Below are 54,582 nucleotides of genomic sequence, written 5' to 3' on the forward strand. Positions count from 1 at the left end.
CAGGTAGTCTAGTGGCGATAGCGAAGAGGTCACACCCGTTCCCATACCGAACACGGAAGTTAAGCTCTTCAGCGCCAATGGTAGTTGGGGGCTTCCCCCTGCAAGAGTAGGACGTTGCTAGGCACTTAAAGAGTCATTACCTTAAGGGTAGTGGCTTTTTTTGTTTATTTATAATAAATCAACTGATAAACCTTATGAAAAAATGGTAATTGTTGAGGTTATAAAACTAGCAAACAACCAATAACTCTTCCGAAACGACTAAACTAAGCGCAGAGACGACTAAAGTCAACTTCAAAACAATCAAATTCCCTCTTAAGCGACTAAAGCACACTATTAAACGACTAAACACAAATAATAGTAAGTAAAAAAACTACAATTACATAATTCACCATTTAAGTTAAACGAGGATTCATTCACTCTCTTTAGGCGGCACCTCTCGATTAATGGTGTAGCAACCTCTATAATAGAAATATGAAAAGGAAGTGGTTTTCTAATGGACTATGCAAATCGACCGCTTGTCCATAGACTAATGAAGTTTAAAGAAGCGGATCCAATATCTTTCCATGTGCCTGGACATAAAAATGGTGCGTTAACGGGTTTGCCAATGGAGTTGCGCACGGCACTCACTTTTGATTTTACCGAACTTGAAGGGCTTGATGATTTACATCAGCCGGAAGGTGTTATTCGAGAAGCAGAGCAGAAGTTAACCAATTTCTATCGTTCAAATAAAAGCTTTTTTTTGATAAATGGTTCGACGGTTGGAAATTTAGCGATGATTTATGCGACTTGTGCTGAAGGCGAGACTGTAATCGTGCAGCGGAATGCGCATAAATCGATTTTTAATGCAATTGAACTAACAGGAGCCAGGCCAGTTTTTATAAGTCCGGAATGGGATAGCGCTTCAAAAACGGCTGGAACTGTGACTCCAGAACAAGTTAAAAATGCATTGACACGTTTCCCAGAGGCAAAAGCAGTCATTCTTACCTATCCAACGTATTATGGAACAACGGGTGATAAACTAGAAGAGACGATTAGGCTTTGTCATGAAAGAGAAATTCCAGTCCTGGTAGATGAGGCACACGGTGCTCACTTCGCTATAGGTGAACCATTTCCTACATCGGCACTTGATTTAGGGGCAGATATCGTTGTCCATTCAGCGCATAAAACTTTGCCGGCGTTGACGATGGCCTCATTTTTACATGTGCGCTCAAATCTGATTACCCCAGAAAAAGTTGCACGATATTTGCAGATGCTGCAATCAAGCAGTCCTTCGTATCTTCTAATGGCTTCGCTTGATGACGCGAGAGAGTATGTAGAATCGTATGCGGTGGAAGACGGAAGAGATTTCATGAAAAGAAGAGCAGTTTTTTTAAAGCGCTTAACTGAAACAGGGCATCTGGAAATAATTGAAACAGACGATTCATTAAAACTAATGTTGCGGGTGAATGGATACTCGGGTTATGATTTACAAAAAGCGCTAGATCAGGTTGGCGTCTACGCAGAATTAGCTGATTTCTATCAGGTGCTACTCGTGCTTCCCCTTCTTAAAAAAGGACAGGAGTATCCTTTCGAAAAAGCAGTGAAAAGAATTGAAAAGGCTATTGAGGACATGATTAATTCAAAGGTGAAGAGGCAACTGCCCGGGTTACCAGTATTTGACCAATTAATTTCAAAGCCTTGCTATATAATGAAAGAAGTCGAAAAACTACATGCAGAGTGGATTCCATATGAAGAAGCAGTTGGAAAGATAGCGGCTGCTTCACTAATCCCCTATCCACCTGGCATCCCGTTATTGTTGGCTGGAGAAAGAATTACTGAGTATCATTTACAGTCTCTCACGTCACTATTAGCAACAGGGGCAAGATTTCAAGGGGCAATTCGATTACATGAAAAACAAATTTTTGTCGTAACTAACGAGGCGGAGGAATAAAATGAAACAGAACGGGTTATTTATCACCTTTGAAGGACCTGAGGGGGCTGGTAAAACAACGGTTATTTCGAAGTTATATGACCGATTGAAAGCAGAAAATAAAGAGGTTGTTCTAACGCGCGAGCCTGGTGGAATCCAGATAGCGGAAAAGATTAGAACGGTTATTCTTGATACGGACAATATTGAAATGGATGCGAAAACCGAAGCGCTATTATACGCTGCCGCAAGACGACAACATCTTGTTGAAAAAGTGATACCAGCACTAAATAGCGGGTCAATCGTATTATGTGATCGGTTTATTGATAGTTCGCTTGCGTATCAAGGATATGCAAGAGGCCTTGGAATAGATGAAGTCCTTCAAATTAATCAATTTGCAATTGAAAATACGATGCCGGATTTAACCGTATTTTTTGATATTAGTCCAGCGGAAGGACTTTTACGCATTGCGCGAAATAATGAGCGTGAGATGAATAGATTAGATAAAGAAAATATTAGTTTTCACGAAAAGGTTTATGAAGGCTATCATGAACTGATTCAACGTTATCCGAATAGAATTATTAAAACTGATGCACGACTGCCAGAAAAAGATGTAATAGAGAATGTTTGGAGAATTGTTAGGCCGAGGCTGATGTAATGTATCTATTCATGGTATAATAAAGGGAAAGAGGGAAAAAGGAGAGATGACCGTGAAATTAATAGTAGCAGTTGTTCAGGATCAGGATAGTAACCGTTTGTCGGCAGCATTGACGAAAAATGATTTTCGGGCGACTAAACTTGCCAGTACAGGTGGGTTTCTGAGGTCTGGAAATACGACATTCCTAATCGGTACTGATGATAGTCTAGTTGAGAAAGCTTTAGAACTTATCCGAGAAAATTGTCGTTCACGAGATCAGATGGTTGCCCCGGTTTCTCCAATGGGCGGCAATGCAGATTCCTATATTCCTTATCCTGTTGAAGTGGAAGTTGGAGGAGCAACTGTATTTGTCCTGCCAATTGAACACTTTCATCACTTTTAATATCATTTGACATTCTGTAGCTATATAGGCAATTTACGAGATGCTTGGATGCGCTACCGATTCATCTATCCGAGTGTCGCGTAACTTGCTAAATGAATGAGGATGTTTACAAAAGTTCTTTTATGGAGCGATTAATTTTTCCGTGTATTCATGCGTAAACACGGTTTTTTTGGGAACACGGAGGTGGAAGTTATATTGGAAAACAAAGAACAATATCATATTATAAACCGTCAAAAACCTGTCATCGATAGGCTTAATGCATCTTATAAAAACGGCAGAATTGGACATGCCTATTTGTTTGATGGCGAACATGGGACTGGAAAAGAAGCGACAGCATTATACTTTGCAAAATTGCTTCTATGTAAAAATCCTGATGACTATAGACCGTGTGAAAACTGTAATTCCTGCAGACGTGTGTCGAATGGAAATCACCCCAATGTAACCATTACGCGACCTGATGGACAACAAATAAAAAAAGAACAAATAGATGAGCTTATTATGGAAATGAAGAAAAAAGGTTATGAACAAGGTAGAAAGATTTACATCGTTTCACGTGCAGACCGGATGAATAGTTCATCAGCAAATACGCTATTAAAGTTTTTGGAAGAACCAGATGGTGATGTCACGGCAATTTTGTTAACTGATTCCTATCAGTCGATGTTGCCAACGATACGGTCTCGTTGCCAGCGTATTTCATTTCTTCCGCCTTCTCGGGAAATGATGATTTCAGCACTTGCTGAAAAAGGAATAACAAATTCGATGGCGGCTACTGTTACAATGGTAACTGCTGATATAGAGGAAGCTATTCTCATCGCCCAAGATGATGCATTTGCGCATATGCGAAAAACAGTGTTAAAATTGATTATGGCATCAGAACGAAATGTTCATGAGGCATTGTTGTTCATCCAATCGGATTGGTCTCGTCAGATAAAAGAAAAAGATGATACAGACCGTGCGCTTGATTTATTGTTATATGCATATCGAGATATTGTTGTATTTAAAACGGGATTGCAATCGATTCCGGCGTATCCGGACCAGCAGGAATTTTTTCAAGGCCTGGCGATGAAAATGACGTATAACGAACTGTCTGTCAAGATGGAAGCTATTCTACAGGCAAAGAGGCAGATGCATGGCAATATGAATCGAATGCTTCTTATGGAACAACTGGTGCTCAATATGCAGGAGGGGTTACTCGTTGTATAAAGTAGTAGGAGTCCGTTTTAAAAAAGCGGGTAAAATATATTATTTCGATCCACTTGATTTTGAATTAAACATAGAGGAATACGTAATTGTCGAAACAGCACGCGGCGTCGAATATGGAAAAGTAGTTATACCGCCAAGGGAAGTTGGCGAAAATGATGTTGTCTTGCCATTAAGAAAAGTAGTTCGTCCTGCTTTGGAGGGAGACATCGAAAAAGTAGATGAAAACCGACAAGAGGCTGAAAAAGCTTTCAATACAGGTGTCAGTAAGATTTCTGAACATAATCTTGAAATGAAGCTCGTTGACGTTGAATATACATTCGATCGAAATAAGATTGTTTTTTATTTTACAGCAGAGGGTCGGGTCGATTTTCGAAATCTTGTTAAGGATTTAGCATCTATTTTTCGTACCCGCATCGAATTGAGACAAATTGGTGTTAGAGATGAAGCAAAAATGCTTGGCGGTATTGGACCATGTGGTAGAATGCTTTGCTGCTCTACATTCCTTGGAGACTTTGAACCTGTTTCAATCAAGATGGCAAAAGATCAAAACTTATCGCTTAATCCTTCAAAAATCTCTGGATTATGCGGGCGTCTCATGTGTTGCTTGAAATATGAGAATGACGATTATGAAGAAGCAAAAAAATTAATGCCTGATATCGGGGCGCGTATAGATACGCCAGAAGGACCTGGAAGGGTTATTGGTTTGAACTTACTGGAACGTCTTCTACAAGTTAGATTGTTAGATGAAGAACATGTTCTTGAATATACATTGGAAGAAATTATGGATCCGGCAAATAAGATGGTTCATTTAATAAAATGATGGAGGTGGAATAGTTGAAAGAAAGGAATTTTCTCGACAGAGTAATGGAGTTTGAGCAACAGCTTGACGCCATGAGTATACAATTCCGCGAATTGATGGGATTCATCGCTGAGATGACGGAAGAGAACCATTCGCTTCAACTTGAAAACCATCATCTACGACAACGGCTTGAAGATATGGATAGACAAAGTGAAAAGAATTTGCAGAAACAGCAACATGAGAAAAAGACAAATTCGGTTGATGTCGGAGAAGGCGTTGATAATCTAGCTCGACTCTATAATGAAGGTTTTCATGTTTGCAATGTTCATTATGGTAGCATTCGAAAAGGAGAAGACTGCCTGTTCTGTCTATCATTTTTAAATAAACAAAATGTATGAACTTGGCCGATCCTATTGTAACGTAGGCATCGGCTTTTTCATTTGGAGGGCGTATTGGTTTGACGGTATTAAAAGGTGATGAACGACTGGATTATTTATTGGCAGAAAACTTAAGGATTATTCAAAGTCCATCGGTATTTTCATTTTCGCTAGATGCAGTGTTACTCGCAAGATTCGCGCATGTCCCAGGCCGCTTGGGAAAAGTGGTTGATCTTTGTGCAGGAAATGGTGCAATTCCGCTATTTCTAAGTGCACGTACAAATGCGCAGATAACGGCTATCGAGTTGCAAGAACGGTTGGCGGGTATGGCAGAAAGAAGTGTCCAGTACAATAAGCTTGAAGCGCAAATAAAAATAGTAAATGATGATGTTATCGGTATTGCGGAAAAAATCGGGTATGATAAATATGACTTGGTGACATGCAATCCTCCTTATTTTCCCGCGCATGAAGCAAGTGATAAAAATTTACTTGAACCAGTTGCAATTGCACGACATGAGATTTATTTAACGTTAGACCAAGCGATCCAATCCTCGAGCGCACTTTTGAAACAAGGTGGGCGCGCCGCATTTGTCCATAGACCGGGTCGATTACTTGATATTGTTACATCGATGCGCGCCTATCGCATTGAACCGAAACGAATACAATTGGTGTATTCAAAGGCGGGGAAGGATGCAAACACCTTATTAATAGAAGGAACTAAAGATGGAAAGCCAGATTTGAAAATACTTCCCCCGCTTTATGTGTATGATCAAGAAGGCAATTATACAGAAGAAGTGAGGCGTTTACTTTATGGAGAAAACGGCTGAACATCTTTTTTATGTGCTTGAATGCAAAGACGGATCGTACTACGCGGGTTATACAAATAACTTAGAGCGCCGAGTACGTGTACATAATGAGGGCAAAGGTGCCAAATACACGAGGGCGAAGCGTCCAGTTCGCTGCATTTACTTTGAAGCGTTTGAAACAAAGCGTGAGGCAATGCAAGCGGAATATCAGTTTAAGCAATTAACTAGAAGTGCGAAGGAACGTTATATTGAGAAGGAGGTCGCTGGCAATGAAATCACAAAAAAGTGCTGAATTGAATGGCGGGAAGTTATTTTTAGTTGGCACGCCAATCGGTAATCTCGAAGATATAACTTTCAGAGCGATCCGCATTCTAAACGAAGTGGATACGATTGCTGCGGAAGATACGCGAAATACGATTAAGTTATGCAATCATTTTGAGATAAAAACACCATTAATAAGTTATCATGAACATAATTTAGAAGCAGGTGGAGAAAAGATACTGACCATGCTTGCTAACGGACAATCCGTTGCGCTTGTTAGCGATGCCGGCATGCCATGTATTTCCGACCCGGGTGCGGACATTGCGAGTAAAGCCATTAAAGCTGGATACGATGTCGTTCCAGTTCCCGGTGCGAACGCTGCGATTAGCGCATTAGTGGCTTCCGGTCTAACTTCTCAACCCTTTATGTTTTTTGGTTTTTTATCGCGCAATAAAAATGAACGTCGTGCGCAAATTGAAAAATTGAAGAATCGTGAAGAAACGATTTTGTTATACGAAGCACCTCATCGGCTAAAAGAATCATTGCGAGCGTTAAGTGAACAAGTCGAGGGGACAAGAAAAATTGTTTTAGCACGTGAATTGACGAAGAGATTTGAGGAGTTTTTACGCGGAACGCTTGAGGAAGCTATCAATTGGGTAGAATCAAACAATATACGCGGTGAATTTTGCATCGTTCTTGAAGGAAATGATGGATCGGATTCAGAAGAAGTTGTAATAGCTTGGTGGGATGGATTAAGTGTTTCAGAACATGTCTCTGAATTAATTGAAAGAAAAGGAATTCGATCGAAAGAGGCTATTCGGGAAGTGGCAAGTGAGCGTGCAATGAGTAGACGAGATGTGTACAGAGTCTTTCACGTTGAAAAGGATTAAAAAATCCGAAACGGGATTCCGTCTCGGCTGAATATATTACTTTTTTATACGCTCTTGAATTTGTGTAATAAGTTTTTCTGCGCCTTCAGGGCTTAAAATCAAGTTGCCATCTAGTAGACTTAAATTATCATCTGATACAGTACCGGTAATCGAGCAAGTCATATTCGGCATATATTTCTTCAAAATAATTTTATCTTCATCGACGTAAATTTCTAGGGCATCCTTTTGTGCAATTCCAAGTGTTCGACGTAATTCGATAGGGATAACTACGCGCCCGAGTTCATCGACCTTTCTCACGATACCAGTAGATTTCATTAGAAGAACTCCTTCCCCAACAGTTAGTTTGAATTCTTTTCGGACAATTCTGCATTTGTTATTGTCTGTCATTAATCATAACAATTCATCCAATTATCGTCAATCAAAAAAACTCGAATTCATGGTACTTTTTTAATAAATTAATATACTAGGAATAATAATCTATAGCAAATTTATATTTGTAAACGATTAGATACGCTAAATGATTAACGTTGTATCAATTTAATTACTTAGATAGAATAGAATTACATACAATATTACTGGAGGAATTTTCATGGTAAAACAAAAAGAAACATTTTACATCACAACGCCTATCTATTATCCAAGTGGAAAATTCCATATCGGCACGGCCTATACGACCGTTGCTTCTGACGCGATGGCGCGTTATAAACGACTGCGTGGATATGATGTCCGCTTTTTAACAGGGATGGACGAGCATGGTCAAAAAATTCAAGAGGTTGCTGAGGCGGCAGGGCTTCCTCCGCAAGAGTTTGTAGATGGGATTGCTGAAGGTGCTAAAAAAGTTTGGCGTCTAATGGATATTTCCTATGATGACTTTATCCGGACAACAGATCAACATCATAAGGCGAGCGTTGAAAAGATATTCCAGAAGTTTTTAGACAATGGGGATATTTATAAAGGCGAATACGAAGGCTGGCATTGTACGCCTTGCGAATCCTATTTTGCTGAAGCGCAACTAGTTGATGGGAACTGCCCGGATTGCGGCCGTCCCGTTCAAAGGGTTAAAGAAGAATCCTACTTCTTCAATATGAAAAAGTATGCAGATCGATTATTGGCTTACTATAATGAGAATCCTCATTTTATCGAACCGGAGTCTCGGAAAAATGAAATGATTAATAACTTTATCAAACCAGGTCTGGAAGATTTATCGGTTTCTCGGATGTCATTTGATTGGGGAATTAAAGTACCTGGTGATCCAAAGCATGTTATTTATGTATGGGTTGATGCACTCACAAACTATATTACAACGCTAGGCTACGCATCTGATGACGATACTTTATTCAACAAGTATTGGCCTGCTGACGTACATGTCGTTGGTAAAGATATTGTTCGATTCCACACTATATACTGGCCAATCTTTTTAATGGCACTTGATTTACCGCTGCCTAAAAAGGTATTTGCACATGGTTTTATCATGATGAAAGATGGTAAAATGTCGAAATCTAAAGGGAACGTTGTCTATCCAGAGATGCTCGTTGAGCGTTATGGACTGGATGCGACACGTTATTTCCTTTTACGTGAGTTGCCATTTGGTCAAGACGGCGTTTTTTCACCGGAATCATTTGTTGAACGAACGAATTATGATCTTGCGAATGATTTAGGGAACCTGTTAAATCGAACTGTATCAATGATCAATCAATACTTCGATGGTACTGTTCCTGCTGAAGGTTTGATTGAAACAGAATTCGATCAATCATTGACTGATTTCATGAATTTAACAGTAGAAAAATATGAAGCTTCTATGGAAGCAATGCAATTTAGTACTGTACTCGGAGATTTGTGGGCGCTTGTTTCACGGACGAATAAATATATTGATGAAACGACGCCGTGGGTTTTGGCACGGGATGAAAATGAGCGTGGGAAACTTGCGTCAGTTATGTCCCATCTAGTAGCATCACTCCGTCATATTGCAGTCTTGTTGCAACCATTTATGACAAATTCTCCTAAAAAAGTTATCGAGCAGTTAGGTCTTGAAGAGGATTCGCTTAAATGGGAAACGTTAGGAGATTTCAATCACGTTCCTGCTGGCGTAAAAGTCATTGAAAAAGGTGTCCCGATTTTCCCAAGGCTCGATGCAGACGTGGAAATTGAGTATATTCGCGAACAGATGGCTGTGACGGCACCGAAAGAAGCAGAAGAGTCGAAAGAAGTCGAATACCAGGAAGTGAGCGATGAAATCTCGTTCGAGGATTTCATGAATGTCGATTTACGCGTTGCAACGGTAACGGCATGCGAAAAAATTCCGAAGACGGATAAATTATTAAAATTGCAAGTGGATCTTGGATTTGAACAAAGACAAGTTGTATCAGGCATCGCTGAACATTACGAACCTGAAGCATTGATCGGTGAGAAAGTAATTGTTGTTGCCAATTTAAAACCTGTAAAGCTACGTGGTGAATTGTCCCAAGGGATGATTTTAGCGGGGAGTTCAGATGGTGTATTAAAACTTGCAACAGTTGACCCGGCACTAGAAAATGGTGCACAAGTTAAATAAAATAAAAACGGCGGCTATTTCCTATTAGGGAAAGGTCGCCGTTTCTAATTATCCAAATGCAACGTATGACGAGATTATACAAAACTTTATAATAATTGTAATGTAAATGTAATATTGATGAGAAGAAAGAAATATTTGGCTAGACTATGATTATTATGTCATGAGGAGAGAGAACTATGTATATAGATACGCACGTTCATTTAAATGCAGATCAATATGAAGAGGATGTTGACGAAGTGATTACACGCGCTCTTGATGCGGGTGTAACGAAGATGGTTGTGATCGGATTTGATCATAAAACAATCAATCGGGCTATGGAGCTCGCGGAGCGCTACCCGTTCATATACGCTGTTGTTGGTTGGCATCCGGTAGATGCAGTCGATTGTACAGAAGAGGACTTAAAGTGGATTGAATCGCTTGCAGCGCATCCTAAAGTTGTCGGCATCGGAGAAACCGGGCTCGACTATTATTGGGGAAAGTCTCCAAAAGATGTTCAACAAGATATCTTCAGAAAGCAAATTCAGCTGGCTAAAAAAGTTAATCTGCCAATTATTATTCATAACCGAGATGCGACTGCAGATGTTGTTCGTATCTTGAAAGAAGAAGAGGCGGAAACGACGGGCGGGATTATGCATTGTTTTGGCGGGAGCGTTGAAACAGCAAAAGAATGCATCGCAATGAATTTCATGATTTCACTTGGTGGTCCCGTAACATTTAAAAATGCCAAAATGCCAAAAATAGTTGCTGCAGAAATCCCTTTGGATAAGTTATTAATCGAAACAGATGCACCGTATTTGACGCCGCATCCATACCGCGGAAAGCGCAATGAACCCGTATATGTGAAACTAGTTGCAGAAGAAATTGCAAAGTTAAAAGGGTTGCCAGTCGAGGCGATTGCAGAAGCGACAACGGAAAACGCATTAAAAATATTTAATATAGATGAATAAAATGGAAACTAATTTACCATACTTTGCATATTAAGCACTTCCTAATTCTATTAATAAATGAATCTTTAATGGTTGACATGCAAAATAGGAACCTATATAATCACACAGGTGATAGAGGAGGAGTTTTTTTCATGCTAAGTAGTATTATGAAAAGCCTATTCTTTAAGTCATTGAGGAGTAAACAAATCGCGACATTCACCATCATCCCAACAATATTTGTTTTAGTTATTTCCCTAGCACTCTATGAGGGAAATAAAAAAACAGTTACGCTTGTTGTAAATGGTGAAACAGAAGAAGTTAAGACATATGCACCAACTGTCGGAAAACTTCTATCTGAAAGTGAATTAGTACTTTCAGAACACGATAATGTTAGTCCCTCAATAGAATCCCCAATCAAAAATGGTTCATTGATCAAGTGGGAACAGGCAAAAAAGGTAGCAATTCAATTAGATAATCAAGAAGACATATATATTTGGACGACAGAAAAAACAGTGGGCAATGTATTGGCAGAAGCTGACATAGAATTGTCTAAGTTTGATAAAGTCAGCCCTAGTTTAGACGAGAAGCTAAACGAGAATAGTAGTATTTCCGTTGAAAAAGCGTATGATTTTACGTTAATTGATGGAAAAGATAAGAAGAAATATTGGTCAACTTCGACTACGGTCGCTGACTTTTTAAAAAGAGAAGATATTCAATTGAAAGAGTTTGACCGCTTGGAAGGTAAGCAAGATGATATTATTCAGCCGGGATCAACTATTGAAATTGTACGAGTGGAAAAAGTCACCGATGTAGTGGAAGAATCAGCGGATTTTGCCGTTGAAACTCGTAATGACAAAAGTTTACTTAAAGGACGCGAAAAAGTCGTTCAAGAAGGTAAAAAAGGAAAAATTGCACGAGAATTTGAAGTTGTTATGGAAAACGGTAAAGAAGTTTCCAGAAAAGTAACGAGTGAAAAAACGCTTAAAGAACCGGTTAAGAAAGTCGTCGCCGTTGGAACGAAAGTAGTCGTCGCAAGCGCTACGCCTGCTGCTTCGGCTGCACCTGCAAACAATGCAAAAGCAAAACCGAAAGCGAAAAGTACAGGTAGTGTTGGCGTGTCACGAAGTAAATCGGCAGAGCCATCAAGTGGCAAAGAGTTTTACGTATCAGCAACAGCTTATACGGCCTATTGCAATGGTTGTTCTGGGATTACAGCAACAGGGATCAACTTGAAAAATAATCCGAATTTAAAAGTGATTGCTGTTGACCCATCTGTCATTCCGCTAGGGTCTAAGGTTTGGGTTGAAGGATACGGTCATGCGATTGCTGGAGATACGGGCGGAGCGATTAAAGGGAAGAAAATCGATTTGCATTTCCCAACGAAAGAAGCCGCGTATAAATTTGGACGCAAACAAGTGAAAATTAAAGTCATTAATTAAAAGATATCCGTAGGACGATATACTGTCCTGCGGATTATTTTGTATTCAATGAAGTCTTGTTTGGTGTTATCTTTTACATCTTCTTGTATGCAGGGTAGAATTATGTGAAGAATGTATGGAAAGAGGACGGCTTGTGAATATAAAAGAAGTGATTGTTGTCGAAGGAAAATCGGATACGGTGGCTGTTAAAAGAGCGACCGGTGCGGATACGATTGAAACAAATGGATCTGCTATCGATGAAGATACGCTTATACGCATTCAACATGCCGAGGACGTTCGTGGTGTCATTGTGTTCACGGATCCCGACTATCCTGGTAGAAGAATACGAGCCATTATAGAAGAACGAATTCCGACGGTGAAACATGCTTTTCTTGCCAAGAAAAAAACGATTGCCAAAAATGGCAAAGGGCTTGGAATTGAACACGCGTGCGATGAAGATATACGTGAAGCGATTCGGTCTGTCTATACTGTGGAAGATGCGCCAGTTGTCGAGATTACACTTGTTGACTTAATGGAAGCAAACCTGATTGGACATCCGAATGCGCGTAGGCGCAGGGAGCGTCTAAGTGATTTACTGCAAATTGGTCAGGTGAATGGTAAGGGTTTGAAAAAGCGGTTGGAAATGTTTCGTATTAGCAAAGAGAAATTAAAAGATACAGTGCAAGTTCTCGACAAGGAGGAAGAAAAATGACTAAAGATATTGCGACTCCGGCGAGGACAAAAGAAATTTTGGAACGCCACGGTTTTTCATTCAAAAAGAGTTTGGGCCAGAACTTTTTAATAGATCCGAATGTCTTAGAAAATATTGTTGCCCATGCTCAGTTGTCTAAAAATGTAGGCGTAATTGAGATCGGACCGGGGATCGGCGCGCTAACTGAACATTTAGCTAGGGCTGCTAAAAAAGTGGTCGCATTTGAAATTGATGGACGTTTATTACCCGTTCTTGAAGATACAATGTCTCCATATGATAACGTAACTGTTGTCCATCAGGATATACTCGAGACGGATTTACTGCAAGCTATGGAAGAACATTTCGAAGGCTTTGACGAAGTTGTGGTGGTAGCGAATCTTCCGTATTACGTAACGACTCCAATTATTATGAAGTTTTTGCTCGAAAAAATACCGATTACGGGCATGATTATCATGATGCAAAAAGAAGTGGCTGATCGAATAACGGCAAATCCTGGAACGAAAGCTTATGGGTCGTTGTCGATTGCGATTCAATATTATATGGACGCAGAAGTGGCAATGATTGTCCCGAAAACTGTGTTTGTGCCTCAACCGAATGTGGAGTCCGCGGTTCTCCGTTTGACAAGAAAAGCAACGCCTCCAGCGGAAGTAATTGATGAAGATTTCCTTTTCCGTATTTCCCGGGGCTCATTTGTTCAACGACGGAAAACCATCTTAAACAATTTACAATCGTCTTTACCAGACGGAAAACTAAAAAAAGAACTGATAGTCGATGCGTTGGAACGTGCTCATATTGAACCGGGCAGAAGAGGCGAAACGTTGTCGGTTGAAGAGTTTGCAACACTTTCGAACGAGTTGTATAAAGACTTTTTTGTTGAATTAAGTAAAGGATAAAATTGTATCTTTATTTAATAAAAATCACTTTTATAACAAAAAACAATTGACAAAGATATCGCCATATTGTTAGAATGAACGATTTAATTGACAGAAATCTTTGAATGTGTTATAGTTATATGTAGTGAGGTGTTAGCGAAATGCCAAAAACATTAGCGGACATTAAGAATTTATTGGATTCTCATCTTGGTAAACGTTTGCACTTAAAGGTAAACGGTGGCCGGAGAAGAACGATTGAAAGAACTGGTGTCTTGAGTGAAACGTACCGAGCAGTATTTGTTGTGGAACTGGACCAGGAAGAAAATGCATTTGAACGCGTGTCCTATAGCTATGCGGATATTTTAACCGATGCGGTTGAAATAACTGTAATGGACGGATCCGATCAAACAGCATTCATCGTCAAATAATTTCAGCACTCATGAATTGATTATTATTTACAGTACGAGCACCTATTAAGCATTCTATTCCAGAATGCCTTAATAGGTGTTTTTTCCGCGTTTAGAGTCATACTACAATTGTCAGCCGAAAAGGAGGAAAACCGAATGGCGAGAAAACAGGGAATAATGTCTGAGCAGCTGAAAGTAGAAATTGCTAAGGAGCTTGGATTTTACGATGTTGTTGAGCAAGAAGGTTGGGGCGGCATTAAGGCAAGAGATGCTGGTAATATGGTGAAGCGTGCTATTGAAATGGCAGAACGTGGCGTTTCTGAAGGCAAAGGATCATCGTAATACACCCGAAATCCAAAGGTTGACAATGAATTAGGATTGTCCGGTCGTTATCGCTTGATAACGATTGGACAGTCCTTTTAAAATTAATCAGGTGCAATTAATGCATTCCTGTTATCGTATGGTAAAATAGGGAATAAAGACATTCGATACTGGAGGGAGCCGGATGCTGCTCTATGAGAAGGCGCCAGCTAAAATTAACTTGACGCTTGATGTATTACATAAACGCGATGACGGTTTCCATGAAGTTGAAATGGTAATGACAACTGTCGATTTGGCGGATAGGGTCTGGTTTCGTTCCAGGGAAGATGGACGGATTGTGGTCAAAACATCCCAACCTTTTATCCCGACTGATCGAAAAAACTTGGCTTATCAAGCGGCCGAATTGTTAAAGCGAGTGTATCAGATTCATGCAGGAGTAGAAATTATTCTGGAGAAAAGTATCCCGGTTGCAGCAGGGCTGGCAGGCGGCAGTTCTGATGCAGCGGCTACACTTCGAGGACTCAACAGACTATGGAAGCTTGATCTCAGCTTGGATAGACTAGCGGAGCACGCCGCGGAAATTGGTTCGGATGTTTCATTTTGCGTTTACGGCGGAACAGCGCTTGCTACGAGTCGCGGGGAAGTCATTCAAAATCTTCCTACGCCGCCGAATTGTTGGGTCATTCTAGCAAAGCCTTCAATTTCCGTTTCTACTGCCGATATATACGGTAATTTGAATATCGATAACTTGGCTCATCCAAACACAGCGGGTATGATAGAAGCGCTCGAAACTGCCAACTATGAAAGCATGTGTGCTACGCTCGGCAATGTGTTGGAACCTATAACGATGAAGCTTTATCCCGAAGTTGTTACACTGAAAGAGCAAATGAAGAAATTTGGTGCAGATGCAGTATTAATGAGTGGTAGCGGTCCGACAGTCTACGGTTTGGTTAAACATGAATCCAGGGTACCGCGTATTTACAATGGATTAAAAGGATTTTGCCGCGAAGTATATGCGATACGAATGATAGGAGAACGGCATTCCCTTGATTAAACACGTATGTTTGTGATAATCTACCAGTAAACATTCGTGCCTTAGGAGTTGGTCATATGAAATGGAAAAGAAGTGAGAGACTCGTTGATATGACACAGCATTTATTGGACAGTCCACACGAACTAATTCCACTGACATTCTTTTCCGAACGGTTTCAATCAGCAAAGTCTTCCATTAGTGAAGATTTAACGATTATCAAAGAAACGTTTGAGAAGAAAGGGACAGGGAAATTGGTGACAGTGACTGGTGCAGCAGGTGGCGTAAAATATATACCCCAAATGGCTGATGCGGATATACAGCATGTCATAACCGACCTCATGAGTGAATTAAGTCATTCTGACCGACTGTTGCCGGGCGGTTATTTGTTTATGGCAGATCTTCTCGGAAATCCTCGGCTCATGAATCAAATCGGAAAAGTTTTTGCATCGGCATTCGCCGATAAAGATATAGATGTGATTATGACAGTTGCAACAAAAGGGATTCCGATTGCAAATGCGATTGCGCGCCATCTCAATGTTCCTGTTGTCATCGTTCGCCGCGATAGTAAAGTCACGGAAGGGTCTACCGTAAGTATTAACTATGTTTCCGGATCAACGCGTCGAATACAAACAATGGTCTTATCAAAAAGAAGCATGTCTAGCGGACAAAATGTACTCCTAACAGATGATTTTATGAAAGCGGGCGGGACCATGTTGGGCATGAAAAGTTTAGTCGAAGAATTCGATTGTAAACTAGCTGGAATTGCCGTACTCGTAGAGGCGGAACACCATGAGGATATCCTTGTCGATCAGTATCTTTCACTCGCTAAACTTTGCGAAGTGAATGAAAAGGATCGGACAATTCAAATAAGCGAGGGTAACTATTTTGCGGAGGGTGGAAAATAATATGAAATATGTAGCGACAGACAAGGCGCCAGCAGCATTTGGCCCGTATGCACAAGCAGTTAATGTCAATGGATTCATTTATACGTCAGGTCAAATCCCGGTAACGACAGATGGTTTACTTGTTGAAGGGACAATTGAAGAGCAGACGCATCAAGTATTCGCAAACTTAAAAGCAATTTTAGAGGAAGCGAATTCTTCGCTTGAAAAAGTTGTAAAAGCGACGGTGTTTTTAACGGATATGGACAACTTTGTTGCTGTAAATGATATTTACGCAGAGCATTTCGGCAAACATACACCTGCACGTTCATGTGTTCAAGTTGTTAGATTACCAAAAGATGCACAAATTGAAATTGAAGTTATCGCGTTAGCGAACGAATAATAACAAAAAACATCACCCGGAATCAATCCAGGTGGTGTTTTCAATTTAATTTTATTATTATGTGAATTTTAGAAGGAAATCGCTTTCTTTTGTTGAATAGTGTTTAAAGGCACTATAAATAGACAGAAGGAGTGGGGCATGAGATGAAAGTAACAGATGTAAGATTAAGGAGAGTAGATACAGAAGGCAGAATGAGAGCAATCGCGTCGATAACATTTGAGGAAGCGTTTGTCGTTCATGATATCCGGGTAATTGATGGGAATGATGGATTGTTCGTTGCGATGCCAAGCAAACGGACGCCAGATGGTGAATTTCGCGATATTGCCCATCCCATTAATTCTACAATGCGTTTAATCGTTCAAGATGCGGTACTGGCAGCGTATCATTTATCAGCGCAAGAGGATGCCGTCCTTGAAGAAGTAAATGTTTAACGCAATTATAAAAATATATCTATAATCGCCCATATTAAATGTTGACTGCCTATAAATTTATAGGCAGTTTTTGTCGTGTCCAAATACCAAATTGCGCATTGCGATAGGTTCTTTATTAAATTGTTAGAATTGAAAAACACAATGTTAAAATACTTAAATTGAAATGTCAATAGAAGACGGTTGAAAAAGTTGCAGTTTTCCGCTATAGTCAAGAGTGAATAATGTGGGATTGCTATCGATTTTTATCCCAAAATAAAGAGGGTTGCGCTTAAAGCCCTTTCAATTTGGAGGCTAGTCTATGTCGAATACATATGCCATCGTTCTCGCTGCGGGACAAGGTACGCGAATGAAATCCGATTTATACAAAGTGCTCCACCCTGTCTGCGGAAAGCCGATGGTTGCACATGTAATAGATAATATAAAGAAACTTGAAGCAAAACGGATTGTGACCATTGTCGGTCACGGTGCCGAACAAGTGGAGCAAACACTTGGTGCCAAAAGTGAATATGTCCTACAAGAAGAGCAACTAGGAACTGCGCATGCCGTTGGGCAAGCCGATAGCGTGTTAGGAAATCTTGAAGGGACGACGATTGTTGTTTGCGGGGACACACCGCTAATCCGCTCAGAAACGATGGAGGCCTTGATTGCCCATCATAATGAATCAGGCGCAAAAGCGACAATTTTGACAGCGCATGCCGATGATCCAACAGGTTATGGTCGAATCGTTCGCGGAGAAGACGGTCAGGTACTTCGTAATGTCGAACATAAAGATGCAACAAAAGAAGAACTAGAAGTCACAGAAATAAATACGGGAACGTATTGTTTTGATAATAAATCCTTATTTGAAACCCTGAAAAAAGTAACTAATGACAATGCCCAAGGCGAATACTACCTTCCGGATGTTATCGGAATTTTACAAGCTGAAGGTGCGCGCGTTTCAGCTCATGTAACGAGTGATTTCAGCGAAACACTTGGCGTGAATGATCGTGTAGTATTATCCCAAGCGGAAGGCGTCATGCGAAATCGTCTAGCAGAAATGCATATGCGAAACGGCGTAACGATTATCAGTCCAGAAAACACTTATATTAGTGCCGATGCAGAAATCGGTCGTGATACGATTTTACAGCCAGGGACAATGATTGAAGGTACTACAAAAATTGGTGAAGGTTGTACGATTGGACCGAACAGCCAAATCGTTAATAGTGTAATTGGCAATGAGTCGACAGTCCATTCATCTGTAATTTTAGAGAGTAGCATTGGTTCAAATACTGCAGTTGGTCCATTTGCGCATATTCGTCCGGAATCCAACCTGGGCAATCATGTAAGAATCGGCAACTTCGTTGAGGTGAAAAAATCTACACTGGGCGACGGTAGTAAATCAGCGCACTTGAGTTATATAGGTGATGCGATCGTTGGTACAGATGTAAACTTTGGATGCGGTACGATTGTAGTCAACTATGATGGAAAGAAGAAACATACAACGATAGTTGAAGATAATGCATTCATTGGCTGCAATTCAAATCTTATTTCACCGGTGACAGTCGGGAAAGGCGCTTATGTCGCCGCCGGATCGACAATAACAAAAGATATTCCAGAAGATTCACTTGCAATCGCTCGAGCGCGACAAGATAATAAAGAAGGCTATGTTTCAAAACTAAAACTCAATTAAACGGGGGACCATAATGGCTAATCATTATTCAAATGACAAACTAAAGATATTTTCTTTGAATTCCAACGAAACACTTGCACGGGAGGTTTCTGAAGAAATTGGACGTCCACTAGGAAAAAGTTCGGTTAAACGATTTAGCGACGGTGAAGTCCAAATCAATATTGAAGAAAGTATCCGCGGCTGTGATGTCTTTGTAATCCAATCAACGTCGGACCCTGTCAATGAACATTTGATGGAATTACTAATTATGATTGATGCCCTTAAACGTGCCTCGGCACGTACGGTTAATGTCGTCAATCCATATTACGGTTATGCGCGCCAAGACAGAAAAGCTCGTCCACGTGAGCCAATCACAGCAAAATTGGTAGCGAATTTACTTGAAACAGCAGGCGCAGATCGAGTCATCGCAATCGATTTGCACGCCCCTCAAATTCAAGGGTTCTTCGATATTCCAATTTATCATTTAGTTGCAGAACCAATTTTGACGGAATACTTCCAGCAAAAAGGTTTTAATAAAGACGAACTTGTTATTGTATCACCCGATCACGGTGGCGTGACGCGTGCGCGAAAAATGGCGGATCGTATGAAAGCACCGATTGCGATTATAGACAAACGTCGTCCACGTCCGAATGTTGCAGAAGTGATGAGTATTGTTGGCCAAGTCGACGGAAAAGTAGCGATTCTTATTGATGACATTATTGATACAGCTGGTACAATCACTGTGGCGGCTGATGCGTTAATTGAAAGTGGTGCAAAAGCAGTGTACGCATGTTGTACGCACCCTGTATTGTCAGGACCCGCAATTGAGCGCATCGATAACTCTCAAATACTTGAACTTGTCGTGACGAATTCCATTGAACTTCCCGAACATAAACATTCACCGAAATTAAAACAACTTTCGATTGCTAAACTGCTTGGTAATGCAATCGTGCGTGTTTTTGAAGAGAAATCAGTAAGTACGCTATTTGATTGACAAGTGTAGGTGTATACTGTAACCTATAGAACAGTCTAAAATATATAAAATTAAGATAAAATACTACCATATTTGGAAAGGTGACTATGTAAAATGAGTACAACAATACAGTCCGAACTTAGAGTAAAAGGACAACACTCAACAATTACTGAATTAAGAGCAGCCGGCTTCGTACCAGCTGTTGTATACGGTTATAATACGGAGGCAACTTCAATTTCTGTAAATGAGCGTGATCTACTTAAAACATTGCGTGTAACAGGACGTAACGGAGTTATGAAACTTCAAGTAGATGGCAACGAAGTAAACGTCGTGTTAAACGATTATCAAGCAGATCCATTAAAAGGTACAGTCCTTCATGCGGACTTCCTGGCAATCAACATGACTGAAGAACTCGAAGTTAGCGTTCATGTCAATCTTGTTGGAGAGTCAAAAGGCGAAAAAGAAGGCGGAGTTATTTCACAACCAAACTGGGAATTGGATATCAAAGTCAAACCATCTGACATTCCAGAAGCTTACGACATTGATATTTCAGACCTAGAAATTGGTGACACAATCACTGTTGCGGATATCCGTGAAAAATCTAAGTATGAAATTTTAAGTGATGATGATTATGCACTTGTAACAATTTCAGCTCCACGTTCAGAAGAAGAGCTTGAGGCACTTGATGAAGCTACTGAAGATGTAAGCGCAGAGCCTGAAGTAATTGGCGAAGACAAAGAAGACAAAGAATAATATAAAGAAATGGCGTGCGGTTCTCCGCACGCCTCTTTTCTATTTCTATGAAGTATCAGCACAACGAAAAGGAAGAGAAAACTGATGAAAATGATAATTGGTTTGGGAAATCCGGGAAAGCAGTATGAAGACACGCGACATAATATTGGTTTTCATGTTATCGATGAACTGGCAAAACGATTAAGTTCACCGCCGATGCAGTCGAAGTTTAATGGCATGTATTCGGTCATCCATCATTCCGGGGAAAAAGTCATGCTTGTCAAACCGCTGACATATATGAACTTATCCGGCGAATGTGTTCGACCGTTAATGGATTATTATAATGTGGAACTTGATCAAATTGTTGTTGTTTACGATGATTTGGACTTTTCTCCAGGTGAAATCCGCCTTCGGCAAAAAGGGAGTGCTGGTGGCCATAATGGCATGAAATCACTTATAGCGCATCTTGGAACGGATAAATTTAATAGAATCCGCATGGGCATTGGAAGACCCACGAATGGCATGAAAATTTCGGATTATGTTCTTTCAAATTTTTCGAAAGCCGAGGCATCAATTATTCGTGAAGCAGTCTTAACAAGCGCAGAGGCTTGTGAAGAATGGATTAAGACACCATTTCTAGATGTCATGAATAATTTTAATGGCAAATAGAGAATAATAACGTCACAAATCGCCTATACTTTGAGAAAAGGGGGCGTGTGACAAAGTGACAATTCGTTATCGATGCCGACATTGCGAAACCGAAGTTGGTTCACTTCCATTTGAATCGGCCAGGGAGACGCTTCGTTTGTTGGAAGAACTGGATCGTAAAGAAGAAGAACGTTTTCTAAAAGTAGGAAAAGACGGGGATTTAACTGTTCGCTGCATATGTGAAGAATGTGAACGTACCCTTCAAAGTTTTCCGGATTATTATACATTTACTAAGTGGATTCAATAGGTTTTCGCTTTGGCGCGTAAAAGACGTCCAAAGCTTTTTCTGATTTTATTTTCGAAAGACCAAATATCAATGAATCCCTTTTTAATATGAAAGTTAGGTGTGTATATTGGAAGCGCTTGTTGATTTATATTTACAAAATAGCGAGATTACTAATCTTGTAGAAGAGTTGAAAAAGGGTGAAGACCGTCAACTTATCGCCGGGTTATCAGGCGGGGCTAAACCGGTCTTTTTTGAGTCGTTACAAAAAACGATTGAAAAACCGATTCTCATCATTTCACCAAACCTGTTACAAGCACAGCGTACATATGAAGATTTAGTGAAAATGCTCGGTGTTTCTTCTGTTCGCCTTTATCCGGCTGAAGAACTCGTTGCTGCTGACTTCTCTATTTCAAGTTATGAGCTACGAGCGCAACGGATTGAAACACTAGATCATATGGCGCGTGTTGGTAAAGGGATTTATATTACGCCGATTGCAGGAATGAGAAAGCTTTTACCACGTAAAGATTCTTGGTTAGGCAATAGTTTGCTAGTAGAAGAAGGGGCTACAATTGACGTTGAAAATTGGCTAAATCAGCTCGTCTTTATGGGGTATTCACGACAACCGATGGTTACGGCACCCGGCGAGTTTGCGCTCCGCGGGGGAATTTTGGATTTATATCCAATCCACATGGAGGATCCGGTCAGAATTGAATTATTCGATACCGAAGTCGATTCAATTCGCACATTTTCCGCAGATAATCAGCGTTCGACTGGAAAGTTAAAGGCTCTTTCAATATTGCCGGCTTCTGAGTTTGTTTGGACGGATGAGGACGTATTGATGATGGCCGAAAATCTCGAAGTAGCACTTGCGGATAGTTTGAAGAAAATGAAAGACACTGAAGCAAAAGAGCGCTTATTACAAAACATCACGGCTGACATCGCCCAAATGAGAGACGGTTCGGCACCTGAAGATATTTTGAAATACGCATCCTTTTCCAAAAACCAACCCGCAACATTGGGCGCTTACTTTCCACAAGAAGGCTTACTTGTATTTGATGAAATCGGACGAATCACAGAAGTTTTAGAAGCACTTGAAGTCGAGGAAGAGCAATGGTTTGCTTCACTTCTCGAAGAAGGTAAAATTGTCCACTCGGCAAAACTTTCTTTTTCATTTAGTGACTTGAAAAAACAACTTAACCAACAAAAACTCTATTTATCCTTATTCATTCGAACGACGCCGGGAATAGTTGTGAAGAAAACGATCACCGTTTCCTGTAAACCGATGCAACAATTTCATGGTCAAATGCATTTATTGAAAAATGAGATGGACCGTTGGCAAGAAGGGCGATATCGTGTATTTCTAATTGCTGATGGGACCGAACGAATGCAGAAAGTGCAATCGATATTAAAAGATTACGATATGGAAGCTGATTTATCGGAAAGTTCATCCAGTAGTGGAAGGGTACAAATAATTGATGGTGATTTATCTGCAGGATTTGAATTACCACTTCAACGAATTGCCGTCATTACAGATGCTGAATTATTTAAAGGCAAAGCTAAACGACGGGCACGCCCTCAAAAGATGTCAAATGCTGAACGGATAAAAAGTTATTCGGAAATTAAACCAGGTGACTATATTGTTCATGCACATCACGGAATTGGACGTTATAAAAAACTTGAAACACTAGAAGTGTCTGGTATCTTTAAAGATTATCTTCATATTGAATATCGAGGGACAGATAAGTTGTTTGTTCCAACTGATCAAATTGATCTAATCCAAAAATATATAGCTTCCGGAGAAAAAGAACCGACGTTACACAAGCTTGGCGGGGCGGCCTGGAAGCGCACGAAAAGCAAAGTGTCAGCTGCTGTTAAAGATATTGCGGATGACCTAATCAAACTTTACGCGGAACGGGAATCCGAGGAAGGTCATGCTTTTGCCAAAGACGATGATATGCTAAGATCCTTTGAAAATGCTTTCCCATACGATGAGACGGAGGATCAACTTCGTTCAATTAAAGAAATAAAAGAGGATATGGAAAGACTGCGTCCCATGGACCGGCTGCTTTGCGGTGATGTTGGTTATGGAAAAACAGAAGTAGCAATCCGTGCTGCATTTAAAGCGGTGTTAGATGGTAAACAGGTAGCGTTCTTAGTTCCGACAACAATTCTAGCGCAGCAACATTATGAAACAATGAAGGAAAGATTTTCGGGCTTCCCGGTGGAAGTTTCCTTAATGAACCGATTCCGAACAAAAAAAGAACAAACTGCAACTTTAAAAGGGTTAAAAGCGGGTACAGTCGATATTGTTATCGGCACACATCGACTATTATCCAAGGATGTAGTTTACCGTGACTTGGGCCTACTTGTCGTTGACGAGGAGCAAAGATTCGGTGTTACGCATAAAGAACGCTTAAAGCAGCTTAAAACGAATGTAGACGTCCTGACGCTCACGGCAACACCGATACCTCGTACACTTCATATGTCAATGCTTGGCGTACGGGATCTATCTGTCATTGAAACACCGCCTGCAAACCGTTTTCCTGTTCAAACATATGTCATGGAACATAATTTTGCGCTTGTACGTGAAGCGATCGAACGCGAAATGGGAAGAGGCGGACAAGTATTTTACTTATATAATCGCGTAGAAGACATGACAAAAAAGGTTGAAGAAATCAAACAACTTGTGCCTGAAGCCCGCGTAGGCTTCGCTAACGGACAGATGGGCGAAGCTGCCCTTGAATCGACAATTTTAAGCTTTCTTGAAGGTGAATATGATGTTCTTGTCACAACGACAATCATTGAAACAGGAATTGACATACCGAATGTCAATACGTTGATCGTTCATGATGCTGACCGAATGGGTTTATCGCAGTTATACCAACTACGTGGTCGTGTTGGACGATCGAATCGTGTGGCTTATGGATATTTTCTCTATCGGCGGGACAAAGTGTTAACAGAAGTAGCGGAAAGCAGATTGCAGGCGATTAAAGAATTTACTGAACTTGGATCCGGATTCAAAATTGCGATGCGCGATTTATCAATCCGCGGTGCTGGAAATTTACTTGGTTCCCAGCAACACGGCTTTATCGATTCTGTCGGCTTTGATTTATATTCACAAATGCTTCAAGAGGCAATTGAGGAGAAGCAAACAGGTATTGTGAAAGCAGATATTCCAGATGTTGAAATATCGTTGCAAATGAATGCCTATATTCCAGATGATTATATTCATGACGGTTTCCAAAAGATTCAAATGTATAAACGTGTTAAAGCTGTCGAAAGCGATGAAGATTACTCCGAGCTTGTTGATGAAATGATTGACCGGTTTGGCGACTTACCATTAGAAGTCGATATTCTTCTGCGCATTTCGCGAATAAAAGCATGGGCGAAAGCATCAGGTGTGGAATCCATTAAAAAACAACAATCAAAAATTGTAATCAAGCTAACCTCGGAAGGCACAGTCAGTACAGATGGCGCAAAATTAGTATCGGATACACTTGATTTGGGCCGCGCCATAGGATTTTCGATGGAGAACGATCAACTCCTGGTAACTGTTGACGAACGCCATACAGGTAAGCGAACCGGGTTCGATGTTCTAGAAGATTTAATGGAATTACTGGCGACTGCTAAAAAGGAAACTGCTACTTCAAAATCCGTCTAAAGGAAATGTTGCATATTTTGTCCAAATTTGATGCATACTAATATCGTAATAATGAGAAGTGTCAATTTTGTGGAAAGCGAGGCATCATGATGAAAGCAACCGGCATCGTTCGAAGAATTGATGATTTAGGAAGAGTAGTTATTCCAAAGGAAATCCGAAGAACGCTTCGAATTCGGGAAGGAGATCCGCTGGAAATATTTACAGATCGAGATGGAGAAGTGATTTTGAAAAAGTACTCCCCGATATCTGAGTTGGGGCAGTTTGCCAAAGAGTATGCGGAGACGCTTTATGAAACACTTGGAACACCGGCACTTATTAGCGACCGCGACGAAATGATTGCGGTATCTGGCCTATCGAAAAAGGATTACCTAAACCGGCAATTATCGCCTAGTGCAGAAGAGATTATTGCCAATCGAAAAATAGTAACAGAAAAACTTGAAAAATCTGTTGAGTGGGTACCTGGTCAAATTGAGCAGATAAAGTCTTACTGCATAGCGCCAATTATCTCGGGCGGAGATATGATTGGAGCAGTTTATTTACTATCCAAAGTTCACTTTATCGGGGAACCTGAACAAAAGGCAGCAGAAACAGCCGCCCATTTTTTAGCAAAACAAATGGAACAATAAAAAACAGCCGACAAGAACCTAGAAGTAATGGTTCATGCCGGCTGTTTTATTTTACTAATGGACAGTAAGGACATTGTTCAGTATTTGGTAATTCTTTATATAAGCAACAAGTCGTCCGTTTATAGTTGGCCATGGCGTCTAGCGCTTCTTGACTTTTTATAAATTGCTTAAACGGAGATCGACGCATAGCGGGCTTCCATGTTTCATCCGCCAATAATACAGCTAAGTCATACTGGGCTGACGGCGAATTTTCCTTCAGTAGCATCGAATACATCCATAAGACATAGCCCCATATATTTTCCCATAGTATCAACTTTGAAATCTTCGCGTGCTTACTAAAATAGGTAACGACGGGATGGCCGTACTTTTCTAAAATGAAGCGTATATCCGATCCTTGATTTTGCACGATTCTAAATCCATCGGATGGAATTGAAAATAATATCGTATCATTATTCGTGAATAATGAAATACCTTCCAATTCACCAGTCCAAATCAGATTATGTTCGCTCATTACATGCAGTTGAGCAGCGATGAAGAAACCATACCTTCTCAAATAAATAGATGCGGCCACTGCATTTGTAGGAGCTTCAGTTATGCCGTGGATTATCTCAAACAGTAACCGGCTCCCCGAATCGGATAACACATCAACAGCCGATGAAAATTTGTCTTCTTGTGCGTCTACATAGACATTGAACCGTTCAAGGTCATTTAGTTGTTTCACAGTTAACTTAAGCACCTGTATTCTTCCTCAGCTCGGGTATGATGCATCGACCGCGACCATAAGGAACGCAGTGCGGTGTACCGAAGAGTGGGTCAGTCGAAACTTGGCACTCCATCCCGAAGACAGCACGCACTAAATCACAATTAATAATGTCTTCGGGTTTTCCTTGTGCGTACACACCGCCATCTTTTATGGCAACGATATTATGCGCATATCGAGACGCTAAATTTAAATCGTGCAATACCATGACAATTGTTCGGTTCTTTTGTTCGTTTAACTCAAACAGCAAATCTAAGATTTCTATTTGGTGAGTCATGTCTAGATAAGTTGTTGGTTCATCAAGCAAGATGACGTCGGTATCTTGAGCAAGTGTCATCGCAATCCATGCGCGCTGACGTTGGCCGCCCGATAACGTGTCAAGTGCTTGTTCGCGGAGCTCACTAATGCGCGTCGCGGCCATAGCGGCTTCGGTTTTTTTCGTATCTTCTTCTGTCCATCTTGTAAGCCATGATTGGTGTGGATAACGTCCTTGTTTCACAAGGTCATGGACAGTAAGCCCTTCTGGTGACACCGGACCCTGCGGAAGAATCCCCATCTTTTTTGCGACATTACGAGAGGACATCGAGTGTATATCCTTCCCTTCAAGTAAAACAGAGCCATCTACAGGTTTCAAAAGTCGGGCGATTGAACGGAGCAGTGTCGATTTACCGCACCCATTACTACCGACGAAGACAGTAATTTCGCCCTGCGGAATCGACAAATTCAAATTTTCGAAGAGCAGATGATCTTGATAACCGATTGATAGATTATCAGTTTTTATTGAAGTGTGCATAGGAATGCCTCCATATCTATAGTGAATCTAAACGAATTTTATACTCAATTAATAATAAGCATATCATATTCTCACTCAATTGAGAATGATAATCATTATTTTTGAATTAACCTTTACAAAGCTACCCAGAAAAGTTTACACTACTAATTGATAATGATTATCACCTATATTAACTAGAGGAGTGTTTGATATGAAGCCGACATTGAAATCTTTATTTATCTTAGCGCTAGCAGCAGTGCTTTTAGTCGCTTGTTCTTCAAATAAAGAAGAGAGTAAAACATCAACGAATCTGAATGCAGAAGAAAGTGTAACAATCACGGATATTAACGGTGAAGTGACGCTTGATAAACCTGCAATAAAAGTTGTTGCGCTTGAATGGACATATGTTGAAGATTTATTGGCGGTTGGTATTCAACCTGTCGGGGTTGCAGACATCGAGGAGTATCACAACTGGGTGAATATCGATGCCAAACTAAACGATGATGTAACAGATGTCGGGGGACGTCAAGAGCCGAACTTGGAAGCGATTGCCGCGCTTGAACCAGATTTGATAATCGGCGTAAAATTCCGTCATGAAGGCATGCTTAAAGAGTTAGAAGGAATCGCACCGACAGTTATTTTCAATCCATATCCAGAGGATGAAAGTGTTGACCATTACCAAGAGATGATTGATACATTTAATGAAATTGCAAAAGCGGTAGGTAAAACGGATGAAGCCAATAAAGTACTCGCTGACCTTAACGCAAAATATGAAGAAGCAAAAGAGAAAATCGAAAACACAGATTTGAAAACGAAAGATATTGTATTGACGAATGCATATACCGGTCCTCAGGCACCAGAAATTTGCGTGTTGACACCGAACTCAATGGCTTCGCAAATCGTTGAAAAAATCGGCTTGAAAAACGTCCATGTACCCGATCAATATGAAATGTTCGGATCCAGCACGTTTAATGTTGAAGGATTAACAAAATACGAAGATGCGAACTATTTATACACTGTTCAAGACGAAGATAATATTTATGAAAACCAACTAAAAGAGAATGCCGTTTGGAAAAACTTGAATTTCGTAAAAGAAGATCGCTTATTTAATCTCGGTGGAGATACTTGGCTATACGGCGGGCCTCTTTCAGCTGAAACATTATTGAATAAAATTGTGGATGCAATGGTAACAAAATAATGGTCAAAACAGCAGGAGGAAAAAGATCCTTTTATATTATGGTTGTCGGTTTTTTTCTGTTGACCCTGCTTTCATTTATTCACTTAACGCAAGGGCAAGCAGATTACACGGTTTCGCAATTGGTTAAAGAAGTATGGATAGAAGGGCGCGTGCAAGACATAGTCCTTTCTTTACGCCTCCCGCGCTTAGTCATTGGGATATTGGCGGGCGGCGCTCTAGCGGTCGCGGGTGCCGTCTTACAGACGTTGACGAATAATCCGTTAGCATCCGCTAGTACGCTTGGCATAAATGCGGGCGCGTATTTCTTCGTGGTAATTTCTATGATCTTTTTTCCCACAGTTCTTGGGAATTTTCCGTTCATTGTCGCATTAGCGGGTGCTGTATTATCCTCAGTTCTTGTTGTGCTACTCGCAGGAAAACAGATGGAACCGGTACGCGTAGCACTGACGGGAATGATTATTTCGTTATTGTTTGCATCATTAACCGGATCGTTGCAATTATTATTTGAGAACCAAACAAACGGATTATTTTTATGGGGCTCGGGGACGCTTGTCCAGTTGAATTGGGACGGCGTGTCATTTGCGGGACCGATTATCGGGATATTTTTCATCATAGCGTTAATTTTATCCAAACCTATGGACACGTTATCGCTAGGTGAGGATATCGCATCGTCACTCGGTCAAAATGTCCGCTTCGTTAAGTTGTTGGCATGGGCTGTCGCAATTGTCCTTGCAGCTGCAACGGTAAGTGTTGTCGGTCCAATTGGTTTTGTTGGTTTAATGGCACCTCATATCGTTCGGATGCTTGGCGTTCGCGGCCACTTTCAAATTTTCCTGCAATCATTTTTGTGGGGAAGTGTCATGTTGATTGGGGCGGAGGTGTTAGGACGCTTAATTCAACCCGGGCAAGAAGTTCCGGTCGGAGCGATGACTGCTTTGATTGGCGGACCTTGGTTATTGTACTTGGCGTGGAAAACTGCGAAAACGCATAGCCGGGGGGATCGTCAAATGGGCGGAACGCTAAAGCCCGTGAGACTTCCTATTGTTGTAACTGTTGTTGTTGTACTTCTTATTGTTGTGATGTCATTCGCTTTATCATTTAACGGTGCCGCTTGGACATTTGAATGGTTGAAACCTGTCATTTGGAATTATCGGGTTCCGCGAGTGTTAACGGCGTTTATCATTGGCGTTATGCTTGCAGTTGCAGGTGTTTTATTGCAAGGGGTCTTACGGAATCCGTTGGCAGATGCCAGTATCTTAGGGGTGACATCGATGGGCGGCGCGGGCGCAATGATGCTTCTTGTGTTATTTCCTGCACTTCCGGTTCAATACATGCCACTTGGCGCAGTCCTCGGTGCGACCATAGCTTTAGGGATCATTTTGGGGACTTCTTGGAAGAATAATTTTCAACCGATGCTCGTTGCATTAATGGGGATTGCAATTTCTGCATTCGGATCGGCTGCGACACAAGTGTTTGTCGTGAAAGCAAAACTTGCTGTTGCGGCTGCACTCGTTTGGCTATCAGGAAGCACCTATGCAAAAGGTTGGGACGATGTTCAACTCGCAGTATTGTTATTTACATTGTTCATAGGACCTGCAATTTATTTGACGCGTAGCTTAGACACATTGACTTTTGGGGATGATGTCGCATCAGGACTGGGATTATCCGTAAAAACAACCCGTGTTTGGGCGTTGGTTATTGGCGTTGCAATAAGTACAGCGGCCGTTTCTATTGTAGGAACTATTGGTTTTGTGGGGCTTGTTGCACCGCATATCGCACGTCGACTAGTTGGATTTCGTCATCTGCCACTTATAATTGTTTCTGGATTATTAGGGGGATTGCTGCTCGTTACTGCAGATTTCGTCGGGCGAATTGTTATTGCGCCGAAAGATATTCCGAGTGGTTTGATTGTTGCGCTAATCGGTACGCCGTACTTGCTTTATTTGCTCCGTAAAATGAAATGAAAAGAGAGCTGCATAATTATATGCGCTCTCTTTTCATTTGTATAAAATTCGTGCTTACATCGCTGTTAATCCCTGGTACCTATTTAACAAAGTATCCAACTCTTGGCTGCATCTGATGACGCTAGGATGAGTAAAGCCAAGATTTTCTGCTTTCATATACATATCTCTTTGTTTCAATTTAATTCTGCCTAAAAGTATTTTTTTTCTCATAGCTCCTCTTTCCTCCATATAATTATTATGCATTTCTCATTAAATTAATAGTAGTTTTTTGACACACACAATTTCCATCATATAATAGCTTTATTGAAAAAAATGTCGAAGCATGTACAAAATATAAATTGTAACAAATTTGTCATAATTGTTAGGAGTAAAGGTATAATTTAAAGTGAAAACCGAGTGAAAATCGAACTAATAATGATTTTCCCGTTTCCTAAAAATATAAACCTATAAAATTATATAATTTCGTGAAATCTTTATTTCACCTCTTCGCTTTAGGAATTTCTCTCCAATTTCGGATGATGATATACTATATGCATTACATAGGAAAGAGGCGCGATGCATGTCTTCAACAACCTGGAATATGAAAACGTTCATGAAAGGCGCATCGATTCTTACGGTATCTGCAATCATCGTCAAGTTGCTCGGTGCTGTTTACAGGGTACCGTTTCAAAACCTTGTCGGTGATAAAGGGTTTTACATTTACCAGCAAGTATATCCATTTATCGGGATTTTTATCGTCTGGACATCATACGGATTTTCGGTGGCCGTGTCTAAACTACTTGCCGAAAGTAAAAATTACGGCCAATCAAGAGCGAAGATGCGGATTGCATTTACTTATTTACTATTTTTATCGATATCATTTTTTATACTATTAACTGTATTCGCTCCGTTCTTCGCCCGTTCAATGGGCGACCCACAACTCGTATCTCTTCTTCGTGCAGGCGCTTATATCGTTCTCTTAATGCCGGCTTTGGCGGTTCTTAAAGGATCGTTTCAATCGGAAGGCCGGATGGTGCCTGTTGCTGTATCTGGAGTCGGTGAGCAGGCATTCCGTGTCGTCGTGATACTTTTGGGCACATGGATTGCCGTACGCGCAGGGGCTTCCTTATATACAGCGGGTGAAATCGCCATGTGGGGTGCAGTTGTCGGAGAATTCGCTGGGGTCGTCATTCTTGCGCTTTATTTCCAAAGAACATTCAAAGGCCCTTTAGAAAAAGTTGACACTTGGCCAGTCATCAAGGAATTAACCATAATCAGTTTGAGCGTCAGCGCAAGTTCACTAATTTTGCTGTTATTTCAGCTTGTCGATTCGTTTACAGTTTTTCAAATCTTGTTATCGAATGGTTTCTTGGAAGAGACAGCTATGGAGACCAAAGGGGTTTATGATCGTGGACAACCTCTCGTGCAAATGGGGATTTTGATAGCATCGACCCTGTCACTAGCGATTGTACCCCTCATCGCACACCACACGACGAAAAATAAGGGGAAAGGGGCGTTGCCGTTTATCCGGCTCACTTTCCGAACGGCTTTTTTATTTGGTTGGGCAGCCACAGCGGGGTTAGCACTTGTCCTTCCATTTGTGAATGAAATGCTATTTGAGACTCGTACAGGGTCCGTTGCGTTGATCATTTTTGCTGTTCAAATTTTTTGGCTTTCCCTCATTCTGCCGTTGACTGCGATGCTTCAAGGTACGGGGAAAGTTAAAGTGCCCGCTCTCCTTCTAATCGGTGGGCTTATTGTGAAAGTGATATCCAACCTCATTCTCGTTCCACTTTACGATATTAACGGGGCGGCGATTGCTGGAAATATCGGTTTTGCATTAATTACACTAGGACTTGTTCTTTATTTTAAAAAAGTCTGGCCAATCCGAATTGCTCCTGTTCGTTTCTATGGCTGGGTCATCGTCGCAACTGTGCTCATGATAGTGGTTGTGTTACCCTGGATGATACTGGCAGATTCGTATATATTTGATGGATTACCAAGTCGGCTTAGCTCAACGATTATTGCGCTCACATCTGTTGGGTCTGGCGCAGCTGTTTTCCTCCTAGTGGTTATGAAATCACGTATAATGGATGAGAGAGAATGGTATCTTCTGCCGTTTGGAAAACGTTTAGCTACATTGCAATTACGACTAACTAAAAGAAAAGGTGAATAACATGCACCCATTAACAATAATCGGCCTCGGCGCCGGTGATCTTGATCAATTATCTTTAGGAACCTATCGAAAATTAAAGAAAGCAAATTTTATCATCGCGCGGACTGATCAACATCCTGCTGTAACGGAATTGAAAGCTGATGGAATTGAGATATTTAGTTTTGATAATGTTTATGAAAAGCATGACTCTTTTCAACTTGTCTACGAAGAAATTGTTGAAAAACTACTTCAGTTATGTATAGAGCACCCAGTGACCTATGTGGTACCGGGACATCCGCTTGTAGCGGAAAAAACCATCCAACTACTTGTGGAGAAAGAACGACAAGGCATAGTCAAACTTGATATTGCAGGAGGAAACAGCTTTCTAGATCCAATTTTCGCAGCCCTTCGGATTGACCCAATCGAAGGCTTTCAACTTTTGGACGGCACGGATATGAAACGTGATGAGGTGAACATGTCGCAACATATTCTCATTGGGCAAGTGTATGATGCATTCATCGCGTCAGAAGTTAAATTGTCACTTATGGAAAAATACGACTATGAACACCTGATAACAATTGTCACAGCAGCAGGTTCTGTTAATGAAAAACTGAGAACCGTGCCATTATTTGAATTGGATCGGGTAACTGAAATCGACAATTTAACCACGGTTTATGTACCACCTGTAGCCGAAATGGAAAAAAGGTTGAAAGAATGGTCGACATTTAGGGAGATTATAGCCAAGCTCCGTGCGCCTGATGGGTGCCCATGGGACCGTGAACAAACCCATGAATCGTTAAAAAAGTTTTTAATTGAAGAAGCGCATGAACTTCTAGAAGCGATTAACGAGGAAGATGATGAAGCTGTTATTGAAGAACTTGGAGATGTTTTACTACAAGTCTTTCTTCATGCGCAAATCGGAGAAGATGACGGCTATTTTGCAATGGAAGATGTCCTTCAAGCAATCGGCTCGAAAATGATTCGCCGCCATCCCCATGTTTTTGGAGATGAACGTGTTGTAAACTCCGAGGAAGTGCTTCAAAACTGGCAGGAAATTAAAAAACGAGAGAAACCCCAGCCGGAATCATTGTTAGACAATCAAAAAAGCTATTCTTCATCGTTGTTAACGTCGATGAATTACCAAAAAGAAGCCGCAAAAGTCGGATTTGATTGGCCGGATATAAACGGTGCATTCGACAAATTTGAAGAAGAATGGCAAGAGTTCCGGATGGAGATAAAAAACGGAACGAAAAGTAGCCAAACCGATGAGCTTGGCGACGTTCTCTTCACGCTCGTTAATCTTGCAAGGTTCTTAAAATTATCACCGGAGGAAGCAATGATCCATGCAAATCAAAAATTTAAAACACGGTTCAACTTTGTAGAAAAAAGTGTGCGAAACGATAAAGGTAATTTTCTGGACTACACATTAGATGAACTCGAGTCATTTTGGCAATTAGCAAAAGAGGAGGGAAAAAATTCATGAGAATAGATAAATTTCTAAAGGTTTCTCGGTTAATAAGACGAAGAACGTTGGCGAAACAAGTAGCCGATCAAGGGAGAATAGAAATTAATGGACAAGTCGCGAAAGCTTCATCAACTGTGAAAGAAGGCGATGAAGTAGCCATTCGTTTCGGGCAAAAAATAGTCACGGTACAAGTTAATATGATTAAAAACACGACGAAAAAAGACGAAGCTGAATCGATGTACAGTTTGTTAGAGGAAAAGGTTGTTGAGTAAATTGAGGAACTTTAAAATTATGGGAATGATTATATCGGTGTTAATCATTGTTTCTATGATTGTTGTAACGATAAAAACAAATTTCATCGCTAAAGATTCTTCAAAGGAGATGGAAGAGTACCCAAGCGGATTAATAGAGGATCTTCCCGACGGTGTTGTGGATGAAAATATAAATACCGAATCAGGCCTTGAAAAGAATGAGCAAGCGCCGGACTTCAAACTAACGACTTTAACCGGAGAAACGGTAAGTTTGTCCGATTATAAAGGAAAGACAGTGATCCTTAACTTTTGGGCATCCTGGTGTCCGCCTTGCAGGGTTGAAATGCCGTATATGGAGAATTACTACGGTGAAAATAAAGATTCAGGAAATGTAGAAATACTTGCTATTAATATGACGAAAACGGAAAGAGGCGGAGGCGATAAAGTAGAAAAAGTTGAAGGGTTTGTCGACGACCTCAACCTTACATTTCCAGTCCTATTGGATGAGGACGGTGAAGTGATGAAGTTATATCAGGTGATGGCCTATCCGACAACGTATATGATAAATCCAGAAGGAATCATCACCGAAGTAGTTATTAGTTCATTGGATGAGGAATTAATAACGGAACTTGTGAACAATAGTCAATAACAAATTGAATAAGTCGTCTGTAGATTGACATGTTTTTTTATCCCCCTGCATAAGATGGCTGTGAACGTACAAGCAGAGGGGGAAGCATATGCATATTCAAACAGACAGTCCAACGTATACAATTCCATCAGGTGATCACGTCGTCACAATGCGCAATCGAAAAAGAATGGACTTAACCTCGGTAAAATCCATCGACCGTTTCGACCATGAAGAATTTCTCGTTCGAACATCTCAAGGGCTCCTGCAAATACGCGGGGAGGAGTTGCGCATTGTACACCTTGACGTCGACAAAGGCCTTCTTACGTTGGAGGGGACAGTTAGCCTTATTCAATACGACGAAGAAGAATCAGAATCGCGGAATTTCCTCCATAAATTATTTGGATGAGTTTATCCGTACAGTTTCTTAGCCTCCTGGCAATGATTGGAACGGGCATTGTGGCGGCGGGATTCATTGATATGATTGGGACTGGTACGGCGCACGCTGGGAAAAAGTCTATTATACGAAGGCGTGCAGCTGTACTTGAAGTGATTGGTTGGATAATTGTTGGTTGTGGGTCATTCTATATTTTATATATCGTCCGGGACGGTGAGTGGCGTATTTACGATCCATTTGCCCAAGTGAGCGGGTTACTTTTGTATACAAGTTTTTTTCATAAACCATTTCGTTTTTTCGGTAGAATCCTATTCGTTTTATTGATAAAACCTTTATGGGTTATAGGCCGCGGCATAGTAAGGATTATTGGTCGAATCATTTATCTTTTTATAAGGATTATTGACTTTCTAATTAACCCTTTTATTTCAATATTCCATAGAATTCATAGAAAACTCTTTAAAAGTAAAGAGAAATGATATATAATCTATGGACTATCGGAATGGGTTCTATTTAGAAAGGAAGTGCTGGGCATGGTACAAAAACAAAACAGAAAGTCTCCTGCTACAATCGCGTCCATTAATAAGGAATATGTCCAATCCCTTCAACAAAAAGTTGATCGGAAGAAAGCACGTAAGGTCCGTTTGTATCGTAGATTAACAGTTTTCGCGGTTGTTGCCCTTTTAATGCTCGGTTATTTTACGCACTCGTTCTTTGAACAAAGAAAAGTTTTGGCGTTAAAAGAACAGGAAAAAACTGAAATGCTTGCCGCGTTAAAAGAAAAAGAAGACGAACAGGAAATGCTGATGAATCAACTTGCAAAACTAGAAGACGATGAGTACATCGCCAAATTAGCAAGGCAGGAATATTTCCTATCGGATGACAATGAAATTATTTTTTCAATGCCAAATAAAAAAGTTGAAGATAAAAAGAAAACAGATGAAAAAGAGTAGTCTTATTGACACTCTTTTTTTTATTGGTTATAGTAGAAGGTAGTATATTGTTTATTTTCAGGACTTGTGAATATGGTTGGAAGGCTTTTTACGAAGCCCGCTTAAATCTTAAGGAGGAGCATTTTTTTTATGTCAATTGAAGTAGATAGCAAGTTACAGGGTAAGGTAACGGGGATTACAAATTTTGGAGCGTTCGTTGAACTACCGAACGGTTCAACAGGCCTTGTTCACATTAGTGAAGTCGCAGACAGCTATGTTAAGGACATTAATGAACATTTTAAAGTCGGCGATATGGTTGAAGTGAAAGTGATGAATGTTGGAGCAGATGGTAAAATTGGATTGTCGATTAGACGAGCAAAACCAGAATCTGAACGTCCACAACGTCCGCAACGCCCACGCCAAGGTGGAGGGGGACGTCCAGGTGGAGGACGCCCAAGTGCTGTTCGTCCGGAAAATTTCGAGCAGAAAATGGCACGTTTCATGAAAGATAGTGAAGAACGTCTTTCTACTTTGAAGCGTGCAACAGAATCTAAACGTGGCGGTCGAGGTGCAAGAAGAGGGTAACTTGCTAGCTGTTTTACAATAAGAAAAATGATTCATATATGTAAGTGGCTGTTAGATTCTATCTGATACGCCACTTTTTGTTATCATTAGAATGAAAACAACGCGGCTTCCATTTGCTTATGGAAGTCGCGTTTTAGGTTTTTGTGATATGTTTTTGGATTGAAACTTTAGTGTTTTTCCGGCAGATCTATTTTCAATAAAAGCCTTGAAAATATGCCTCAGTGTCAAAATTCATTTTGACGAGTTACTCTAGGTTGAAACTATGACCGCAAAGTGCGCGTTCAAGTTTCTTTTCCGGCAGATCTATTTTCAATAAAAGCCTTGAAAATATGCCTTAGTGTCAAAATTCATTTTGACGAGTTACTCTAGGTTGAAACTATGACCGCAAAGTGCGCGTTCAAGTTTCTTATCCGGCAGAACTATTTTCGATAGGTGCCTCGAAAATATGCCTCGAGATCAAAACTTTGTTTTGATGAGTGCTTCTGGGATGAAATTATGAAACGCTTTGCGTTTCAAATTTCTTTAATGACCCCTACGGGATTCGAACCCGTGATACCGCCGTGAAAGGGCGGTGTCTTAACCGCTTGACCAAGGGGCCTTGGTGGAATAGTGAATAGCGTGTCTTTTTATAGGAAGACACGTGTGGAAAGGTCTTTCCGGCAGAACTATTTTCGACAGATGCCTCGAAAATATGCCCCAATCATCAAAATTTCGTTTTGATGAAATCTATAGGGAAGAAAAATCAGGCTAAGTTCGCCTGTTTTTCTTTAATGGCGGCGGAGGGAGTCGAACCCACGACCTTACGGGTATGAACCGGACGCTCTAGCCAGCTGAGCTACGCCGCCATTTTTTCACAACATCTTGTATCTTACTTGTCCAAGTGAAAAATGTCAAGACTCGGTGGAAAAGAAAAATAGTTCGGAAAGAGTCGAAAAGTTTATTAACTTTGATACCACGAACAGACAAATTATTTTCCGCTCCCTATGTATACTCAAACATACGTCGGCATAGGGGGAATGGAAAATGAAGTTAACGGGGAATATTGAAAGACCGATTACCCAAACGGTGAGGATGAATATCGGGGAAATCAAGAAAAAGAAAACGCATATCATGATGGCAACTTTGTTTTTACTTGGGTCGTTTTTCTTGGCACAAGCAGTGTTGTTCGATGCCGCGGTACCATTTTTCTTGCCTGTTTGGGCATTGGCGGCTGCGCGCTTTCGTAAATATTTGATCTGGGTCTTTATCGGAGGGATGGCGGGGAGTGCTTTTCTAGGGGTTGGACAAGCGTTTATCCATTTGTTCCAACTTATTCTTTTCACCACGGTTATTCGGCATCGGATTTCTCAGAAGTCTATACAAATAACTGTTGCCCTTTGTATTCTAATGGTTCAGTTCGGCTGGCAGTTAATTATGTATGCCGGTAAAATACCGTTAGATATTCAGTTGTTGATTGGCTATGAAGTGATCCTTGCCTTATTTATGACATTCTTTTTATTTGTTGCATTTCCGCCTGAGAATCGTATCTTTTTTGGACAATGGTCGAATGAGCGGTTAGGTGCTGCAGTTGTAATTGGAGCTATGGCGCTGACTGGGATGAAAGGTGTGGCATTTGGATATATATCAGTTGCTGGCGTTCTTATTCATTTAACGATTCTTTTAGCTGCTTCTACAGGTGGTCTTTTATTTTCAACGACGGTGGCGATGATTATTGCTGCGATTATCGGAATCGCGGAGTTATCATTCGCCGGAATGATTGCAGTATATGGTATGACTGGATTTTTTGCGGGTGCGATGAAGCGGTTTGGCAAGCTTGGGATTGCTGTTGGCGGTGGAGTCGTTTCCCTCTTTTTCTTTTTGTACGACTTGACCTTGCCAATTGATAGCACCCACTTCTATACAATTGGTTTGGCAACTGTTATCTTTTTGTTAATTCCAAAGAAAAAAACGCAACCACTGAAAAAAATACTGTTCCCGGAAGTGATTGATAACTCAAAGAAAAGGCAGGAGTGGGTTTCTGAACGACTTGATGAACAGCTGAATGATTTTCAACAGTTTGCAGAGTTTATGTCATCGTTAGTTGAAGAACGGGAGTTGGGGCATGGCAATCCGGAAAATGTAGCGCTGAAAACCCCAACAGTTTGCAACTCTTGTTTTCGCTATGCGAAATGCTGGGAAAGTGAAGATGATGATATGGCGCGGCTGATTAATGAATGGGAAGCATCCTATTCATTAACAAAAAAATCGGCACGACACCGGGTTGAAGAAAAAATTAAGTATAAATGCATACGCTTTACTGGGCTCACTGTTGAACTGGAAGAAACGTCAGCCAATCGTTTGTTAAGCGGACAACTGCAACACGGGAGAAAAATGCTTGCGCTTCAATTAAGAGATTTAAGTACCCATCTTGATAAATTGATGAAAGAGATTAAAGGTGATTTATCTGTTCATATTACAGCGGAGGAGGAACTGGGGAAACAATTGGATCGGCAAGGAATTGAACATTTTCAAATAGATGTTTTGTCGGAAGAGCGGGGGGCGCGCAAAATTGTTTGCAGTCTTCCAGAGACAAAGTCTGATTTCGAAACCGACACCATGGTTGCGGAACGATTAATACTACCAATTCTAGAAGACTTATACGAAGAACCTTTTCAAGTTCAAAAATCTGTCGTAAAGCATGAACCGTTTACGCATATTCGCGTCACGCTTACATCAGCGGTCCGCTATTTGTTTGAGTATGGGATTGTTGCGACATCCGGTGAGAAGTCATTTCGTGCGGGAGATGCCTATGAGGTATTTCAAATTCATGAAGGGTTAACGGCCGTTCTATTATCCGATGGTATGGGGCAGGATATAAACGCCTATCGGGAAAGTCGTAAAGTAATCCGTTTGATGAGGGAATGTCTTAATCGTAAAATGGATCCTGAAACTGCCATGCACACACTCCATTATATGATGTCCTTAAATGGGTTGGATGATATGTATGCAACCATCGATCTTGCTTTGATTGATTTGCAGGAAGGCAAGTTGTGGGCATGGAAAGCGGGTTCTATGAGTACTTATATTAAACGAGGGAATGAATATTTTAGAATTGACAGTATGTCTGTCCCGGTTGGTTTTCTTCCATCATTTTCCGTCAAAGCTAAACAAGTAAAACTAAAGGCGGGCGATATGTTAGTGATGATGACCGATGGAATGTTTCAAGGAGATGTATCACTCGAGTTACAAGAAAAAGCACTTTACGGTATACTTGGGAAATACGGAAATATGCATTGCGAAGACGTGGCGAATCGAGTCGTCAATGAATTAGAAAGGCGGTTTCGAGCTGTTGAAGACGATCGAACGGTACTGGTTATGAAAATCGATCACGTTCTTCCGGAATGGTCGAGTTTTACCCCCTATTCGCAGGTTGCTGCTCGATAAAAGCTGAAGGTAGGTGGCTTGGTGGACAGTTTTAACGATACAATACTTCAATTTATAAGAGGGAAACGTCTTTTAAAAGCAAGAGATTGCGTCCTCGTAGCATGTTCAGGAGGCGTGGATTCGATTGCACTTCTTCACTTTCTTGCGGTGCACCGTGAGGAATTGGCTATTGAGGTTGCTGCGATTCATGTAGACCATATGTTGCGAGGAAATGAATCTGCTTTGGAAGGTGACGTTGTAAACGACCTTTGCAAACGACTAAATATCCCTTTTTACGGTGGACGAGTACCGGTGCCTGAAATTCTCGAAGAAGAAGGGGGCAATGTGCAAGCGGTATGCCGTGAGGGAAGGTATAATTTATTCGAAAAAATGTTGAGTGAAAAAGAATATAATGTCCTGGCTACGGGACATCATGCAGAAGACCAACTTGAAACGGTGTTAATGCAAATGACGAAGGGGGTTGTACCTTCAGGCATCCCGATGAAAAGGGAAATAGGCCAAGGTATGATCATTCGTCCCTTTCTACCAGTAACGAAAGAAGCACTTTATGCGTACGTGAAGGAAAATAACTTAAGGTTTTGCGAAGACCCTAGTAATCATAGTGATGCTTATATGCGAAATCGTTTTCGAAGACACGTTATCCCACATATGATGAGTGAAAATCCAAAAGTGCCGGAAAGGGTTGCCGAAATGGCTGGGAAGTTACAAGAGGATGAGGCATTTCTGTGGGCTACAGCGGAAGAACAATTAGGCAAGATAATTGGTTTTACGGAAGAGGGTCTGCCGACAATAAGCAAACAATCATTTGGAAGCATGCCAACTGCTTTACAAAGGCGAATGATTAAACTACTATTAGATTATCTTTATGATAATTATAAAGTCCACGTTCGTTATAAATATACACTCATCGACCAGTTGTTACATCATCTCGGATCTGAGGATGGAAACGTCTCGATTCATCTCCCATTAGGTTATCGGTTTGTAAGAGAATACGACAAGTTAACCTTCGCAAAAGAAGATAACCTGTCAAGTGCTTCAGCAATGATAAAAGTCATGCCAAAAGGTGAGAAAACGGATTGGTTAAATGGTGGCTGGATTTATTGGGCGGAGATTGATGAGACAAGACCAGATTTACTTGTCCAAGCTAAGGAAATCAGGTATTTTACTTTACTCGATGATGCATTGCCGCTTTCGGTCAGGCAAAGAAAAGAAGGCGACAGGATGTTATTAACTGGGATGACAAATCCTAAACGGTTATCAAGGATATTTATCGATGAAAAAGTGATGTTGTCATTACGTGACGAGTTGCCAGTTATCGTTACAAATAATGATGATGTATGTGCAGTACCAGGTTTACGTTACGGCGCCTCGTTTTCCAAGAACAGGCTAACGACGAGCCGGTACATATTTATTTTAGGGAAGTATTAAGCCATTACTGAGGAGGAATCTCGATGCTCGCCAAAGACATTGAAGAAGTACTAATTACGGAAGAAGAAATTCAACAAAAGATTGATGAGCTAGGTGCCGCGCTTACTGAAGAGTATAAAGATAAGTTTCCGCTTGCGATTGGTGTACTTAAAGGTGCCCTGCCATTCATGAGTGATCTTATTAAACGCATTGATGCTTATATTGAGCTCGATTTTATGGATGTGTCAAGTTACGGGAATGCAACTGTATCATCCGGTGAAGTGAAAATCGTGAAAGATTTGAATACAAGCGTCGAGGGTAGAGACGTATTAATCATTGAAGATATTATTGATAGCGGAAAAACGTTAAGTTATCTTGTTGATTTAATGAAGTATCGAAAAGCAAACTCCATTAAGATTGTTACGCTACTTGACAAGCCAACGGGTCGGAAAGTTGACCTAGAAGCCGATTATATCGGTTTTAACGTTCCGGATGCTTTCGTTGTCGGGTATGGTCTAGACTACATGGAGAAATATAGAAATCTATCTTATATCGGAGTATTGAAAAAAGAAATTTACTCTTTTTGAAGCTTTCCGAACCTCCCCAATATAGGGGGTATAGGAACGCTTTTTTTGCGCAACAATTATAAGGCGTTTTCTTTGTAGATTGAAGATTACTTATGGTAAGATTTACAATAGTTTTCTGTTTAATGAAATGAGGAGGCCTAGGGATGAATCGAATACTTCGATACTTTCTACTATATGGACTAATCTTCCTGGCTCTAATGGGGATATTTGGTTCACTGAATAAAACAAACCCGAAAATAAAGCCGATCACTTACAATGAATTTCGGCTAGCACTCGAAGAAGGAAATGTAAAAAGCGCCACAATTCAGCCCGACCAACTCATCTATGAAGTTAAAGGTGAGATGAAAGGCTATAAAGATGGCGAAACCTTTATAACAAATATTCCGCAGTCACATGATGCACTGCTAAATGATATTGATGAGGTAGCAGCGTCACAGTCTGTTAAAATTGAGTATTTAAAAGCACCGGAGACAAGCGCGCTAGTATCATTTTTCACCGGACTCGTTCCATTTATCATTATTATTATTCTGTTCTTCTTCCTGTTGAATCAGTCACAGGGCGGTGGCGGCGGTAAAGTAATGAATTTCGGTAAAAGTAAGGCGAAGCTTCATACGGATGATAAAGAAAAAGTAAGTTTCGATGACGTTGCAGGAGCAGACGAGGAAAAAGCAGAACTTGTCGAGGTAGTTGATTTCCTGAAAGACGCACGAAAGTTTAAAGAGGTTGGCGCACGTATACCACAAGGGATTTTACTTGTCGGACCACCTGGTACAGGTAAAACGTTGCTTGCGCGTGCAGTTGCTGGTGAAGCCGGCGTACCATTCTTCTCAATTTCAGGTTCTGATTTTGTTGAGATGTTTGTCGGGGTCGGAGCATCACGTGTTCGTGATCTTTTCGAAAATGCAAAGAAGAATGCACCATGTATTATTTTTATTGATGAAATTGATGCGGTTGGACGTCAACGTGGCGCAGGGCTTGGCGGCGGACATGATGAACGTGAACAAACGCTTAACCAATTACTCGTTGAAATGGATGGTTTCGGTGAAAACGAAGGAATCATTATTGTAGCGGCAACGAACCGACCAGACATTTTGGACCCAGCACTTCTTCGTCCAGGTCGATTTGACCGTCAAATTACAGTCGGTCGCCCGGATGTAAAAGGTAGAGAAGCGGTTCTTCAAGTGCATGCGCGCAACAAGCCGTTTGACGACTCAGTGAATTTAAAAGCACTTGCTCAACGTACACCAGGTTTCTCAGGTGCAGATCTTGAAAACTTGTTAAACGAAGCTGCACTTGTAGCTGCAAGACGTGATAAAAAGAAAATTGACATGTCGGATATTGATGAGGCAACGGACCGTGTAATTGCAGGACCTGCAAAAACAAGCCGAGTGATCTCTAAAAAAGAAAGAAATATTGTAGCATTCCATGAAGCGGGCCACGTTGTTGTCGGACTCATTCTTGATGAAGCGGATATTGTGCATAAAGTTACAATCGTACCTAGAGGCCAGGCAGGCGGTTATGCGGTTATGCTTCCGAAAGAAGATCGCTACTTTATGACGAAGCCGGAACTACTTGATAAAATTTCTGGACTTCTTGGTGGACGTGTTGCAGAAGAAATTGCACTCGGTGAGGTTTCTACCGGTGCGCATAACGACTTCCAACGTGCCACTGGAATTGCAAGGTCAATGGTGACGGAGTACGGAATGAGTGATAAACTCGGCCCGTTACAGTTCGGTCAATCCCAAGGTCAAGTCTTCCTTGGCAGAGACTTCAGTTCTGAACAAAATTACTCCGAATCGATTGCATATGAAATTGATCAAGAAATGCAACGCATCGTTAAAGAAGAATATGAGCGTACGAAACAAATACTGACAGAAAATCGTGCATTGCTTGATTTAATTGCTACGACTCTTCTAGAAGTAGAAACGCTTGATGCGGAACAAATCAACCATTTGAAAGATCATGGGACATTACCAGAGCGTCCATATGACAATAATGGAAAAGATACAGACAAAACGGAGTCAAATAAAAGAGATGATAATACCATCTCTGATTCAACAGGCGCTCCATCAGATCCGTCAATTGCTAATTTGCCAAATGAACGGGAGTATGAAAGCCCACCAAATCCGTTTGACGAAAAACGAAGAGATTAAAAAAATGAAAGCTGGCCCTTTTTGAAGCGGTCAGCTTTTTTTTATTCAAACTTGAAAATTTGAAGTTAGCGAGGGAATCCCAAATGATCTTAGTGATGGATACAGGAAATACAAATATTGTCCTCGGTGTTTATGACCAAGGAACACTCAAATACCATTGGCGCATGGAAACGTACCGCCAAAAAACAGAAGACGAATATGCGATGCAAGTAAAATCCTTATTCACGCACGTTGGTTTAACCTTCGAAGAGATTAACGGAATTATCATTTCGTCCGTCGTACCACCGGTAATGTTCCCCCTTGAACAAATGTGTAGTAAATATTTCAACATCAAGCCGCTAATTGTCGGTCCGGGGATAAAAACGGGTTTGAATATCAAATATGAAAATCCGCGCGAGGTTGGTGCAGATCGAATCGTGAATGCCGTTGCAGCCATCGAGGAATATGGAAGTCCACTTATCATAGTCGATTTTGGAACAGCAACGACCTACTGTTATGTCAATGAAAGCGGAGGTTATATGGGCGGAGCAATTGCGCCGGGGATTGGCATTTCAATGGAAGCCCTGTTTGATCGCGCTTCTAAACTTCCCAGAATTGAATTAGCGCGCCCTGATAACGTCGTTGGAAAAAACACGGTAGCCGCAATGCAGGCAGGAATTGTCTTTGGTTATGTCGGACAAGTTGAAGGTATCGTTGCCCGCATGAAAGCACAAAGTAAAGAAGAGCCAACTGTTATCGCAACAGGCGGCCTAGCAGATCTTATCGCTAGTGAAACAACTATCATTGATGTAGTCGATAACTTCTTAACGCTTAAAGGGTTACACCTAATTTATCAACGAAACGTATAAAATATTGAACCGATTTTAAAGGAGTAGATAATAATGAAAGATTATTTAGTAAAAGCATTGGCGTTTAATGGAACAATCCGGGCATATGCTGTCCGTTCAACAGACACGATTTCCGAAGTACAAAAACGCCATGATATATGGCCAACTACAAGCGCGGCTCTGGGTCGATCGATGTCGGCAGCAGTTATGATGGGCGCAATGCTAAAAGGTGAAGATAAATTAACGATTAAAATTGAAGGAGATGGACCCATCGGACCGATGGTAATTGACTCCAACGCTCACGGGGAAGTACGCGGCTATGCATCCAATCCTGATGTTCACTTTGAATTAAATGAAATGGGTAAACTAGACGTCAAACGTGCTGTTGGAACTTCTGGAATGCTAACAGTCGTAAAAGATTTGGGTCTTCGTGAATTTTTCACAGGCCAAGTTCCGATCGTCTCTGGGGAAATTGCCGAAGACTTTACGGAGTATTTTGTTGTATCTGAACAAGTTCCGTCGGCCGTTGCGCTAGGCGTGCTCGTTAATCCGGATAATTCGATAAAAGCGGCGGGTGGATTTATCATTCAAGTCATGCCGGGTGCAACTGATGAAACAATTGGTATCTTAGAAGAGCGAATCGCGAATATGGAACCGATATCGACAATGATTGATGGTGGATTATCCCCTGAAGAAGTATTAAGTTCAGTTCTTGGAGCTGAAAATGTAGAAATCCTTGACATGGTGGATGTTTCATTCAAATGTAATTGTTCAAAAGAACGCTTTGGCAATGCAATCATTGGCCTGGGTGAAAAAGAAATTCGTGAAATGATAGCAGAAGACGGCCAAGCCGAAGCAAATTGCCATTTTTGTTTGGAGTCTTATGTATATGATAAAGAGGAATTGGAAGGGTACATCCATGAGATTCAATCGCGGTCATAAAGAGGACCCGGAGAAAATTGGAACACGTAGATTGAAAGCGAAACCGCTTTTAATTGTAATCGGTATTCTGTTATTCAGTAATTTATTATGGTTTATCGCCTGGAAAGTAACGGATAAATCATGGGAAACCGGTGAAGTAGTTGCCACCGTCGACGGTAAAACGATTAAGCGTGAAACCTGGATGGCGGCAATGGAAGAAAAAATCGGCCGTGAAACGTTATTAGAACTCGTCAATAATAAAGTTATGGAAGCGGCAGCCAAAAAGTATAAAATAAAAGTTTCCGATAAAGAAATCGATCTGGAACTTGCGCTTATTCATTCATTGGACGATCAGATTCACATGGGCATGACCACCGAACAAGAGCGAGAAAAAATCAGCGCTTCGATGATTCTAGAAAAGATTCTGACAAAAGATATTGTCGTTAGCGATGAGGTGATTCAGGCAAGTTATGATGCTAATGCCGATTTATATAATATTGCGAGTGCTTACCGCACAGCAATTATAGTTCTTGCGTCAAAAGATGAAGCAGAGAATGCATTATATGAATTAAATGAAGGTTCGAGTTTTAACATATTGGCAAGAGAACGTTCAATCGATGCTTCATCAGCCAGTCTTGGCGGTGATCTCGGGTATATTAGCGAGAAAAAAGACTCCATCGATCCTGCGGTCATTAAAACAGCATCATCATTAAAACCTAATACAACGAGCGGAGTTATCTCCCTTTCAGATGGAAAATTTGCGATACTCCATGTTAGTGATGTCATGAAAGGGAAAACTTTTAAATTAAAAGAAGTAAAAGATCATATCAAGCGCAATCTCGCGATGGAACAACTAACTGAAACGGTCAGTATGGAAGACTTTTGGAAGGAATTCGATACTAGCTGGTTTTATCGCGAATAAAACTACTAAACTAGCAAAAACCATCTATTAGATGGTTTTTGTTGTTTTTAGGATTACTTACGGTGGGAGGGGGAAGATATAGGTAAATATATTTGACACTATGCACACTATCGTAGTAGGATTAATAGTATAAAGCATATCAAAATAGTAGGGATTAGGAGAGGGTACTATGACTATCGTTGGGAACTCAGTTGCGGATTTAGTGGGAAAGACACCGCTCGTTAAAATGAATCGAATGACAGGTGCCGAAGACGCAGATGTTTATTTGAAGTTAGAATATTTTAACCCGGGTTCTAGTGTCAAGGACCGGATTGCGCTGGCCATGATTGAAGAAGCTGAAAAGTCCGGTGAATTGCAAGCGGGTGGCACAATCATCGAGCCGACAAGTGGAAATACAGGAATTGGGTTGGCAATGATTGCAGCAGCAAAAGGGTATAAAGCAGTATTAGTCATGCCGGATACGATGAGTACCGAACGCCGAAACCTATTACGTGCATACGGTGCAGATTTGGTCTTGACGCCAGGCGCTGAAGGAATGAAAGGCGCTATCGCAAAAGCGGAAGAGTTGGCAAAAGAAAAAGATTGGTTCATGCCTCAACAATTCAACAATGAAGCGAATCCTGAAATTCACCGGCTAACAACAGGTCCTGAAATTGCAGATGCGCTAGACCGCGTAGACGCATTTATTTCAGGGATTGGAACGGGTGGTACAATTACTGGTGCTGGAAGCGTGCTAAAAGAACGTTTTCCAGACGTGAAAATTGTTGCCGTTGAACCGACAGATTCTCCTGTTTTGTCAGGCGGGCAACCAGGGCCACATAAAATTCAAGGGATTGGTGCAGGTTTTGTACCGAAAGTACTTAATACGGATATTTACGATGAAATAATTCTTGTATCAAATGATGAATCTTACGAAACAGCAAGACGCGCGGCACGTGAAGAAGGGATTCTCGGCGGGGTTTCCTCAGGAGCTGCTATTTTTGCAGCGCTTCAAGTTGCGAAAAAGCTTGGTAAAGGAAAAAAAGTAGTCGCTATTCTTCCGTCAAATGGCGAACGATACTTAAGTACGCCGCTCTATCAATTTGAAGACCAATAAGTTGCAGGAAGAAGGAGTAAACTTGCTCCTTCTTTTTTTATGCACAAAACGTTAAGATAGGAGTATCAATCGGTACAGGGAGGAAAATAAAACATGACACGACAAGTACCGGCCTTCACGGCTACCCCAATGACAAAAGATCAGTTTTTCACTGCCTACCAACAACTGGCATATGAAAAGCAGGCGCACATCCTTCTGGAAAGTGGACGCGGCGGCAACTTGTCAATTGCTGGTATTAACCCATTAGCTACACTTCGGGCATTAGATGGTCATCGATTAAAAATCACATGGCGTGATGGTGCCGAAGAAATTAAAGAAGGCGACCCACTGGAAGAACTTACTCAATTTGTTGCAGCTTATGAGGTGGATTTCAATCCGGAGCTTCCTGAATTTCAAGGTGGTGTAGCTGGATTTATTAGTTATGACTACGTTCGAAGATATGAAAACATACCAAACGACACGATAGATGTTTTAAAAACACCAGATTTATTCTTTTATTTATTCGACGAGTGGGTAGTGTTTGATATCCATGCAGAAACTGCTTATTTCATTACACTTCCAGGTAGTGGAATAAATCCAGCAAATGTCGAGACAAAATGGGTGGAAGCAGCAAAAACTAAAGTTGAATTCGTGAAAACTGCTACGGAATCATCAGATGAACTTGAAGTATCCGTTACCGGACCACAATTTGAGAAAATGGTTGAAGATGTACAGGAATATATCGCAAAAGGTGAAGTCATTCAAGTAAACCTTTCTGTTAGGCAATCGAAACCATTAACAACCCATCCGCTAGCCATGTATGAAGCGCTACGGTCAGTCAATCCATCTCCGTACATGGCCTCAATGGGTGCTCCTGAGTTTTCGGTTGTATCAAGTTCGCCGGAATTGCTACTGCAAAAACGTGGTAATGAATTAAATACGCGACCAATTGGCGGAACTAGACCTAGAGGCGTCACAGACGAAGAAGATAAAGCCTTCGAAAAAGATCTTTTATCGGATGAAAAAGAAAAAGGCGAACACATCATGCTAGTCGAGTTGGAAAAAGAAGACCTTGAACGAGTCTGTAAATCTAAAACGGTGGAAACCAACGAGTTCATGGTTGTTGAACGCTATTCACATGTCATGCACCTCGTATCGAATGTCCGTGGAGTAGTCGCTGACGACCTTTCAAATGCCGATGTCGTAAAAGGGGTTTTTCCTGGTGGTACAATTACAGGTGCACCGAAACTACGTACAATGGAAATTATCGAAGAACTTGAGTCGGAGCGAAGAGGTTTATATACAGGAACAATCGGTTGGTTCGGTTTCAATGGAGATTTCGAATTGAACGTAGTTATTCGTACGGCATTTATTCAAGACGGAGTCGCACATATTCAAGCGGGTGCCGGGTTAGTCGCCGATTCAATCCCGAAAAACGAATATATCGAGTCATTGGCAAAAGGAAAGGCGCTATGGCAAGCCAAAGCGATGGCGGAGAAATAAAGGAGGTCTATTCGATGTTGTGTTGGATGAACGGTGAATTTGTGAAAGCGAAAGATTTAAGGATTTCTCCGTTCGACCACGGATTTTTATACGGCGTTGGATTTTTCGAAACGTTTCGTACCTATGACGAACACTTATTTTTATTTCAAGCCCATATGGATCGTCTAAAAACGGCGCTCTCCGAATACCGGATTGCGATGCCGTATGAAAATGAAGATATAATAGACGCTGTTCGAAAACTAAATGATTCCGCGGGTACAGATGGCTATTTCCGTCTTAATGTATCGGCCGGGGTTCACGATATTGGCTTGGCGCCATCTTCTTATGAGACGCCGACCGTGATTTTATTCAGAAAAGAATTACCCGTCACTAACGCTGGTGCAGAAAAAGAGGGAATATGGCTTGATACAACTCGGAATGATCCGGAAAGTGCATTGCGCCACAAATCGCATAACTTTCTCAATAACGTCCGTGGAAGACTCGAGCTACCCTCGTTAAAAGAACACGAAGGTTTATTTCTTAACAAAGAAGGATTTGTCGCAGAAGGCGTGACGTCCAATGTGTTTTGGATAAAAGACGGAGAATTATTTACACCTGCGATTGAAACGGGGATTTTACCCGGAACAACCCGAGCAATTGTCATGGAAATTGCGGAAATGGATGGAATGACTGTGAATGAAGGGTTTTACACTCAAAAAGTCGTTGAAGCGGCGGACGAACTATTCGTCACGAATGCTATCCAAGAAATTGTGCCAATAGGAAGTATTGGTGAAATATCATTACCAGGAGCGACTGGAGTTTATTATCAAAAACTGCACAACTTCTATAGAAAAGCCATTGAAGTTATGAAAGAAGGTACCAACTAATGGAATTAGCAAATGCGAAAGCAGTTTACCATTTCGGAGAGGTTGAATTTGACTTCCGGAAAGAAACGGTTGTCATGGGAATTTTAAACGTAACACCCGATTCGTTTTCTGACGGAGGAAAGTACGGGCGAATTGATAGTGCCCTGAAACATGCGGAAGAAATGATACAAAACGGCGCAAAAATCATTGACATTGGTGGTGAATCAACGCGACCTGGACACGAACCAGTTTCAATAGATGAGGAACTTGAACGTACTGTGCCGATTATCGAGGCAATCACTCGCGAGTTAAATTGCGCAGTTTCAATTGATACATATAAAGCGGCGGTTGCGGATGCGGCCCTAAAAGCGGGTGCGCACATTATTAATGATGTATGGGGTGCCAAACGCGAACCGGAAATTGCGAAGGTTGCTGCGCGTCATAATTCACCAATCATATTAATGCACAATCGAGAACAAGTGGATTATGATGGCCCCTTAATGGATGAAGTAATTGCTGATTTGATTGATAGCATTGATATTGCACTGAATGCAGGCGTCACTCAGGATAATATTTGGTTAGACCCTGGTATCGGATTCGCAAAAGATACGGAACAAAATATTGTGGTCATGCAAGGATTACAGAAAATCGCGGAATTAGGATATCCACAATTACTTGGAACTTCACGGAAGTCAATGATTGGCAATGTTTTAAATTTGCCGGTTGAAGAACGTCTTGAAGGAACGAGCGCAACGATTTGTTATGGGATTGAAAGAGGCTGTCACATCGTACGCGTTCATGATGTAAAAGAAATTGAACGTGCGGTTAAAATGATGGATGTATTAACAGGTAAGTCTATATATAAGGGATAGGAGCATGCCAATTGGATTATATTCATTTAAACGAAATGGAGTTTTACGGTTACCACGGTGCATTGCCGGAAGAGACGAAGCTTGGTCAGCGTTTTCGTGCGACAGTATCACTTGCAACAAACCTTGAAGAAGCTGGGAAAACGGATGATCTTGATAAAACGGTAAATTACGCGGAAGTCTATGAGCTCTGTAAGGAAATCATTGAAGGGGCGCCTAAAAAGCTAATTGAAGCAGTCGCAGAGAAAATTGCTGGAGATTTACTAAGTCGTTATTCGACTAAAGTGACAGGAGTGCGTGTGGTTCTCATTAAACCAGATCCCCCAATCGCTGGACATTATATATCCGTTTCCGTAGATATTACACGGGGAGATTTCAAGTGAACAGTGCATTCATCTCAATTGGATCGAATATCGGTGAGCGATTGCTTCATTTGAAAGACGCTGTGCGTGCACTTCATACGTATAATGAGGTGTCGGTTTTGTCGGTGTCATCTGTTTATGAAACAGCGCCTGTTGGATATACAGACCAAGATGACTTTTTAAATATAGTCATTGAAATTAGAACGTCGCTTGACGCTTATAAATTGCTGGCGGTTTGTCAGGAAATCGAGCATGAATTAGGTCGCGTACGCACAGTGAGGTGGGGGCCGCGAATTGTAGACCTTGACATCTTGCTTTATAATAACGACAATATTAAAGCGGAGAACTTGATCATTCCACATCCGCGGATGTATGAGCGTGCATTCGTTCTTATACCACTTCTTGAAATTGCACCAGAAATTGTGCATCCGGTTACCGAACGATTTTATTCCGAAGAGGCGGCAGTTCGCGGTCGCGGTGTTTTACTTAAGCAGAAAGTTAATGGCGTCGAAGACTTTATTCAATAAAAGAAATGCGTAAGCACGCCGCCTGGTATTTAAAAGGCATTCGAGGCAATGATGAAGCATGAGCAGGCGGAACTTGCTGGAAGTGCTGTCTAATTCTAATGGTTTCGAGCTGCCGCGAATTGTGGTAGCTCTTTTCTTTGTGTACAATAGGTACATATTAAAAAATATACGATTTTAATTTATTAGAGGAGTGAACGAAATGTCCAATCTTGACGATTTAAATGACCAACTTCTGGTGAGACGACAGAAGATGTTAGATATAAGGGAAAGCGGACTCGATCCGTTCGGTTCGAAGTTTGAACGAACACATTTATCTGAGGAAATCCACGAGAAATATGAAGGCTTTACGAAAGAAGAATTAGAAGAAGCTTCATATGAAGTGAAGGTTGCAGGACGCATCATGACGAAGCGTGGAAAAGGAAAAGCAGGATTTGCTCACCTTCAAGATCTAGGTGGCCAAGTTCAAATCTATGTACGACAAGATGCTATTGGAGAAGAGGCGTACAAACTATATACAAGTACTGACCTTGGGGATATCATCGGCGTTGCTGGTACAATCTTCAAAACAAATGTCGGTGAACTATCGATTAAGGTGAAAGAGTTTACATTCTTAACGAAAGCACTTCGCCCTTTACCTGAGAAATTTCACGGTTTACAAGATATCGAACAACGTTACCGTCAGCGCTACCTAGATTTGATTTCAACGGAAGGTAGCAAAGAGACGTTCATCTTACGCAGTAAAATAATCCAATCGATGCGACGTTACCTGGATGATCAAGGTTTCTTAGAAGTTGAGACGCCAATGCTGCATGCAATTGCGGGTGGTGCCTCCGCGCGCCCATTCATTACCCATCATAATTCATTAGATATGACCCTTTATATGCGTATCGCGATTGAACTTCATCTAAAGCGATTAATCGTTGGTGGTCTTGAGAAGGTATATGAAATTGGACGTGTATTCCGAAACGAAGGAACTTCAACTCGTCATAATCCTGAATTTACAATGATTGAACTGTATGAAGCGTACGCTGATTACGAAGACATCATGGCACTTACCGAAAATTTAGTTGCACATATTGCTCAAGATGTACTTGGTACAACAGAAGTTACCTATGGAGAAGATGTCATAGATTTAGCGCCAGGTTGGAAAAGACTTCATATGGCGGATGCTGTTAAAGAGTATACGGGTGTAGACTTTTGGAACGAAATGACGAAAGAAGAAGCTCACGCACTAGCGAAAGAACATGGCGTTGAAGTAACGGCGATGATGGAAGTTGGACATGTACTTAATGAATTCTTCGAGCAAAAGGTAGAAGAAGAGTTAGTGCAACCAACATTTATCTACGGACACCCAGTAGAGATTTCTCCACTTGCGAAAAAGAATCCTAAAGATGAGCGTTTTACCGACCGATTCGAATTATTTATCGTGCGTCGTGAACATGCGAATGCCTTCACGGAACTTAATGATCCAATCGATCAACGTCAACGTTTTGAAGCGCAGCTCGTTGAAAAAGAACAAGGGAACGATGAAGCGCATGATATGGATGAAGACTTCATTGAAGCACTGGAGTACGGGTTACCACCAACAGGAGGACTTGGAATCGGAATTGATCGCCTTGTTATGTTGTTAACGAATGCACCATCAATACGGGATATTCTTCTTTTCCCACAAATGCGTCCGCGAGACTAACTTCATTAAAGGGTTAACTCTGTGTTAGATAGAAATCAATAATGTTCAGTGTACGGCTCCTGCCTACTTTGCTTTCTGCATTGCAAGCAAAGTAGGTAGAGGCATCTACGCTTAGTAGATTTGTTTAAAATGGCCTCCATCGTGCGAAGCCATAACTAGTTGGTTTCGCATGTTTTTCCTGTTAGATGATAAAAAGTTTTAAAAAAGGGTTGCATTACTAAATGCATGGTGTTATAGTTATGAATGTCGCCAAAACGACCACATAAACGACGAAAAAGAAATTATAAATAGTTGTTGACACGGTCGAATAAGTTTGGTACGATATAAGAGTTGCTGTCGAGAGATGGTGACGCAGAAGATAATATGTAAGCGAAATTCATGCTTATATAATGAACCTTGAAAACTGAACAGCAAAACGTCAAGATATAACGTTTCGTTAAATCGAAACAAAAGCGAATCTTCGGATTCGAAGTCAGCAAAATGAAACTCGAGCTATTCAAGTTTCTCTATTATGGAGAGTTTGATCCTGGCTCAGGACGAACGCTGGCGGCATGCCTAATACATGCAAGTCGAGCGAATG

The 54,582-nt window shown here is 41.1% G+C and carries 55 protein-coding genes, 2 tRNA genes and 2 rRNA genes; 53 read left to right on the forward strand and 6 right to left on the reverse strand.

Going from position 1 to position 54,582, the window contains the following annotated elements; translation table 11 throughout:
- The first annotated feature begins 7 nt into the window (after window positions 1-7).
- From rrf to rsmI, 10 genes are all read left to right on the forward strand, one after another.
- A 5S ribosomal RNA gene (gene rrf, locus J4G36_RS17740) occupies window positions 8-123 on the forward strand.
- 370 nt (window positions 124-493) lie between these two features.
- Complete coding sequence (locus J4G36_RS17745) at window positions 494-1,930, forward strand: aminotransferase class I/II-fold pyridoxal phosphate-dependent enzyme (protein WP_210471759.1); 1,437 nt, start codon at window positions 494-496, stop codon at window positions 1,928-1,930.
- 1 nt (window position 1,931) lies between these two features.
- The gene (tmk, locus tag J4G36_RS17750) at window positions 1,932-2,564 is read left to right on the forward strand and encodes a dTMP kinase (protein ID WP_210471760.1); all 633 of its coding nucleotides are present in this window, start codon (window positions 1,932-1,934) and stop codon (window positions 2,562-2,564) included.
- 52 nt (window positions 2,565-2,616) lie between these two features.
- Window positions 2,617-2,946, forward strand: a complete 330-nt coding sequence (locus tag J4G36_RS17755) for a cyclic-di-AMP receptor (protein WP_172373751.1) — start codon at window positions 2,617-2,619, stop codon at window positions 2,944-2,946.
- A gap of 195 nt (window positions 2,947-3,141) precedes the next feature.
- Window positions 3,142-4,149 (forward strand): DNA polymerase III subunit delta', encoded by a 1,008-nt coding sequence (gene holB, locus J4G36_RS17760; RefSeq protein ID WP_246880712.1) that lies wholly within the window; start codon window positions 3,142-3,144, stop codon window positions 4,147-4,149.
- Window positions 4,142-4,969 (forward strand): PSP1 domain-containing protein, encoded by an 828-nt coding sequence (locus tag J4G36_RS17765; RefSeq protein WP_210471762.1) that lies wholly within the window; start codon window positions 4,142-4,144, stop codon window positions 4,967-4,969. The genes holB and J4G36_RS17765 overlap by 8 nt, the downstream gene beginning before the upstream one ends.
- A 14-nt stretch (window positions 4,970-4,983) precedes the next feature.
- Complete coding sequence (gene yabA / locus J4G36_RS17770) at window positions 4,984-5,346, forward strand: DNA replication initiation control protein YabA (RefSeq protein WP_210471763.1); 363 nt, start codon at window positions 4,984-4,986, stop codon at window positions 5,344-5,346.
- 59 nt (window positions 5,347-5,405) lie between these two features.
- Entirely contained in the window at window positions 5,406-6,152 is a 747-nt protein-coding gene (locus tag J4G36_RS17775; RefSeq protein WP_210471764.1) for a tRNA1(Val) (adenine(37)-N6)-methyltransferase, read from the forward strand.
- Window positions 6,136-6,423, forward strand: a complete 288-nt coding sequence (locus tag J4G36_RS17780; RefSeq protein WP_210471765.1) for a GIY-YIG nuclease family protein — start codon at window positions 6,136-6,138, stop codon at window positions 6,421-6,423. Before J4G36_RS17775 ends, J4G36_RS17780 begins: the two co-directional genes overlap by 17 nt.
- Entirely contained in the window at window positions 6,401-7,282 is an 882-nt protein-coding gene (gene rsmI, locus J4G36_RS17785; protein WP_210471766.1) for a 16S rRNA (cytidine(1402)-2'-O)-methyltransferase, read from the forward strand. The genes J4G36_RS17780 and rsmI overlap by 23 nt, the downstream gene beginning before the upstream one ends.
- 36 nt (window positions 7,283-7,318) lie before the next feature.
- Here the strand turns inward: rsmI and J4G36_RS17790 are convergent, their stop codons facing one another.
- Window positions 7,319-7,597, reverse strand: a complete 279-nt coding sequence (locus tag J4G36_RS17790) for a transition state genes transcriptional regulator AbrB (protein WP_210471767.1) — start codon at window positions 7,595-7,597, stop codon at window positions 7,319-7,321.
- Between the two features lie 274 nt (window positions 7,598-7,871).
- Here J4G36_RS17790 and metG point away from each other — a divergent pair, with 274 nt between their 5' ends.
- From metG to spoVT, 18 genes are all read left to right on the forward strand, one after another.
- Window positions 7,872-9,833 (forward strand): methionine--tRNA ligase, encoded by a 1,962-nt coding sequence (metG, locus tag J4G36_RS17795; RefSeq protein ID WP_210471768.1) that lies wholly within the window; start codon window positions 7,872-7,874, stop codon window positions 9,831-9,833.
- A 176-nt stretch (window positions 9,834-10,009) separates the two neighbouring features.
- The gene (locus J4G36_RS17800) at window positions 10,010-10,780 is read left to right on the forward strand and encodes a TatD family hydrolase (protein WP_210471769.1); all 771 of its coding nucleotides are present in this window, start codon (window positions 10,010-10,012) and stop codon (window positions 10,778-10,780) included.
- Between the two features lie 131 nt (window positions 10,781-10,911).
- Window positions 10,912-12,198: a resuscitation-promoting factor gene (locus J4G36_RS17805; RefSeq protein WP_210471770.1), complete on the forward strand. Its 1,287-nt coding sequence runs from the start codon at window positions 10,912-10,914 to the stop codon at window positions 12,196-12,198.
- Window positions 12,199-12,331: 133 nt separating this feature from the next.
- On the forward strand, window positions 12,332-12,889 hold the full coding sequence (gene rnmV / locus J4G36_RS17810; RefSeq protein ID WP_210471771.1) for a ribonuclease M5: 558 nt from the start codon (window positions 12,332-12,334) through the stop codon (window positions 12,887-12,889).
- Window positions 12,886-13,782 carry a 16S rRNA (adenine(1518)-N(6)/adenine(1519)-N(6))-dimethyltransferase RsmA gene (gene rsmA / locus J4G36_RS17815; RefSeq protein WP_210471772.1) on the forward strand — a complete coding sequence of 299 codons (897 nt, stop codon included), beginning with the start codon at window positions 12,886-12,888 and terminating at the stop codon, window positions 13,780-13,782. Before rnmV ends, rsmA begins: the two co-directional genes overlap by 4 nt.
- A 140-nt stretch (window positions 13,783-13,922) precedes the next feature.
- The gene (gene veg / locus J4G36_RS17820) at window positions 13,923-14,189 is read left to right on the forward strand and encodes a biofilm formation stimulator Veg (RefSeq protein WP_172373713.1); all 267 of its coding nucleotides are present in this window, start codon (window positions 13,923-13,925) and stop codon (window positions 14,187-14,189) included.
- A gap of 135 nt (window positions 14,190-14,324) precedes the next feature.
- Window positions 14,325-14,510 (forward strand): small, acid-soluble spore protein, alpha/beta type, encoded by a 186-nt coding sequence (locus J4G36_RS17825; RefSeq protein WP_210471773.1) that lies wholly within the window; start codon window positions 14,325-14,327, stop codon window positions 14,508-14,510.
- A gap of 166 nt (window positions 14,511-14,676) precedes the next feature.
- Window positions 14,677-15,543: a 4-(cytidine 5'-diphospho)-2-C-methyl-D-erythritol kinase gene (gene ispE / locus J4G36_RS17830; protein WP_305792233.1), complete on the forward strand. Its 867-nt coding sequence runs from the start codon at window positions 14,677-14,679 to the stop codon at window positions 15,541-15,543.
- A 56-nt stretch (window positions 15,544-15,599) separates the two neighbouring features.
- Entirely contained in the window at window positions 15,600-16,427 is an 828-nt protein-coding gene (gene purR, locus J4G36_RS17835) for a pur operon repressor (RefSeq protein ID WP_210471775.1), read from the forward strand.
- A gap of 1 nt (window position 16,428) precedes the next feature.
- Window positions 16,429-16,806 carry a RidA family protein gene (locus tag J4G36_RS17840; protein WP_210471776.1) on the forward strand — a complete coding sequence of 126 codons (378 nt, stop codon included), beginning with the start codon at window positions 16,429-16,431 and terminating at the stop codon, window positions 16,804-16,806.
- Between the two features lie 143 nt (window positions 16,807-16,949).
- On the forward strand, window positions 16,950-17,237 hold the full coding sequence (gene spoVG / locus J4G36_RS17845; RefSeq protein ID WP_210471777.1) for a septation regulator SpoVG: 288 nt from the start codon (window positions 16,950-16,952) through the stop codon (window positions 17,235-17,237).
- Between the two features lie 298 nt (window positions 17,238-17,535).
- Window positions 17,536-18,906: a bifunctional UDP-N-acetylglucosamine diphosphorylase/glucosamine-1-phosphate N-acetyltransferase GlmU gene (glmU, locus tag J4G36_RS17850; RefSeq protein ID WP_210471778.1), complete on the forward strand. Its 1,371-nt coding sequence runs from the start codon at window positions 17,536-17,538 to the stop codon at window positions 18,904-18,906.
- A 13-nt stretch (window positions 18,907-18,919) separates the two neighbouring features.
- Window positions 18,920-19,879, forward strand: a complete 960-nt coding sequence (locus J4G36_RS17855) for a ribose-phosphate diphosphokinase (RefSeq protein WP_210471779.1) — start codon at window positions 18,920-18,922, stop codon at window positions 19,877-19,879.
- A gap of 93 nt (window positions 19,880-19,972) precedes the next feature.
- The gene (locus J4G36_RS17860; RefSeq protein ID WP_210471780.1) at window positions 19,973-20,611 is read left to right on the forward strand and encodes a 50S ribosomal protein L25/general stress protein Ctc; all 639 of its coding nucleotides are present in this window, start codon (window positions 19,973-19,975) and stop codon (window positions 20,609-20,611) included.
- A gap of 84 nt (window positions 20,612-20,695) precedes the next feature.
- Window positions 20,696-21,259 (forward strand): aminoacyl-tRNA hydrolase, encoded by a 564-nt coding sequence (gene pth / locus J4G36_RS17865; protein ID WP_210471781.1) that lies wholly within the window; start codon window positions 20,696-20,698, stop codon window positions 21,257-21,259.
- A 55-nt stretch (window positions 21,260-21,314) separates the two neighbouring features.
- Window positions 21,315-21,545, forward strand: coding sequence for an anti-sigma-F factor Fin (locus J4G36_RS17870; RefSeq protein WP_210471782.1), 231 nt, complete (start codon window positions 21,315-21,317; stop codon window positions 21,543-21,545).
- Between the two features lie 106 nt (window positions 21,546-21,651).
- On the forward strand, window positions 21,652-25,185 hold the full coding sequence (gene mfd / locus J4G36_RS17875) for a transcription-repair coupling factor (protein WP_210471783.1): 3,534 nt from the start codon (window positions 21,652-21,654) through the stop codon (window positions 25,183-25,185).
- Between the two features lie 89 nt (window positions 25,186-25,274).
- Window positions 25,275-25,811 carry a stage V sporulation protein T gene (gene spoVT, locus J4G36_RS17880; protein ID WP_210471810.1) on the forward strand — a complete coding sequence of 179 codons (537 nt, stop codon included), beginning with the start codon at window positions 25,275-25,277 and terminating at the stop codon, window positions 25,809-25,811.
- 46 nt (window positions 25,812-25,857) lie between these two features.
- Here the strand turns inward: spoVT and J4G36_RS17885 are convergent, their stop codons facing one another.
- A complete protein-coding gene (locus J4G36_RS17885) occupies window positions 25,858-26,547 on the reverse strand; it encodes a hypothetical protein (RefSeq protein ID WP_210471784.1) in 690 nt (229 codons plus the stop codon).
- Window positions 26,540-27,364, reverse strand: coding sequence for an ABC transporter ATP-binding protein (locus J4G36_RS17890; protein ID WP_210471785.1), 825 nt, complete (start codon window positions 27,362-27,364; stop codon window positions 26,540-26,542). The genes J4G36_RS17885 and J4G36_RS17890 overlap by 8 nt, the downstream gene beginning before the upstream one ends.
- A gap of 190 nt (window positions 27,365-27,554) precedes the next feature.
- On the opposite strand from J4G36_RS17890, the gene J4G36_RS17895 reads away from it, so the two are divergent.
- Together J4G36_RS17895 and J4G36_RS17900 are read left to right on the forward strand one after the other, a co-directional pair.
- Window positions 27,555-28,541: an ABC transporter substrate-binding protein gene (locus tag J4G36_RS17895; protein ID WP_210471786.1), complete on the forward strand. Its 987-nt coding sequence runs from the start codon at window positions 27,555-27,557 to the stop codon at window positions 28,539-28,541.
- Window positions 28,541-30,505 (forward strand): iron ABC transporter permease, encoded by a 1,965-nt coding sequence (locus J4G36_RS17900; RefSeq protein ID WP_210471787.1) that lies wholly within the window; start codon window positions 28,541-28,543, stop codon window positions 30,503-30,505. The genes J4G36_RS17895 and J4G36_RS17900 overlap by 1 nt, the downstream gene beginning before the upstream one ends.
- A 54-nt stretch (window positions 30,506-30,559) precedes the next feature.
- On the opposite strand, the gene J4G36_RS17905 is transcribed toward J4G36_RS17900, so the two are convergent.
- Window positions 30,560-30,748: a Spo0E family sporulation regulatory protein-aspartic acid phosphatase gene (locus tag J4G36_RS17905; RefSeq protein ID WP_368668808.1), complete on the reverse strand. Its 189-nt coding sequence runs from the start codon at window positions 30,746-30,748 to the stop codon at window positions 30,560-30,562.
- A 337-nt stretch (window positions 30,749-31,085) separates the two neighbouring features.
- Here J4G36_RS17905 and J4G36_RS17910 point away from each other — a divergent pair, with 337 nt between their 5' ends.
- The 8 genes from J4G36_RS17910 to J4G36_RS17945 all read left to right on the forward strand — a co-directional run bounded on the left by J4G36_RS17910 (window position 31,086) and on the right by J4G36_RS17945 (window position 36,891).
- The gene (locus J4G36_RS17910; protein ID WP_246880715.1) at window positions 31,086-32,660 is read left to right on the forward strand and encodes a putative polysaccharide biosynthesis protein; all 1,575 of its coding nucleotides are present in this window, start codon (window positions 31,086-31,088) and stop codon (window positions 32,658-32,660) included.
- A 1-nt stretch (window position 32,661) separates the two neighbouring features.
- The gene (gene yabN / locus J4G36_RS17915) at window positions 32,662-34,122 is read left to right on the forward strand and encodes a bifunctional methyltransferase/pyrophosphohydrolase YabN (protein ID WP_210471790.1); all 1,461 of its coding nucleotides are present in this window, start codon (window positions 32,662-32,664) and stop codon (window positions 34,120-34,122) included.
- Window positions 34,119-34,376 (forward strand): RNA-binding S4 domain-containing protein, encoded by a 258-nt coding sequence (locus tag J4G36_RS17920; protein ID WP_210471791.1) that lies wholly within the window; start codon window positions 34,119-34,121, stop codon window positions 34,374-34,376. Before yabN ends, J4G36_RS17920 begins: the two co-directional genes overlap by 4 nt.
- A gap of 19 nt (window positions 34,377-34,395) precedes the next feature.
- Entirely contained in the window at window positions 34,396-35,004 is a 609-nt protein-coding gene (locus J4G36_RS17925) for a peroxiredoxin family protein (RefSeq protein ID WP_210471792.1), read from the forward strand.
- An 88-nt stretch (window positions 35,005-35,092) separates the two neighbouring features.
- On the forward strand, window positions 35,093-35,389 hold the full coding sequence (gene yabP / locus J4G36_RS17930) for a sporulation protein YabP (RefSeq protein ID WP_210471793.1): 297 nt from the start codon (window positions 35,093-35,095) through the stop codon (window positions 35,387-35,389).
- The gene (gene yabQ, locus J4G36_RS17935) at window positions 35,386-35,853 is read left to right on the forward strand and encodes a spore cortex biosynthesis protein YabQ (RefSeq protein WP_210471794.1); all 468 of its coding nucleotides are present in this window, start codon (window positions 35,386-35,388) and stop codon (window positions 35,851-35,853) included. The genes yabP and yabQ overlap by 4 nt, the downstream gene beginning before the upstream one ends.
- A 54-nt stretch (window positions 35,854-35,907) precedes the next feature.
- Window positions 35,908-36,327: an FtsB family cell division protein gene (locus tag J4G36_RS17940; protein ID WP_210471795.1), complete on the forward strand. Its 420-nt coding sequence runs from the start codon at window positions 35,908-35,910 to the stop codon at window positions 36,325-36,327.
- A gap of 129 nt (window positions 36,328-36,456) precedes the next feature.
- Window positions 36,457-36,891 carry a S1 domain-containing RNA-binding protein gene (locus tag J4G36_RS17945; protein WP_210471796.1) on the forward strand — a complete coding sequence of 145 codons (435 nt, stop codon included), beginning with the start codon at window positions 36,457-36,459 and terminating at the stop codon, window positions 36,889-36,891.
- Between the two features lie 526 nt (window positions 36,892-37,417).
- On the opposite strand, the gene J4G36_RS17950 is transcribed toward J4G36_RS17945, so the two are convergent.
- Together J4G36_RS17950 and J4G36_RS17955 are read right to left on the reverse strand one after the other, a co-directional pair.
- Window positions 37,418-37,489: transfer RNA gene (locus tag J4G36_RS17950), tRNA-Glu, on the reverse strand.
- A 173-nt stretch (window positions 37,490-37,662) separates the two neighbouring features.
- Window positions 37,663-37,736 (reverse strand) — tRNA-Met (locus tag J4G36_RS17955).
- 178 nt (window positions 37,737-37,914) lie between these two features.
- Between J4G36_RS17955 and J4G36_RS17960 the strand changes: the two genes are divergently transcribed.
- The 15 genes from J4G36_RS17960 to J4G36_RS18030 all read left to right on the forward strand — a co-directional run.
- Window positions 37,915-40,314 carry a SpoIIE family protein phosphatase gene (locus J4G36_RS17960; protein WP_210471797.1) on the forward strand — a complete coding sequence of 800 codons (2,400 nt, stop codon included), beginning with the start codon at window positions 37,915-37,917 and terminating at the stop codon, window positions 40,312-40,314.
- 21 nt (window positions 40,315-40,335) lie between these two features.
- A complete protein-coding gene (gene tilS, locus J4G36_RS17965; RefSeq protein WP_210471798.1) occupies window positions 40,336-41,742 on the forward strand; it encodes a tRNA lysidine(34) synthetase TilS in 1,407 nt (468 codons plus the stop codon).
- Between the two features lie 23 nt (window positions 41,743-41,765).
- Complete coding sequence (gene hpt / locus J4G36_RS17970) at window positions 41,766-42,308, forward strand: hypoxanthine phosphoribosyltransferase (protein WP_210471799.1); 543 nt, start codon at window positions 41,766-41,768, stop codon at window positions 42,306-42,308.
- A gap of 143 nt (window positions 42,309-42,451) precedes the next feature.
- Window positions 42,452-44,461, forward strand: a complete 2,010-nt coding sequence (gene ftsH, locus J4G36_RS17975) for an ATP-dependent zinc metalloprotease FtsH (RefSeq protein WP_210471800.1) — start codon at window positions 42,452-42,454, stop codon at window positions 44,459-44,461.
- 83 nt (window positions 44,462-44,544) lie between these two features.
- Window positions 44,545-45,309: a type III pantothenate kinase gene (locus tag J4G36_RS17980; RefSeq protein WP_210471801.1), complete on the forward strand. Its 765-nt coding sequence runs from the start codon at window positions 44,545-44,547 to the stop codon at window positions 45,307-45,309.
- Window positions 45,310-45,342: 33 nt separating this feature from the next.
- Entirely contained in the window at window positions 45,343-46,230 is an 888-nt protein-coding gene (gene hslO / locus J4G36_RS17985; RefSeq protein WP_210471802.1) for an Hsp33 family molecular chaperone HslO, read from the forward strand.
- Window positions 46,208-47,131, forward strand: a complete 924-nt coding sequence (locus J4G36_RS17990; protein ID WP_210471803.1) for a peptidylprolyl isomerase — start codon at window positions 46,208-46,210, stop codon at window positions 47,129-47,131. The genes hslO and J4G36_RS17990 overlap by 23 nt, the downstream gene beginning before the upstream one ends.
- A 169-nt stretch (window positions 47,132-47,300) precedes the next feature.
- Window positions 47,301-48,227 (forward strand): cysteine synthase A, encoded by a 927-nt coding sequence (cysK, locus tag J4G36_RS17995; RefSeq protein ID WP_210471804.1) that lies wholly within the window; start codon window positions 47,301-47,303, stop codon window positions 48,225-48,227.
- A 93-nt stretch (window positions 48,228-48,320) separates the two neighbouring features.
- Window positions 48,321-49,709, forward strand: a complete 1,389-nt coding sequence (locus J4G36_RS18000; RefSeq protein WP_246880717.1) for an anthranilate synthase component I family protein — start codon at window positions 48,321-48,323, stop codon at window positions 49,707-49,709.
- A gap of 14 nt (window positions 49,710-49,723) precedes the next feature.
- Window positions 49,724-50,575, forward strand: coding sequence for an aminodeoxychorismate lyase (gene pabC / locus J4G36_RS18005; protein WP_210471805.1), 852 nt, complete (start codon window positions 49,724-49,726; stop codon window positions 50,573-50,575).
- Window positions 50,575-51,426, forward strand: a complete 852-nt coding sequence (gene folP, locus J4G36_RS18010; protein ID WP_210471806.1) for a dihydropteroate synthase — start codon at window positions 50,575-50,577, stop codon at window positions 51,424-51,426. The genes pabC and folP overlap by 1 nt, the downstream gene beginning before the upstream one ends.
- A gap of 11 nt (window positions 51,427-51,437) precedes the next feature.
- Entirely contained in the window at window positions 51,438-51,806 is a 369-nt protein-coding gene (gene folB, locus J4G36_RS18015; RefSeq protein ID WP_210471807.1) for a dihydroneopterin aldolase, read from the forward strand.
- Window positions 51,803-52,312: a 2-amino-4-hydroxy-6-hydroxymethyldihydropteridine diphosphokinase gene (folK, locus tag J4G36_RS18020; RefSeq protein ID WP_210471808.1), complete on the forward strand. Its 510-nt coding sequence runs from the start codon at window positions 51,803-51,805 to the stop codon at window positions 52,310-52,312. Before folB ends, folK begins: the two co-directional genes overlap by 4 nt.
- 199 nt (window positions 52,313-52,511) lie before the next feature.
- Entirely contained in the window at window positions 52,512-54,002 is a 1,491-nt protein-coding gene (gene lysS, locus J4G36_RS18025; RefSeq protein WP_210471809.1) for a lysine--tRNA ligase, read from the forward strand.
- A 508-nt stretch (window positions 54,003-54,510) separates the two neighbouring features.
- Window positions 54,511-54,582 (forward strand): 16S ribosomal RNA (locus tag J4G36_RS18030); the annotation flags it as partial.

Source organism: Sporosarcina sp. 6E9, assembly GCF_017921835.1.
Classification (GTDB): domain Bacteria; phylum Bacillota; class Bacilli; order Bacillales_A; family Planococcaceae; genus Sporosarcina.

Bases quoted from the DNA above. Each gene is read 5' to 3' on its own strand.
- yabN (WP_210471790.1), top strand. From the start codon at position 32,662: ATGCACCCATTAACAATAATCGGCCTCGGCGCCGGTGATCTTGATCAA.
- hslO (WP_210471802.1), top strand. From the start codon at position 45,343: ATGAAAGATTATTTAGTAAAAGCATTGGCGTTTAATGGAACAATCCGG.
- J4G36_RS17790 (WP_210471767.1), bottom strand. From the start codon at position 7,597: ATGAAATCTACTGGTATCGTGAGAAAGGTCGATGAACTCGGGCGCGTA.
- spoVT (WP_210471810.1), top strand. From the start codon at position 25,275: ATGAAAGCAACCGGCATCGTTCGAAGAATTGATGATTTAGGAAGAGTA.
- ftsH (WP_210471800.1), top strand. From the start codon at position 42,452: ATGAATCGAATACTTCGATACTTTCTACTATATGGACTAATCTTCCTG.
- hpt (WP_210471799.1), top strand. From the start codon at position 41,766: ATGCTCGCCAAAGACATTGAAGAAGTACTAATTACGGAAGAAGAAATT.
- J4G36_RS18000 (WP_246880717.1), top strand. From the start codon at position 48,321: ATGACACGACAAGTACCGGCCTTCACGGCTACCCCAATGACAAAAGAT.
- folP (WP_210471806.1), top strand. From the start codon at position 50,575: ATGGAATTAGCAAATGCGAAAGCAGTTTACCATTTCGGAGAGGTTGAA.
- J4G36_RS17855 (WP_210471779.1), top strand. From the start codon at position 18,920: ATGGCTAATCATTATTCAAATGACAAACTAAAGATATTTTCTTTGAAT.
- pth (WP_210471781.1), top strand. From the start codon at position 20,696: ATGAAAATGATAATTGGTTTGGGAAATCCGGGAAAGCAGTATGAAGAC.
- cysK (WP_210471804.1), top strand. From the start codon at position 47,301: ATGACTATCGTTGGGAACTCAGTTGCGGATTTAGTGGGAAAGACACCG.
- J4G36_RS17990 (WP_210471803.1), top strand. From the start codon at position 46,208: ATGAGATTCAATCGCGGTCATAAAGAGGACCCGGAGAAAATTGGAACA.
- pabC (WP_210471805.1), top strand. From the start codon at position 49,724: ATGTTGTGTTGGATGAACGGTGAATTTGTGAAAGCGAAAGATTTAAGG.
- J4G36_RS17900 (WP_210471787.1), top strand. From the start codon at position 28,541: ATGGTCAAAACAGCAGGAGGAAAAAGATCCTTTTATATTATGGTTGTC.
- J4G36_RS17960 (WP_210471797.1), top strand. From the start codon at position 37,915: ATGAAGTTAACGGGGAATATTGAAAGACCGATTACCCAAACGGTGAGG.
- rsmI (WP_210471766.1), top strand. From the start codon at position 6,401: ATGAAATCACAAAAAAGTGCTGAATTGAATGGCGGGAAGTTATTTTTA.
- J4G36_RS17945 (WP_210471796.1), top strand. From the start codon at position 36,457: ATGTCAATTGAAGTAGATAGCAAGTTACAGGGTAAGGTAACGGGGATT.
- purR (WP_210471775.1), top strand. From the start codon at position 15,600: ATGAAATGGAAAAGAAGTGAGAGACTCGTTGATATGACACAGCATTTA.
- J4G36_RS17895 (WP_210471786.1), top strand. From the start codon at position 27,555: ATGAAGCCGACATTGAAATCTTTATTTATCTTAGCGCTAGCAGCAGTG.
- J4G36_RS17800 (WP_210471769.1), top strand. From the start codon at position 10,010: ATGTATATAGATACGCACGTTCATTTAAATGCAGATCAATATGAAGAG.
- J4G36_RS17910 (WP_246880715.1), top strand. From the start codon at position 31,086: ATGAAAACGTTCATGAAAGGCGCATCGATTCTTACGGTATCTGCAATC.
- glmU (WP_210471778.1), top strand. From the start codon at position 17,536: ATGTCGAATACATATGCCATCGTTCTCGCTGCGGGACAAGGTACGCGA.
- lysS (WP_210471809.1), top strand. From the start codon at position 52,512: ATGTCCAATCTTGACGATTTAAATGACCAACTTCTGGTGAGACGACAG.
- rsmA (WP_210471772.1), top strand. From the start codon at position 12,886: ATGACTAAAGATATTGCGACTCCGGCGAGGACAAAAGAAATTTTGGAA.
- J4G36_RS17805 (WP_210471770.1), top strand. From the start codon at position 10,912: ATGCTAAGTAGTATTATGAAAAGCCTATTCTTTAAGTCATTGAGGAGT.
- J4G36_RS17980 (WP_210471801.1), top strand. From the start codon at position 44,545: ATGATCTTAGTGATGGATACAGGAAATACAAATATTGTCCTCGGTGTT.
- J4G36_RS17860 (WP_210471780.1), top strand. From the start codon at position 19,973: ATGAGTACAACAATACAGTCCGAACTTAGAGTAAAAGGACAACACTCA.
- tmk (WP_210471760.1), top strand. From the start codon at position 1,932: ATGAAACAGAACGGGTTATTTATCACCTTTGAAGGACCTGAGGGGGCT.
- J4G36_RS17920 (WP_210471791.1), top strand. From the start codon at position 34,119: ATGAGAATAGATAAATTTCTAAAGGTTTCTCGGTTAATAAGACGAAGA.
- yabQ (WP_210471794.1), top strand. From the start codon at position 35,386: ATGAGTTTATCCGTACAGTTTCTTAGCCTCCTGGCAATGATTGGAACG.
- metG (WP_210471768.1), top strand. From the start codon at position 7,872: ATGGTAAAACAAAAAGAAACATTTTACATCACAACGCCTATCTATTAT.
- J4G36_RS17905 (WP_368668808.1), bottom strand. From the start codon at position 30,748: ATGCATAATAATTATATGGAGGAAAGAGGAGCTATGAGAAAAAAAATA.
- J4G36_RS17925 (WP_210471792.1), top strand. From the start codon at position 34,396: ATGGGAATGATTATATCGGTGTTAATCATTGTTTCTATGATTGTTGTA.
- yabP (WP_210471793.1), top strand. From the start codon at position 35,093: ATGCATATTCAAACAGACAGTCCAACGTATACAATTCCATCAGGTGAT.
- J4G36_RS17780 (WP_210471765.1), top strand. From the start codon at position 6,136: ATGGAGAAAACGGCTGAACATCTTTTTTATGTGCTTGAATGCAAAGAC.
- J4G36_RS17840 (WP_210471776.1), top strand. From the start codon at position 16,429: ATGAAATATGTAGCGACAGACAAGGCGCCAGCAGCATTTGGCCCGTAT.
- J4G36_RS17825 (WP_210471773.1), top strand. From the start codon at position 14,325: ATGGCGAGAAAACAGGGAATAATGTCTGAGCAGCTGAAAGTAGAAATT.
- J4G36_RS17940 (WP_210471795.1), top strand. From the start codon at position 35,908: ATGGTACAAAAACAAAACAGAAAGTCTCCTGCTACAATCGCGTCCATT.
- veg (WP_172373713.1), top strand. From the start codon at position 13,923: ATGCCAAAAACATTAGCGGACATTAAGAATTTATTGGATTCTCATCTT.
- J4G36_RS17890 (WP_210471785.1), bottom strand. From the start codon at position 27,364: ATGCACACTTCAATAAAAACTGATAATCTATCAATCGGTTATCAAGAT.
- spoVG (WP_210471777.1), top strand. From the start codon at position 16,950: ATGAAAGTAACAGATGTAAGATTAAGGAGAGTAGATACAGAAGGCAGA.
- J4G36_RS17745 (WP_210471759.1), top strand. From the start codon at position 494: ATGGACTATGCAAATCGACCGCTTGTCCATAGACTAATGAAGTTTAAA.